Here is a 55,432-nt window from a genome sequence, read left to right as displayed (position 1 = left end):
GGCGAAGGATGGCGACCTCAAGAACGTGGGAGAGATCGAATACAAGCCGCTCGATAAGGCAGAGAAGCCCTGGAAGCTCTGCGTGCTCTTTCCGCATCTGCAGGACAGCTATTGGGTGTCGGTGGACTATGGCATCGTCGAGGAGGCCAAGCGCCTGGGCGTCAAGGTGACGGTGCTGCAGGCGGGTGGATACACCGCGCTGCCGAAGCAGATCTCGCAATATGACGACTGTGTTGCTGCGGGCGCCGACGCCATCCTGATCTCGGCGATCTCGGAAGCCGGCGTGGCAGCCAAGATCAACGAGGGCATGGGCAAGGGCATCGTCAACATCGCCGTCGCCAACCCGATCCTCGAGACGCCGATCACCGCCCGCATCACGCCCGACTTCTACCAGAAGGGCTTTCAGACCGGCGAGTATGTGAAGAAGTTCCTCGGCGACAAGCAGGGCACCGCCGTGGCGTTCCCGGGCCCGCAGGGCAGCGGCTGGGCCGAAACCTACATGAACGGCTTCCGCGACAGCACCAAGACCGGCAACATCAAGCTGGTCGGCGAAATGTTCGGCGAGGCCAGCGTGCCGGCGCAGCTCAAGCTGGTCGAGGATGCGCTGCAGACCCATCCGGACGTCAACGTCATCTGGGGCGGCGCGCCGACGGCGGAAGCCGCGATCGGCGCCGTCGCCGACGCCGGCCTGAGCAACGTGACGATCATGTCCTCCTACGAGAACCAGACCATGCTGAAGGCCGTCAAGGACGGCTCGGTGCTGGGCTTCGCCACCGAGTATCCGGTTATCATGGGACGCATCGGCGTCGACCTCGCGGTTCGCGCGCTGGAAAAGAAGGATCACGAGAAGGTCCTGCTGGTTGCCCCCGGCATCGTTACCAAGGACAATGTCGACAAGATCGACACGACCCAGATCTTCGCGCCGGACAACTGGCGCCCCGAGTTCTCGGTCGAATAGTAACCAGGCCGCCGGCGCGGCCTTCAGCTTCGCGATTGAGTCGCGATCCTTCCCGGCCTGATCGCCTTCCAGAAGGCGGTCAGGCGACTTGACGCAATTCCGGGCGAACCGCCGCGCGGTTTCCTGGAATTGCTCTTGCAGGCTTGGGCCTTTGGACGAGATGCTGGAAGTTACAGGGTTCACCAAGAGATTCCGCGGCATCGCCGCGCTCGACAATGTCGACTTCTCCCTCAATGAGGGCGAGGTCCACGCGTTGCTTGGCGAAAACGGCGCCGGCAAGTCGACGCTCATCAATCTCATCGCCGGCACCTTCCCGTGGGCGGAAGGCGTCTACCGCATCAATGGCCGCACCATCACCAGCCTGACGCCGCAGGTGGCGCAGGAGATCGGCATCGCCGCCGTTTTCCAGGAATTCAGCCTGGTGCCCGACCTCACGGTGGTCGAGAACATCTTCCTCGGCCGCGAGCAGTCGTCCGGCCTGTTCCTCAAGCGCAAGCAGATGCGCCAGGCGGCAGCGGAGCTGCTGGACAGCCTCGGCTTCCATCTGCCGCTCGACGAGAAGGTCGCCTTCCTGTCGCGGGCGCAAAAACAGATGGTCGAGATCGCCAAGGCGTTGCGCCTGCGGCCGAAGGTGCTGATCCTCGACGAGCCCACGGCCTCGCTCACCGACGGCGAGGCGGAGAAACTGTTCAACGCTGTGGCACTGCTGAAAGCGCGCGGCGTCGGCATCATCTATGTCTCGCACCGCATGAGCGAGATCCGCAATCTCTCCGACCGCGTCACCGTGCTGCGCGGCGGCAAGAAGATCGGCACGGTTGTCACCGCCGCAATTTCGGACGAGGGCCTGATCGAGATGATGGTCGGCCGTCCGGTCGAGCAGCTGTTTCCGAGGATCGAGCACAAGCCCGGCCCGGTCAGGCTCGAGGTGCGCGATCTTACAACGGAGAAGCGCTCCGTCATCGGCGCTTCCTTCACGGCGCGGGCGGGCGAGGTGGTCGGCCTTGCCGGTCTCGTCGGCTGCGGGCGCAGCGAGCTCTGCCGCGCCGTCTTCGGCCTGGAGACCATCGAGGCCGGCGCGATCATGCTGGGCGACAAGGCGGTCGAGCGGCCGACGCCCACGTCGATGCTCGCCGCCAATGTCTGCTATTTCCCGGCCGACCGCGGCTCGGAGGGGTTGGCGCTGGCGCGCACGGCGCGCGAGAACGCAACCATGAGCTCGCTCGACCTGCCGGAACTGTCGTCCGGGCCGGTGCTGAAATTCTGGCGCGAGAACGAGACGATCAAGACGCCGCTCGCCAATCTTGCGCTCAGACCCATGGCGCCCGAGCGCAAGGCGTCGGCCTTCTCCGGCGGCAACCAGCAGAAGCTGATGCTGGCGCGCGGGCTGATGAAGCCGTTCGACGTCTACCTGTTCGACGAGCCGACCGTCGGCATCGACGTTGGGGCCAAGGCGGATGTCTACAACCTCATCAAATCGCTGGTCGAGGCCGGCGCCTCGGTCGTGGTCTCGACATCCGAATTGCCGGAGCTGATCAATCTCGCGTCGCGGGTCTATGTCATGCATGAAGGCATGGTGGTCGCCGAGCTTGCCCAGCACGAGCTCAGCGAAGCCCAGGTCCTGTCCCACTATTTCGGAGGGCGCGCATGAGCTCGGAAACGGCGACCATCACCGTTGCCAACGCGCCATCGCATCGCGCCAGCCGGCTCGACCGCTTCCTCATGCAGGGCGGCATCGTCATCACCTTCCTGGTCGTGGCGGTGGTCGCGACCGCGCTGATCGAGCCGCGCTTCCTCAACCGGCTCAACCTGCTCAACGTCATGCGCAATTTCGCGCTGCTGCTCATTCCGTCGCTGGCGCAGATGCTGGTGATGACGGCCGGCGGCTTCGACCTCTCCGTCGGCGCGGTGGTGGCGGCGACCTCGGTGGTGACGGCTGCCGTGATGCTCGTCGGCAGCGGCTATTTTCCGGGCATGGAGCTGGTCGTCATCCTTGCCTCGCTGGTCATCGCGCTCGGCGCCGGCGCGCTTGTCGGGCTGGTCAATGCCGGGCTTGTGGCGACCTTCTCGCTCTCGCCCTTCATGGTGACGCTGGCGATGATGTCGGTGCTGATGGGCATCGCGCTCTATTTCACCCAAGGCATCCCGATCTACGGCGTGGCCGACTCCTTCATCGCCAATGTCGGACGCGGCCAGTTCCTGGGCCTGCCGATCGTGCTCTGGGTCGGGTTGGCGGTGCTTGCCGCCTGCATCGTCATGCAGCGCTTCACCGCGCTCGGCCGCCATATCTATGCGGTGGGCAGCGACCAGCGCTCGGCGCGCTTGTCGGGTGTCGCCACCGGCCGCACGCTGATGGCGGCCTATATGCTTGCCGGCCTGCTCGCCGCGCTCACCGGCTTCCTGATGACGTCGCGGCTCGGCTCCGGCCAGTCGACGATCGGCGGAACCCTGGCGCTCGAAACCATTGCTGCCGCCGTCATCGGCGGCGTCTCGCTGCGCGGCGGCGTCGGCCGCGCAGAACTGGTGGCGCTCGCAGCGCTGTTCCTGTCGGTCATCGCCAACGCGATGAACCTGGTGCAGGTCGACAGCAAGTACCAGACGCTGGTGCTCGGCGCCGTCTTGATCATAGCCTTGGCCATCGAACGGCTTCTGCTGAGGAAGCGGCAGTCATGAGCATGGAGGCCAAGACACAACCGATGGCACAGAGCCCCGGCCTTTCGCTGAAAGAGATCTTGCGCGCGGCGCGCCTGCCGATCGCCATTGTCGTTGTCCTCATCCTGTTTGGCCTGGTCGAGCCGCGTGTTCTGTCCCTCGGCAATTTCCGCAACATCGCGCTGCAGGCGAGCTATCTTGCGATCTTCGCCATGGCGCAGACTATGGTGCTTCTGACGCGCGGCTTCGATCTTTCGCTCGGCTACACCGTCTCGCTGGTCAGCGTCGCCGCCTCGATGGCGATGGTGGCAATGGGCGGCGGCGATGTCTCGATCCTCTACGGCGTCGGCGCCGCGGTGCTGATCGCCGGTGCGATCGGCCTCGCCAACGGCGTGCTGATAGCCGGCATCGGCATCAACCCGCTGGTGACGACGCTCGGCATGGCCAACATGGTGCTGGCCTTCGCCTCGACGATCAGCGGCGGCTTCCCCGTTACCGGCCTGCCGAAGAGCCTCACCGCCGAATTCGCGCAGGGATCGCCGCTCTCGATTCCGATGCCGATCTGGATTGCCGCCCTGGTGTTCGTGCTCTTGTTCCTCGTGCTCAAGGCGACGCGCTTCGGCCGCAGCCTCTACATCATCGGCGCCAATCCAAGGGCGGCGGTCGCGGCGGGCATTCGCACCGTGCCGGTGCTGGTGCTGGCCTACACGCTATGCGCGCTGCTTGCCGCGCTCGGCGCGCTTCTGCTCACCGCGCGCACCGGCTCGGGTGAGCCCAATCTCGGCGGCAATCTCACATTGGAGGCGATCGCGGCCGCCGTGGTCGGCGGCGTGCGCCTCTCCGGCGGGGAGGGTGGCGTGGGCGCGGCCGTGCTCGGCGCGCTGTTCGTCACCGTGCTCTCCAACGGTATGAACCTCGTCCAGATCGACGGCTATCTGCAACAGATCTGCCTGGGCGTCATCATCATCGTCAGCCTGATCGTCAATCGCGACGAAGCCAGGCGCTGATACTCCAACCTCTTCGGGAAGCTCGTATGGCCTATCAAGTTTGCATCGATATCGGCGGCACCTTCACCGACTGCCTTGTCTCGAACAGCAAGGGCGAGATCGCCATCTTCAAGTCGCCGACGACGCCAGGCGAATTCGAAAAAGGCTTCATCAACGTGCTGCATGTCGCGGCTGAGGGCTATGGCCTGAGCGGCGCCGACTTCATGAAGCAGATCGACCTCGTCGTGCACGGCTCGACCGTGTCGACCAACGCGCTGGTCGAGCGCAAGACGGTCAAGGTCGGCCTCATCCTGACCGCCGGTCACCAGGACATACTGGTGTTGCGCGAAGGTCCGCGCAAAGGCGCTTTCCAGTGGCGGCTGAACTATCCCGATCCCTATGTGCCGCGCCATCTCACCAAGACCGTCGCCGGCCGTATCGATGCCCGCGGTCGCGAGCTCGCGCCGCTTTCGCTGGATGACGTCCGCAAGGCCGCCACCGAGTTTCGCGGTCTCGGCGTCGAGGCGATCGCCGTCGGCCTGCTGTGGTCGGTGGTCAATCCGGCGCATGAGCTCGCCGTGCGCGAGATCCTGAACCAGGAGTTGCCTGGCATCCCGGTGACGCTCAGCCATGAGATCAACCCGATGCCGCGCGAGTACAAGCGCATCATCGCGGCCGCGATCGATGCTTCCATCAACCCGATCGTGCGCACCTATATCGAGAAGCTGAAGACGGCGCTCGACGAGGAAGGTTTCGAGGGCGAATTGCTGCTTGCCAACTGCGTCGGCGGCATGATGCCTTTGGCCGACATGATCCGGAAGCCGATCTACAGCGTCATGTCCGGTCCGACGCTGGCGCCGATGGCGGCGCTGGCATTGTCCGACGAGCCCGACATCATCGTCGGCGACATGGGCGGCACCACCTTCGACGTCTCGGCGCTGCGCGACCACCAGATCATCGTCACGCCGGACAGCATGATCCATGACGATTCGCTCGGCATTCCCAAGGTCGATGTGCGCTCGGTCGGCGCTGGCGGAGGCTCGATCGCCTTCGTCGACGAAGGCGGCCTGCTGCAGGTCGGTCCGCGCAGCGCAGGTGCCCGGCCGGGTCCTGCCTGTTACGGCCAGGGCGGCACCGAGCCGACAGTGACCGACGCCAATGTCGTGCTCGGCATCGTCGATCCGGACTATTTCCTCGGCGGCAAGATGCAGCTGAAGCGGGAGCTGGCGGAGGCGGCGGTCGACAAGATCGGGATGCGGCTCGGCGTGTCGCGGCAGGAGGCGGCCTACGCGATCTACACCACCAGCAATCACAACATGGTGGCGGCGATCGAAGAGATCACGGTGCGCGAGGGCATCAATCCGCGCGACTCCTTCTTCGTTTGCGGCGGCGGCGCCACCGCCATCCACATCGCCGAGATGGCCGACATCCTCGGCTTGAAGCGCTACATGGTGCCGCGCTTCATGGCCGGCCTCAGCGCTTTCGGCGGCCTGATCTCCGACATCCGCTCCGAAGAGAGCGCGGTGCTGCTCACCTCCGATGCCGACTTCAACGTCGCCGGCGTCAACGATGCGCTGAAGCGGCTGAAGCAGGCTGGCAACTACTTCCTCGCCGAAGCCGGCGTCGCGGTGGAGAATCGTCAGTTCGAGTTCTCCTTCCTCGGCCGTTACGAATACCAGTCCTTCGAGATCGAGGTCCCGTTCGAGGCAAAGGACGGCATGGTGTCCGAGGGCGATCTCCCGGGTCTGGTCGAAGCCTTCCACAAGATGCATGAGCGCATCTATTCGATCCGCGCCGACAATGACGTCGTCGAGTTCACGGCCTGGAAGCTGCGCGCCATCGGCAAGCGCTCCGGCCAGGACATCTGGCAGAAGAACACGCTGCCCGACCAGGTCGGCGCCATCGACCTGAAAGCCAAGCGCGGGATCTACCAGCAGGAGAGCGGGCGTGTCGAAACGGTGCCGGTCTACGAACTTGCGCAGTTGCGCGCGGGTGCGCAGGTTGCCGGCCCCTGCCTGGTCGAGGCCGAGACCTTCACCGCCTATCTCAAGGACCAGCACCAAGGACAGATCGACCGTTACGGCAATCTCGTCGTGAACATCGCCTAGTCAAATCTACACAAGGGAACGATCCTATGGACTCCATCAACAGGCTCGAACTCGACGTCGCGGAACGGCGGGTCGACCCCTTTCTGATGTCGGTGCTGAAAAGCCGCTTCGAGGCGATCGTGCGCGAGATGACGCTGGTCGTCATGCGCGCCAGCCGCTCGGCCGTGATCAAGAACGCGCGCGATTTCTCCTGCGCCATCCTGACCTATGATCATCGGCTGGTCTCGGTCGAGGACGCGCTGCCGATCCATGTCATGTCGATGGACATGGCGACGCGGCCGCTGACGGACCTGTTCGACGACATCACGCAGGGCGACATCTTCCTCAACAACTGCCCCTACACCGGCGGCACCCATCACGCCGACCTGATCATGGCGATGCCGGTGTTCTTCGACGGCGAGCCGCTGTTCTGGGTCGTGGCGCTGTCGCACCACGCCGATACCGGCGCGCCGGTGCCGTCGACCTATCTCCCTTTCGCCAAGAACATCTTCGAGGAGGGGATGCATTTCCCTTGCGTGCGCGTCGCGCAGAATTACGAGGAGAAGAAGGACATCCTGCGCATCGGCACGATGCGCAACCGCGTGCCAGACATGTGGCTGGGCGACGTGCGCGCGCAGATCGGCGCCTGCCGCACCGGCGAGCGCCGCATCGGCGAATTGTTTGCCCGCTACGGCCGCGACACCATCCTCGGTTTCGTCGAAGACTGGTTCGACTACGGTGCGCGCTGCGCCAAGGCGGCGATCGCCAAGCTGCCGGCCGGCAGCTACAGCTACGAGACGCGCCATGACCCGGTGCCCGGCGTCGCCGACGAAGGCATACCGGTCAGGGTGACGATCAATGTCGATCCGGAAAAGGGCGAGATCGTCGTCGACGTGCGCGACAACATCGACAATGTGCCGGGCGGCCTTAACCTGTCGGAGAATACGGCAACAGGCTCCTGCCGGATCGGCGTCTTCAACAATCTCGACGAAAGCATTCCCCACAATGAGGGCGCGAAGTCGCAGATCAAGGTGCTGCTGCGCGAGGGAAGCGTCGTCGGCAAGCCGAAATATCCGGTCGGCACTTCGGTCGCCACCACCAACGTCAACGACCGCCTGATGATTGCCGGCAACTGCGTCTTTTCGCGCATGGGCGCGCCTTACGGCCAGGCCGAGAGCGGCTCGCACCTGCCGGCCGGCGTCGGCGTCATCTCCGGCGAGGATCCGTTCAAGCACGGCAAGTCCTATGTCAACCAAGTCTTCGTCGGCTATGCCGGCGGCGGCGCCCGCCATGGCTTCGATGGCTGGCTGACCTATTGCGGCCCGGCCAATGCCGGCCTCATTCAGCTCGACTCGGTCGAGGTCGACGAATCGATGTATCCGATCGTCATCGAGCGCCGTGGCGTGCTGCCTGGATCGCAGGGTTTCGGCGAGTTCGAGGGCGCGCCGGCGACCGGCGGCGTCTTTTATCCGCTCGACCACGACATGACGATCGTCTACGCCGCCGACGGCACCAGCTTCCCGCCGCGCGGCGTGCTGGGGGGCGGCGACGGCAAGGAGAGCGAGACGATCAAGGTCCGGGCCGACGAGAAGATCGTGTTGCCGGCCTTCAGCGAAGAGACGATCGAGAATGGCGCCCGTATCGAGTTCACCGCTTGCGGCGGCGGCGGTTACGGCGACCCGCTGAAGCGCGATCCGAAGCGTGTCGCGGCAACCGTCAATCGCGGCTGGCTGAGCCGCGAGGATGCCGAGACGGTCTACAAGGTGGTTCTGGTCGATGCCGACGAGCCTGGCCTGCTCAAGGTCGACGAAGCCCGTACAGCCGCCCTCAGAACGGTTTGACTCCGATAGAGCGTTTCACCGTTTCACGGAAACGGCGAACCGCTCTATCCCTTTGTTTTTACGCAATTCCGGACGGAAAACCGCTCACACTTTTCCTGGAATTGCTTAGGCGCGGAACAGGTCCGCAAGAGACCTCGAATTCGGGGCCGGTGGTTGGAGAGGGAGCGCCTGCCCGGCGGTGTGCGATGCATGACGACCGACCCGTGCCGAGCCGCGGCCTGCCACCGATAGACGCTGCTCTTCTGCTCCTGGCAGCAGCGATCTATGGCGGCATCTTTCCGATCAACCGGCTGGCCGCCGAGATGCAATGGCCGCCTGTGGGTTTCGCCTTTGCCCAATCGCTTGCGGCGGGCGTGATCCTGGCTCTGGCGGCGGTAGCCGCCGGCGGTCGGTTCGCCGTCACCATCGGGCAAATGCGCACGTACCTGATCATGGGCGGCCTGGTGGTTGGCCTGCCGATCGGCATACTGGTGTCGGCCGCTCCGCATGTCGACGCCTCGGTGCTCACTCTGGTGCTTTGCCTATCTCCCATATTACCCTCGCCATCGGCGCGCTGGCGGGCCTTGATCGCTTCGATTGGCGCACTTTCGCCGGCATGATGCTCGGAGTGGCCGGCGTGGCTGTCCTCGCGCTGCCTGATGTAGGCGTTGTCGGCTCGGACGGCATCGTTTGGTTTCTGGTGGCCCTCATTGCCCCGGTCATGTTCGCTGCCGCCAACAACTGCGCCAAATGGCTGCGCCCCGAAGGTTCGTCCTCCGTAATGATGGCGGCCGGAACGTTGCTGGGAGGGGCCGTCGTTGCCGGCGTTGTCATGCTTGCGCTCGGCGGTGCGGCGCTGCCGTCCGAGTGGACGGGCAGGACCGCGATGCCGCTCGTCTTGGCGACGGCGATCAATGCCGTCTTCTTCGTCCTGTTCTTCGTATTGGTCGCTCGTATCGGGCCGACGCGCTTTTCGGTCTTCAACTATCTGGCCGTGGCCGCCGGCATCCTCTGGAGTCTGGCCGTCTTCGACGAACGACCGGCCGCCTCGTTCTGGGTGGCCCTGTTCCTGATGCTTGCAGCCATGTACCTGGTGCTGTCGCGCAAGCTCGACTGACCATCTGGTTACCGCTGGTCGGCCACGGCCTTTCACATGATGCCGAAGGTCTTGTAAGCATCCACCGCGCTCATTCCCTCGCGGATCGCCTTGGCCACGCGTTTTTCTCCGCGGACTTTTTCGAGGGCCAGGCGCACCACCTCTTCCTCGGCTTCAGCGGGGACAACGAGGACACCTTCCTTGTCGCCGAACAGCAGTGTTCCCGGCTCTATGCGCACGCCGCCGATTTCGAGCGCGCTGCGATAGTCGACGACCTTGCCGCGCACGCCCTGGTCCTGCGCGTAATAACCGGTGCAGAAGCAGGGAAATCCCAGCGCCCTGATGCCATCCGTGTCGCGGGCGAAACCGTCGACCAGCGCGCCGCGCGCGCCAAGGATCTTCGCACGCGTCGACATCAACTCGCCCCACAGCGCGTAGCGGGGCGAGGCGCCGCTGGCGACGTAGATCTCGCCGGGCTTCAAATCGTCGAGCGCTTCGAACATCAGCCCGAACGGCTTGCTCATCAGTGGGTTGTGCGTCGGTCCGTTGGACGGGAAGATATCGGTCTCGAGCACGGGCATGGCACGGCCAAGCAATCGCGTGCTTTCGTCAACTGGCTTGAACACCGGCGGCAGGAACTGATGCTGCAGCCCCAGCGTGTCCATTACGTCGCCGACCACCGCAACGAAGAGCTCCTTCTCGAACAGGCGATACATTTCGCCGTCGTCGACATAGAGGCGCGTCGATCTGGTCATCAGGCTTGCATCCGGATGTTGGTGGATTGAATGGTCCGCGAAGGTCCCAGCGCTGCGGCATTCTGCACCAGCGCGCGCATATAGCCGAGCGCAAAGGCCTTCCCCGCGTGCCAGGGCGCGTCGCAGGACATTTCCGGCGTGTGGTCGGGGATGATGACGCCCTCATAGTTTTCGTCGCGCAGGATGCGGACGATCTCGGCCATGTCGATGTCGCCGTCGTCGACGAAGGTCTCGTGATAGTTCGGCACCTTGCCGCGCACGTTGCGGAAATGAATGTAGCCGATGCGCTTGCGTCGGGCGAAGCGCCGGACATGCCCGTAAATCTCGTCGGCGCCCGGCATTTCCTGCAGCGAGCCGAGACAGAGCTCCAGCCCGTTGGATGGTGAGTCGACGATGTCCATCAGCCGGTCGTATTTCTCCGGCCGGTTGACGAGCCGCGCCGCGCCCCGCAGCGCTTCGGCCGGCGGATCGTCCGGATGCGCGGCGAGCACCACGCCGGCTTCCTCGGCTACCGGAACGACTTCCCGCAGGAAGGCGCCGAGCCGCTGCCAGAGCTCATCGCTGCTCACCGTCACCGGCGCGGCGGCCGGCCGGCCGGCGCGGTAGCGCATGTTCCAGACCACGCCGTCGGGGAGGGGCAAATCGGGGTCGATGGCCGCAAGGTCGAGCCCGACCGACATAGCCTCGCCGCGCGCGAAGGGCCCGCGCGACCAGCCCCAGACACCGGCGATGGAGAAGTTGTAGCCGATGCACGGGATGCCGGCGCGGCCGGCATCGCGAATAAGCCGCTTCAGCCCTTCGATCTGCTTCGCCCTGTCGGGACCATCGAGCAAAATGTCGGACCAGAAGCGCGGCGAGAAATTCTCGATCGCGGCGATTTCCAGCCCGTTGTCGCGCACGGTCCTGACCAGGCCGGCGAAGTCCTCGTAGTTCCACAGCGCATCGGCGGAGCAATCGCCCCAGCCTTCCGTCTCGCTGCCGGCCGACAGCGAAGGATCGCGGCCGCGAAAATAATTGGTGAGGTGGGCAACGATGTGGGTGGCGCCCGCCTGGCGGGCGAAGCGGAAATTGTCTGGAGTCAGCGACTCCCGGTAAAGGCCAAGTCCGATCTTCATGGTCATTTCACGCCAATGCCAGCGGTCAGGCCGCCATCTATCTTGTAGTCCGCGCCGGTGCAGAAGCCGGCCTTGGAAGAGCACAGAAAGGCGATGAGCTCCGCCACTTCCTCGGGTTCGCCGATGCGGCCGAGCGGATGGGCCGCGCCGAAGCGCCTGTAGGCTTCCTCGACGTCGGCATCGCTGTCGTTTTCGCCACGCGCGGCCTTCTCGAGGATCGGTGTGCGGATCGAGCCGGGGCTGACCGAATTGACCCGGATGCCGGCGGCCGCATAGTCGAGCGCCAGCGAACGCGTCAGCGTGTGGATGGCGCCCTTGGTGGTGGCATAGGCGGCGACGTTCTGCTGGCAGGCGAAACCCTGCACCGAGGCGACGTTGACGATGGCGCCGCCACCGCGCTTGATCATTTCCGGGATGCCGAAATGGGCGGTCAGATAGATCGAGCCGACATTGACCGTCATTGCCTTGTTCCAGGTTTCCCAGTCGGTCGTCGTCGCGGTTCCATAGGGATGGACCGCCGCCGAATTGACGATCACGTCGAGGCCGCCGAAGCGCTCGACGCCGGCAGCGATGGCGTCGCGGACCTGGTCTTGCACGGAGACGTCGGTGTCCACGACCAGCGTGCCGGCCCCTGAACTTCCCAGCTCCGCTCGCATCGCGGCATTGGCCAAGCGGTCGATGCCGCAGGCGACGATCGCTGCGCCGCCGGCGGCAAGGCGCCTGGCGGTCGCGAGACCGATCCCGGTGGTCCCGGTCACCAGCGCGACCTTGCCTTCAAAATCCTTCATTGCGGGAACTCCTTCATTCACGTGTCGGAAGCCGGCTCTTCCGGCAGGAATCGCAGGGCGAAATCGAGATGGCGGCTCACCAGGTAGGCGTAAGCCAGCCTGTCGCGTGCGCGGAGCGCGGCGATGATCTCGCCGTGCGCGGCGCGGGTGTCGGCCAGCACCGGGCGCATTTCCTTGCCGATGGTCATGATCCGCAGGATCACGGGCGACAGGAAGGAATACATGTCGGTGAGCATGCGGTTGTCCGCCAGTCCGATCAGCGCCCTGTGGAAATTGAAATCGTTCTCGGCGGCTTCCTCGATCGAGCGGCTGTCGACGATCCGGGCATTGATCTCATCGAGCGCCTCGATCTGCTCGCTCGTGGCATTGAGCACGATGTGGTCGCCGATGCCGACCTCGATGATGCGCCTGAAACCCTGGATGTCGGCAAAGGACGAGCGCGAAACATCCATGTGGGCGGCGAAGAAATTCTGGATGGCGATGCTCTGCCCGTCGGCGAGCACCGCGCCGACGCGCGGTTTGGGCTCGATCAGTCCATAGGTGCGGATGGTGCGCAACGCCTCGCGCACCGTGTTGCGGCTGGCGCCGGTGATCTCGCTGAGCTCGCGTTCCGTCGGCAGCACGTCGCCGACATTGAGCTGTCGCGCGCGAATAAGGTCGAGGATCCGTCCTGCCGCGGTGTCGACCGCGGAGCTGCCGCCAGCGCGGCGGGCGCCGGCATTGTCGCGTCCCTGAGGGTTTTCCGACATCGATCCTCCTAATTGTTGGACCAACATATCGTATGATTTGTCGAAAACAACCGGTTTTGGCTTGATTCCCTAGTGAATTTTCTGGATCTGATCCAAGGAAGTAGCCGCTCACGAGCGCCAAATTTTAATTTGACTCCCATTGTGGTCCAACAATAAGTTGCCGACTTCTCACGGAGAAAGCGGCAAATGGAACAGACCTGGCGCTGGTACGGTCCGGATGATCCGGTGACCCTCGATCACGTCAAACAGGCGGGGGCGACGGGCGTGGTCTCGGCCCTGCACGGCATCTATGACGGGCGCGTCTGGCCGCTGGAAAATATCCTCGAGCGCAAGCGGATCATCGAGGCGGCAGGACTGACCTGGTCGGTGGTCGAGAGCATTCCCGTCCACAACTCGATCAAGATCGGTTCGCCGGAGCGGCTCCACTATGTCGGCTTCTACAAGGATACGATCCGTGCCCTAGCCAAGGCCGGCATCGCGACGATCTGCTACAACTTCATGCCTGTGGTCGATTGGACCCGCACGGATCTGGCGTACCGCCTGCCGACGACAGGTTATGCGCTACGTTTCGATGCGATCGATTTCGCCGCCTACGACCTCTTCGTGCTGAAGCGCCGGAATGCCGAGGCCAGCTATACGCCTGCCCGCATCGCCGAGGCGGAAGCGCGGCTGAAGGAGCTTAGCGACGAGAAGATCGACGGGATCGAGCGCAATCTCATCGCCGGCCTGCCCGCCACCGAGCGCGCCTACAACCGCGACAGCTTTCGCGAGGCCTTGGCCGACTACGATGCGATCGGGCCGAAGGAATTGCGCGAGAACCTGGCCTGGTTCCTGCGCGAGATCATTCCGGTGGCCGAGGAGGAAGGGGTGCGCATGTGCATCCATCCCGACGATCCGCCGTTCTCGCTCTACGGCCTGCCACGCATCGTCTCGACCGCCGAGGATGCGCGCTTCATCCTCAATGTCGTCGATAGCCTGGCCAATGGCCTGACCTTCTGCACCGGCTCCTACGGCACGCGCGCCGACAACGACATCGTCGCCATGATCAAGGAGTTCGCCGAGCGCATCCATTTCGTCCATCTGCGCAACGTCACCATCGAGGATGACGGCTCTTTCCACGAGGCCGAGCACCTCGAGGGCGGCACCGACATGGCGCATGTCATCCTCGCGCTGATGCAGGAGGAGGCGCGCCGTCGCAAGGAAGGCCGCGCCGACTGGCGCATCCCGATGCGTCCGGACCACGGGCACCTCCTCGCCGACGACATCGGCAAGGCCAGGATCAATCCCGGCTACTCGCTGATCGGCCGGCTGAAGGGCCTCGCCGAGTTGCGCGGCATCATGCGGGCCGTCGAGCGGTTCGGGCTGGCTTGAGACGGTTTGCGTATGTAAAAACTATTTGCTCAGGTAAAAATACCTGCTAGTGGTTTGCGGACCGGGCACATGCCCGGTTGCAGGGAGGAATTGCGGGATATGACAAGACTGCGCGGTCTTGCGTGGGATCATCGACGTTGCTGGGGTCCGCTGGATGCCAGTGTCGGGCCGTATCGCGCCGCCAATCCCGGCCTGGAGATCGAATGGGACCGGCGCAGCCTCTATGAATTCGGCGAGGGCGCGCTCGGCCCTGTGCTCTCGGCCTACGATCTGGTGGTGTTCGACCATCCCTTCATCGGCGACATCGCGCAGGACGAGCTGATGGTGCCGTTCGACGCTTATCTGTCGGCGGAGCAGGTCCGCTTCTTCGAGCAGGATTCCGTCGGTCCGTCCTGGCGGTCCTACGAGAAGAGCGGGCGCCAATGGGCATTGCCGATCGATGCCGCCTGCCACGTCGCCTCGTATCGCCCGGACCTGCTGGAACGCTACGCACCGGTGCCCCGCACGCATGAAGAGGTGGTCGCGCTCGGCCGGCTGGCGCGCAAGGAAGGGAAATGGCTCGGCCTGCCTTTCGTGCCGACGGACGCCATGTGCCTGCTGTTGACGCTTGGCGACCCACAGGAGGACGGCGAGCGATTCATCGCGACGGACATGGTCGAGCAGGTCGTCGGGCAATTGCGCGAGCTTGCGGCGCTGTCGCATCCGAACTCGTCCGGTTGGAATCCGATCCGCTGCTACGACCACATGGTCGCGCATGACGACGTTGTCTATGTGCCGTTCGCCTTCGGCTACGTGAACTATGCCGCGAAGACCGACAGGCCGTATCTGCGCTTTGCCGACGTGCCGACCCCGCGATCGGCCGGCGCCCTGCTCGGCGGCGCCGGCATCGGCGTCAGCGCCCAGTCGAAGCACAAGCAGCAGGCGATCGACTACGCGCTGTTCCTGTGCTCGCCCGACTATCAGCGCGGCGACTATGTGAAGTCGGGGGGACAGCCGGGATCGCTGGCAGCCTGGAAGGACGCCGAAGTCAATCGTCTCTCCGCCGATTTCTTCTCCTCGACGCTGCGCACGATCAGCTCGTCCTATCTGCGTCCGACACATCCAGGCTTCATCGCCTTCTTCCGCGAATGCGCGCCGCGCGCGGCCGCGGCCATAGCCGGCGACATCGGCGCTGCGGAGCTCGCCAACCATGTGAACCGCCTCTATCGCGAAACCAGGCAGCCGGAACGGAGCGTTGCGTGATGGCTGCCGGTATTGCCGAAACGCTCGAGGAAAGCGAAAGCGGCCGCAACGGATATCGCGTGCCGGCGGTGGAGAAGGCGCTCGACGTGCTGGAGTTCATGGCCTCCAGCGCCGATGCGATGACCCAGACCGAGATCGCGACCGGCCTTGGCAGGTCCATCCACGAAATTTACCGCATCCTGCTTTTGCTGGAGAAGCGCGGCTACATCTTCCGCACGCAATCGGACCGCTTCCGGCTGTCGCTGAAACTGTTCGAGCTGGCGCATATGCATCCGCCGGTGAACAGGCTCGTCGAATCCGCGCTGCCGGCGATGCGCGAATTGACCGCCAATGCCGACCAGAGCTGCCACCTTGTGGTGCGTGAAGGGCAGAACGCGCTGGTGGTGCTGCAGATCGATTCACCGCTGCCGATGCGCTATTCGGTTGCGCTCGGATCGCATTTCCCGATCCTGGAAACCAGTTCCGGCGCGGTGCTGCTCGCCCACTCGAACCGGGCCGAGCGCGACCGCATCGTCGAGCGCATCGTCGCCGCCGGCGAAGGCCAGGGAACGCGCGGGGAAATCGAGGCACGGCTGAACGAGGTGGCCAGGCTCGGCTATGAGATGCGCGCGTCGCTGGCCGTCGAGGGCTGCACCAACATCTCCATGCCCGTGCGCGACCATGTCGGCGCTGTCATCGCCGCGCTTACGGTCCCGCTGCTGCCGCAGAAGGCGGCGCGCTTCGACCGTCAGACCGTTTTCGAACGAACCCGGACAGCCGCCGAGAAGATATCGGCCGCGCTCGGCTGGGGCGAAGCCAACAGCTCTTCACGTGCCGACCCGGAACGGCGGGATTACCCGTTCAGCGACTGAGACAAACGAAAACCTGGGAGAGAAAAATGCACTGGTCCAAATCAATCCTGCTCGCATCCGCGGCCATGCTGGCCATTGGCGCGGCGGCGGCGCATGCCGAGAACATGCCCAAGCACATCGGCTACGTCACCAACTACGCCACGCATGAGTGGTACCAGAACGTCATCAAGGGCATGAAGGCGCATGGCAAGGAACTGGGAATCGAGGTCGAGGTGCAGGACGCCAATCTCGACATAGCCAAGCAGGTCGCCGCGGCCGAGGACTTCATCGCCAAGGGCGTCGACGTGCTGATCATCACCCCGGTGAATGAGGAAGGCGTGGTGCCGCTGCTGCGTCAGGCCAAGGCCGCCAATATCCCGGTGGTGCTCGAGGGCAACCCGGTCAAGGGCATGACCACGATGGTCGCCATCTGCGACTACGACACCGGCTATTTCTCGGGCGTCGAGGCTGGCAAATATGCCAAGGAAAAGCTCGGCGGCGTCGTCAAGGTGATGAATGTCGGCCTGCCGTTGCTGTCGGCGACGGTGCTGCGTTCGCAAGGCTTCATGGACGGGCTGAAGACCATCGTCCCCGACGCGGTCATGGTCCACGACCTTGACGGCGGCGGCAATCCGGACCGCGCGCTGGAAGTGTCTTCGGCCGCACTCGCCAAGAATTCCGACGTCAACATCATCTACGGCATCAACGATTCGTCCTCGCTGGGCGGCCTGCAGGCCTGGAAGGCTGCCGGCAAGTCGCAGGACGGCCTGCTGACGGTCGGCACCGGTGGCGAAGGACTTGCCTTCATCAACGCCATGCAGAACGAGCCGTCCTACCGCATCGAGGCCGCCATGTTCCCGGAAAAGGAAGGCTTCACGACCATCGACGCGGCGGTCAAGCTGTTCAACAACGAGCAGGTGCCGGAGCACATCGTCAGCCCGACCGCGCCGATGACTGGCGACGAGTGGAAGAAATACTATGATTATGACGGCACGACCCGCACCATCAAATGGGATGCCGTCAATGCGCTCCAGCCGCCGGCAAAGTGCATGAAGACCTCGGCCGACCTGAAGAAATAGGTCGATCGACACGGTCCTTCCCGCGTCGCGGGAAGGACCACCAGCTAGGCGCCGACGGCCAGCGAAAACACGGCGCCGGCGCCTGACCTTAGAGCCGGATGATTTCAGGTCTGTTCGACCTGAAATCTGAATCCGTCTCTAAATCCGAGAGATAGAGCATGATGTCGTCCGAAAACCGCTTCACACTTTTCGGCATCATGCTCTAGCGACGGGAACGGACTGATATGAGCGAGCTTACACACGCTTCCGCGCAGAAGCGTTTCATCGGCGGCCAGCTTCTCGGCAGCAGCCAGTTGGTGCTGGGCGCCATCCTGGCGGTGCTTTGCATCGCCATCTCGGTCGCGGCGCCGCAGTTCTATTCGGAGGCCAACATCATCGCCATCCTGCGCCAATGCGCGCTGGTGCTGATCGTCGCCTCGGGCATGACCACGCTCATCATCACGGCGGAAGTCGACCTGTCGGTCGGCGCCTCGCTTGCCTTTGTCGGCTGCATCGGCATGGCGGTGCTCAATTCCACTCACAGCCTCGCGCTCGGCATGCTGGCGGCACTCGCCTTTGCCGGCGGCGTCGGCCTGTTCAACGGGCTCGTCGTCACCAGGCTCAGGGTGAATTCGCTGATCGCCACCATCGGCACCATGATGATGCTGCAGGGTGGCGTCTATCTGTTCACGCGCGAAGCGGTGCAGAACCACAATCAACTGGCAAGCTTCACCGATCTCGGCGCCGGCTATGTCGGCGCCGTGCCGGTCCCCGTCATCCTGGCGGCGCTGATCTTCCTTGTTGCCTATGTGACGCTGCGCTTCACCACGCTCGGCCGCTATCTCTACGCGGTCGGCGCCAACGAAAAGGCGGTGCGCCTGTCCGGCCTGCGTTCGGAACGGCTCAAGCTCCTTGCCTTCGTCGTCACCGGCCTGTGCGTCGGCGTTGCCGGCATGATCCTGTCGTCGTTGATGAATGCCGGCCAGCCGACCGCCGGGCGCGGCTTCGAGCTGACGGTGATCGCCGCCGTCATCCTCGGCGGCACCAGCCTGCTCGGCGGCCGCGGCTCGCTGTTCGGCACGCTGCTCGGCGTGCTGGTGCTGAAGGTGATCGACAATGGCATCATCATCCTCGGCTGGAACCAGGACCTGCAGATGGTGGTGCCGGGCATCGTCATCATCCTGGCGACCTATCTCGACATCATCCGGAACAAAGCCAATGTCCGTTGATTTCCTTCATCCCGGCGAAGGCGCGGCCATCGACACGAACGTGTCGGCGCTGGAGATGCGCGGCATCGGCAAGCGGTTTCCGGGCGTGGTGGCGCTGGACAATGTCGACTTCACCCTGGAGCCAGGCAAGATCCATGCCCTGATGGGTGAGAACGGCGCCGGCAAGTCGACGCTGATCAAGATCATGGCAGGCGTCTACGGCAAGGACGCCGGCACGGTGCGCATGCGCGGACGCGAGGTCGACATCAAGTCGCCGCGCGACAGCCTGAAGGAAGGCATCAAGGTCGTCTTCCAGGAGATCGCGTTGATCTCCGAATTCACCGTCGCGGAAAACATCTTCCTCGAAGGCTATCCGACCGGCAGGACCGGCTCGATCGACTGGAAGAAGATCCGCGCCGACTCGGCGGCGCTGTTCAATCGCATCGGCTTCAACGTCGATCCGGTGGCGCGGACGGGATCGCTGCCGGTGAGCCAGCAGCAGATGGTCGAGATCGCCCGCGCGCTCGCCCACGAGGCGCGTGTGGTGGTGATGGACGAACCGACATCCTCGCTGACGCCGAACGAAGTCTCGCTGCTGTTCACCGTCATCCGCCGCCTGGCATCGCTCGGCATCGCCGTGGTCTATGTTAGCCACAAGCTCGACGAGGTGTTCGAGATCGCCGACACGGTGACGGTGCTGCGCGATGGACGCCACATCTCCACCAAGCCGATCGGCGAGCACACCAACGACACGCTGATCCAGGACATGATCGGCCGCCGCATCGACAACCTCTTTCCCCGTCAGCGCGACGCGGCGGGCAGCAAGGTGGCGCTCTCCGTCGAGAAGCTCAGCACGGCGAAGAAGCTCATCGACGTGTCATTCGAGGCGCGCGCCGGCGAGGTGCTCGGTTTCTTTGGATTGATGGGTGCCGGCCGGACCGAGCTCGCCAAGGCGATCGTCGGCTACGATCCGATCATTTCGGGCACCATCACCGTCGACGGTCAGCGCCTCGCGCCGCACGACACGCGCACCGGCGTGCGGCTCGGCATCGGCCTGCTCACCGAAGACCGCAAGAGCGAAGGCCTGATGGGCGAGCTGCCCGTCTACCAGAATGCCAGTCTCGCCTCGCTCGGCGCGTTCGCCCGCCTGGGCTTCGTCGACAAGGCGAAAGAGCATCAGGCGGTGCAAGACTATGTCGACCGCTTCCGCATCAAGACGCCCAGCCTGTTCCAGCAGATCAAGAATCTGTCGGGCGGCAACCAGCAGAAGGTGCTGATCTCGCGCTGGCTGATGCGCGGCCTGAAGGTCATCGTCGTCGACGAGCCGACACGCGGCATCGATGTCGGCGCCAAGTCGGAAATCTTCGCGCTGATCGACCGGCTCGCCGGCGAGGGCCTGGCGGTCGTCATGATGACGTCGGAGATGCCGGAGTTGCTCGGCCTCGCCGATCGCATCGCGGTGATGTGCGAGGGCCGCCTGACCTCGATCATGTCGCGTGAGGAAGCCACGCAGGAAAAGATCCTCAATGCGGCGATCGGATAGAACTATGGCGCATCGCCGCAGCATTCCTTGCGACACGCGCAATTTCTTCGAAGGGAGCAAGCGATGAGCCTTGCAAGCACGGCTTCCGCAAAAGACCGGCCATCCGTGCTGGCGCGGCTCTTTGCCCGGCAGGAACTGGCGCTGCTCGTCTGCCTCGTCCTGGTGCTGGCGTTCTTTTCCGCAACGGTCGAGAATTTCCTCTCCGTGCGCAACATGACCAACGTGCTGGGTCAGGCCTCGCTGGCGCTCACCGCCGGCATCGGCTGCGCCATCGTCTTCATTTCCGGCGAGGTCGATATCTCGATCGGCTCGCTGCTGGCGACCATCGCGCTGCCGCTGATCATCATCATGAACGATACCAATTCGCTGCTGCTCGGCGTCAGCGGAGCGCTGTTGTTCGGCCTGATCATCGGTGTGGTGAACGGCTATCTCGTCGCCTATGCCGGCATCAACTCGCTGATCGTGACGCTCGGCACGATGTTCATCATGCGCGGCGGCGTCTATCTCTACACCGGCCAGCGCGCGATTCCCGACGACGCCAGCCTCGACAGCTTCATCGCGCTGTCCGACGGTCGCCTGTTCAACATCATCCCGTATTCGGCGGTGATCGCCATCGTGCTCCTCGCCGCCTTCGGCTACATGATGCAGCACCGGCCGTTCGGGCGGCAGATCTACGCTGTCGGCGGCAATCAGGAAGTGGCGCGGCTGGCAGGCTACGACGTACGACGCGTCAAGTTCATCTGTTTCATCATCAGCGCGCTGCTGGCGACGGTCGCCGGCATCATCCTGGCGGCGCGAGTCGGCTCGGCGCAGCATACGGCGGGGCTCAACTTCGAATTCCAGGTCGTTGCCGCGACGGTCCTCGGCGGCGTGAGCCTTGCCGGCGGCATCGGCAGCCTGACAGGGATGGCGCTGGGCGTGCTGATCCTGCAATTCCTGTCGAACGGCCTGCGCGGGCTTGGGCTGCCGACCGAATGGCAGCTTGTCATCACCGGCATGATCATCATTGCCGCGGTCGCCTTCGACGAAGCGAAACGCCGGCGCGCGAATGGAGGCTGACATGGCTCGTCTTGAAGGAAAAACCGCAGTCATCACGGGTGCGGCCGACGGCATCGGCCACGCCATCGCCGAGGCGATGGCGCGGGAAGGGGCGCATGTCTTCCTCGGCGACATCGCCGACGAGGCCGGCGAGGCGTTCGCCGCGGCACTTCGCGCGGCTGGCCGCCGCGCCGACTATGTCCATTGCGACGTCTCCCAGGAAGCCGATATCGCCGGCCTGATCGACAGCGCGGTGAAGAAGACCGGACATCTCGACATCCTGGTCAACAACGCCGCCATCGCCATCGGCGGCATGCCGGTGCACGAGATGACCGACGAGCAATGGCACCGGCTGATCGCGGTCAACCTGACCAGCGTGTTCCGCGGCTGCAAATACACGCTGCCGCACATGATCGCGCAGAAGTCGGGATCGATCATCAACATGGCCTCGGCGCAGGGCCATATCGGCCTCGACGGCTGGACCGCCTATGCCGGCGCAAAGGGCGCGGTGATGGCGATGACGCGCCAGATGGCGGTGGAGTTCGGCCCGATGAACATCCGCGTCAATTCGATCTCGCCCGGCACCATCAACACGCCGATGAACGACAGGCTGATCAAGGAGATCGGCGGCAGCCTCGCCAAGGCCTGGGTCAAGATGCATCCGCTCGGCCGCATCGGCGAGCCTTCCGAAGTGGCCGAGGCCGCCGTCTATCTCGCCTCCGATGCGGCCGGCTTCACCACCGGCACCGACCTGCGCGTCGATGGCGGGCTGACGGCGGCACCCCGCTACGTTCCCGAACTGCTTTGAAAACGAAACGAGACATGAAATGAACAAGGCCCTCGAAGGCGTCCGTATCCTCGATTTCAGCCATCTGCTGCAGGGGCCGTTCGCCACGCAGCTGCTCGGCGACATGGGCGCCGATGTCATCAAGATCGAGCGCGCCGGCGCCGGCGACATGTTCCGCGGCATGACCTTCTTCGCCAAATGGGTCGGCGGCTCCGAGAGCCCGAACTTCCTCGCCTGGAACCGCAACAAGCGCTCCATCGCGCTCAACCTGAAAAGCCGCAAGGTGCACGCCATCATCATGGAGATGGCCCGGACCGCGGATGTCGTGGTGCAGAACTTCCGCCCCGGCGTGCTGGCCAAGCTCGGCTACGGTTACGAGGACTTCAAGGCCGTCAATCCCCGCATCATCTACTGCTCGGGTTCGGGCTATGGTGAGGAGGGGCCCTACGTCGAGCGCCCCGGACAGGACATGCTGATCCAGGGACTGGCGGGGCTGATCGCCAATACGGGCCGCGGCGACCAGGCGCCGGTTCCGGCAGGCGCCGGCCTCGCCGACCAGATCGGCGCAATGAACATGGTCTACGGCATCCTGTCGGCGCTCTATTATCGCGAGAAGACCGGCAAGGGCCAGAAGATCGAGGTCAATCTGCTGGCCGGCCTGCTGGCGCATCTCAACCAGGAATATGTCGCCGTGCTCAATCTCGGCGAGGATTTCGTGCGGCCGAATTCCGGCATCGGCCATCCTGGCATGCAGGCGCCGTTCGGCATCTACGAGACCAAGGATGGCGGCTATGTGTCGATCGCCATGAGCCCGTTCAAGACGCTCTATGAGGTGCTGGAAGCGCCGCAGCTCGCCGTCTACGACGATCTCAAGACTTTGTTCGACAAGCGCGACGAGGTGTTCGAGAAGGTCAATGCCGAGACGAAGAAATTCGCCACGCAGGACCTGTTGGCGCGGCTGCTCAAGGCCGACATCTGGTGCGCCGAGGTGAAGGACATTCGTCGCGCGGCGGAAGACCCGCAGGTCACGCATATGGGCATGATCACCAGCTACGATCATCCGCGCGGCGGCAAGGTGAAGGTGGTGGCGCCAGCGGTCAAGATGAGCGAGACGCCCGCGACCATCGAGCGACCGGCGCCGTTGGTCGGCCAGCATGGCCGCGAGATCCTGGCCGAGTTCGGTCTGTCGAAGGACGAGATCGCTGCACTCGAAGCGTCGGGCGACATGACCGTGGACGCGGTCTGAGGATGGGCGCCTACCAGACACTCACGGTCGAAACCCAGGGCCGGGTCGCGGTCGTCACCTTCCGCCGCGCCGACCAGCTCAACGCCATGAACCGGATCATGCAAGGCGAGATCACGGAGGCGTTCGAGGCTCTCTCCTCCGACCCCGGCGTCGGCGCGATCGTGGTGACCGGCGAGGGGCGCGGCTTCATGGCCGGCGCCGACATCAAGGAATACGCCGCCCAGACGGCGGCAGAGTTCGATACGTTCCAGGCTGCCGGGACGCGCATGTATGCGGCGATCGAGAACAACCGCAAGCCGGTGATCGCGGCGGTCAACGGCTTCGCGCTGGGCGGCGGCATGGAGCTGGTGCTGTGCTGCGACATCGTGATCGCCAACCAGTTCGCGAAACTCGGCCTGCCGGAAATCAAGCTCGGGCTGATCCCCGGCGGTGGCGGCACGCAACGCAGCGTCGCCAAGCTCGGCCGCAACCGCGCCAATCTTCTGCTGATGACCGGCGCCATCGTGCCCGCCTCCGAATTCGTGAGCGCCGGCCTGGTCAACGAGATCGTCGATGTCGAAAGGCTGATGCCGCGCGCGCTGGAACTGGCCGGGACGATCGCCGCCGAGCCCGCCGCCGCGATCGAAGGCCTGAAGGCCCTGACGGCCCATGCCGTGTCCGGCGATCTGGCCGATGGCCTCGCCATGGAGCGCAACATATTGGGCGGCCTCTACCGCAGCGAGATCGGCCAGCGGCGCGTCAAGGAGTTCGCCGAGAGGAGCGCCGTGAAGAAGGCCGGCTCATGAGTGGCGACGACAATCGCGGCCTCGGCTGGGCGCATGGCGCGCTGACCGTGCAGCGGCTCGGCGCTGTGACAGATCGCAGGTCAGCTTCTCTGGTCAAGCCGAACCGGCCGCGCTTCACCGATATCGAGGGGCTGGCGGCGATGGTCCGCGACGCCGACGCTTTCGGCGTCGGCGGCCACCACTTCGCCCGGCTGCCGATCGCATTGCTGCGCGCGATCGCCAGGTCCGGCGTCAAGAATCTGCACTATGTCTCCTGGGCCGGCGGGCTGCCGCTCGAGCTGCTGCTCGAGGCGGGCGCGGTGGCGGAAATCGAGCTGTGCTTTTCCAGCCTCGACATCTTCGGGCTGCCGCCGAGGTTCCGCGCGGCGGCTGAGAACGGCGCGATCCCCGTCCGCGATTGGACGGCTCTGGCCATGATCCAGGCGCTGCGGGCGGCACAGCAGAACCTGCCGTCGATGCCGTTCCAGTTGCCTCAGGGTTCCGACATGCTGGCGCGCGTGCCGGGTGCGGTCGCCAGGCCCGATCCGCTTGCCGGGACCGATACGGGGTTCGTCCCGCCGCTCAGGCTCGATACGTTCATCGTCCACGCCCAGCGCGCCGACGAAAGCGGCAATGTCGAGATCATCGGGCCGCGGGCGCTGGACTTCGCCATGGCGGGCGCGGCGCGCCAGGTGCTGGTCACGGTCGAGGAAATCGTCCCGGTCGGGGCGCTGCGGCGGGACGGCCGTCAGAGCATCTTCACTCGCAATCAGGTTTCGGCCATAGCGCTCGCGCCGGGCGGGGCCTATCCGGCCTCGTGCCTGCCATTCTACGTCACCGACTATCAGGCCTTGTCGGAGGCGTTCGCGGCGAATGACGCAGCTTTGTCAGACAAGCTCGGCCTGCCTGCTGACGGCGTGCCGGAGCGGCTTCAAAAAGCGGCCAAGGTCACCGCCGAAACGGTCCTCGCGATGCCGGTGCCCGCACAGGGGAACGGGAAGGCAACCGTTGACGAGATCATTGCCGCGCGGATCGCCCTCGAGCTCGACAATGAGAGCTTCGCCAGCGCCGGCGCGGTCTCGCCGCTCGCCAATGTTGCCTACCGGCTGGCCAAGGCGACGCACGCGCCGGACATGATCATCGCAACGATGAGCTGCGGCCATCTCGACATCGCACCGAGTCCGATGATGCTGTCATTGATCGAAAGCCTCGATTGCGAGACAGCCGTGGCTCATGCCGGCGGCGACGACACCTATTCGGCCTACTATCAGGCGGGCGCGGTGACGCATGAGATCGTCGGCGCGGCACAGGTCGACCGGCGCGGCCGCGTCAACACCATCGCGCTCAGCAAGCGGAGTGGCGGCCTCATCCGGCTGCCAGGGCAGGGCGGCATGGCCGACGTCGCCAACATGCATCGCGACTATCTGCTCTACGTCCCGCGTCATTCGGTCCAATCGCTGGTGGACGCGGTCGAGATCGCAAGTTCCGCCCGCGGGCTGCTCACGCCGGCCGAACGCGAGCCGATGGGCTATCGGACAGGCAAGTCGCTGGTTTTCACCGATCTCTGCATCTTCCGGCTTGACCAGACATCGCGGGAATTGACCGTCGTCGAGACCATGCCAGGCGTTACCCAGCAGCAGATCCGTGAAGCCACCGGGTTCGAAGTGACATTCGATGCCGATTGCCGCGAGGTGCCGGTGCCCTCCAGCGATACGCTCGCCGTGTTGCGAAACCGCATCGACCCGCTTGGCCTGCGTCGTCTGGAATTCGTCAGCGCCAAGGAGCGTGGCGCTCTCATCGCCGAAATCCTCGCTGCCGATCGCGCCATGGTCGAGCGCTGCATCGCCGCGCAAAGCTCGCCTGCCGCAAGCTGAGGAGCGTTCCATGGCAAAGCCGTTGCTCGACATGTCCGCCGCCCGGGTCTTCTTCGACGGCATCTTCACCAATCCACGTGTCGCGCATCCGGAGGGCGTGGCCGTCCATCGCGACGGATCGATCTGGTGCGGCACCGAGACCGGCGATCTGCTGAGGCTGGCCGCCGCCGGCGGCTCCGTCGAGCGCATGGGCGGCACCGACGGTTTTCTGCTCGGCATTGCCTTCGACAGCGCCGGCAACTGCTTTGCCTGCGATCTCAGGCATGCCGCGATCTTCCGCTGGGATTCCGTGACAGGTCGCATGGAGCGCTTCGCTTCGTCCGATATCCGCGTGCCCAACTATCCGATCGTCGACGAGGCGAGAGGCTGGCTCTTCGTTTCGGACAGCGTCGGCCAGGACAATCGCTCGGGTATCTTCCGTTACGATCTCAGGACGGGCGAGGGCGGCCTGTGGTGCCGGGAAGCGATGTCCTTCGCCAACGGCATGGCCATGGCGCCGGACGCCAACGGGCTCTATGTGGTTGAGAGCGATGCGCCCTGCATCAGTTATGTGCCGATCCTCACCGATGGTACGGCGGGACGCCGGCAGGTCGTCGTCGAAGACGTGCGCAATGTTCCCGACGGGCTCGCCTTCGCTTCCGACGGCTCACTGCTCATTTCATGCTACGAGCCGAGCCGCATCTATCGCTGGCGAAAGGACAGCGGTCTCGAAGTGCTGATCGAGGATCCGTCTGCGACGACGCTGGCGCATCCCACCAACATCGCCTTCAAGGGCGACAAGCTCTACACCGCAAACCTTGGCCGCTGGCACATCACCGAGATCGATCTGGCCGGGATTCCGGGCTTGAGCGGCGCCTAATCGGCAAGAGACACAAGGCGATACCGCCAAGGGCCAAGGTATCCTTCGGGCCGTTATCGGTGGGCAGGCTCGGCGCGCGTGTCAGGTCGGGTTGCGGCGCCGATCCGCCGGAAAATGAAGCTTTCATTTCCCTTGGGCGCTGCCTCCGCCTGCGCAGCGTCGGTCAGTATCGCCATTCGATTGTGGATCGGCGACTTGACGCAGGCCGGATCCGTTGCGGTGGCATCGCCGGCAATCGCCATCGCCTGGCATCTGCAGCCGCCCCAATCGACCTCGCGCCGTTCGCAGCTTCGGCAAGGTTCCTGCATCCATTCGTTGCCGCGGAAGGCGTTGAATGCCTCTGAATCGGTCCAGATTTCGGCGAGCCTGCGTTCTCCGAAGCGCTCGAAGCGGAGCGAGGGAATCGTCTGGGCGGCATGGCACGGCAACACGGTGCCGTCGGGAGCCACCATGAACGCGTCGCGCGCCCAGCCGCCCATGCATGGCTTGGGATAGATGGCAAAATAATCCGGCGTGACGAAGTCGATGTCCATGATGCCGGCAAGCCTTTCGCGCTCCGCCGCGACAATGTCCGCCTGCCGGTTGACCGCTGCCAGGTCGGGCATCAGCCTGTCGCGGTTGGCGAGCGCCCAACCGGCATATTGGACATTGGCGATCTCGATCCGCTCGGCATCCAACGAGAGGGCCAGATCGATGAATTCCGGCACTTCCTCGATGTTGTGCCGGTGGACCGGCGCATTGATGGTGAGGGGCAGCCCGGCCGCGCGGGCGCGGTACGCCGTCTCCAGCTTCTTCTCATGGCTGCCCTGGTGGTTGCCGATACGGTCGGTGGTCGCCGGACGGGCGCCCTGGAAGCTGAGTTGCAGGTGGTCGAGACCGGCTTCGGCAAAGGCCTCGATGCGGCCCTCGGCGATGCCGACGCCGGCGGTGATGAGATTGGTGTAGACGCCACGCGCCGAAAGCCCGGCAATCAATTGATCGAGGTCGCGGCGCAGGGTCGGCTCGCCGCCGGAAAGATGCACCTGCAGCACGCCGAGATCGGCGGCCTGCGAGAAGAGATCGAGCCAGGTCTGCGTGTCGAGCTCGCGATTGGCCTTCAGCAATTCGAGCGGATTGGAGCAATAGGGGCACTGCAGCGGGCAGCGATGCGTCAGTTCCGCCAGCATGCCGATCGGAGGCAGAATGGGCTCGCTCATAGCTTCACCAAAAGCTTGTCCGACCATTCCTGCAGGAAGGCGATGACGTCGGCCGCCACGTCCTCCGGGCCCGCCTCATAATCGGCCGCAAGACCGGCGATGATGCTGTCGACGGTGGACTGGCCGTCGCAGCGGCGCAGTATGTCGAGGCTGATCTCGTTCGGCCAGAATACCTTCTCCGGCGAAAGCACGGCGAAGGCCTGCCGCACGGGATCGTACTGGATGCGCACATGCTTGGGCAGCGATGGCGCAGACCGCAACGACACAATGGCTCTTTCGCGCAGCGCCATCATAAGGTCTCCTCCGGGCGGAAGGCGCCGGGCGGTATGTTTCCCGGCGCGCCGTAGGCATGCTGGAGAGCATCGAGCATGGCCCAGAGTATATCGCATTTGAACACCAGCGCATCGATCGCCTGCTGCTGGCGTTCGGGCGTGTCGGCGTGGGCCATCACGTAGGCGAGGGCGAAGTCTGCGTCGCGCGAGGCCTGTTCGGGCCGCCGGCTGAAATAGGCCAGCGTATCCTCGGTGATGTAATCGTATTTCGCAAGCATCGCCGGCACCCGCTCGCCGATAATGCGCGGCGAGAACATCTCGGTCAGCGACGACGCGACCGCCTCGAGCAGCGTCCGGTTCGTGCAGAACGACAGGTAGGCGCCGACGGCGAAGCGGGTCGCCGGCAGCGCCAGCCCTTCGCTTTTGACCGCTTCGGCATCGAGCCCGAGCGAGGTCGCCAGATGCAGCCAGCGCGCGATGCCGCCGCTCCAGCCGTCCTCGCCGTCATGGTCCTCGATGCGTTTGCGCCAGGCGGCGCGAAACGCCGGATCCTCGGCATGCGCCAGGATCATGGCGTCCTTGCGCGGAATGACCGCCTGGTAGCAATATCGGTTCAGCGCCCAGGCCTGCATTTCGGCTTTCGACAGCGCGCCGCCGGTCATTCTGTGATGGAAAGGATGGCGGTTGTGATAGCGCTCGTCACCGACCTGCCGCATCACAGCCTCGAGCTCGCTCTTGGACAGGCCACCTCTGGCCGCGTCGCGGAAATCGCTCAAAATTCCATCTCCATGCCATCGCTGGCGATTTCCCAGCCAGCCGCCCTGACCGCCGCGTGTTCGGCGGAATTCTCGTCCAGAACAGGATTGGTGTTGTTGATATGAATGAAGATACGGCGAGCGATCTTCACATCGGCCAGGCCGGCAATCGAACCCGCTTGTCCGGACATTGCGATGTGCCCCATGCGCGCGCCGGTTTTCTGGCCGACACGCGCCGCGATCATCTCGTCGTCCGTGTAGACGGTGCCGTCGAACAGAAGGCAGCGGGCATTGGCAAGGCGCGCGCGCAGCGCGGCATCGATGCGCGCGCAGCCCGGAATGTAGAAAACGGCGCCGCTGCCGTCGGCCCCGCTGATACGGACCCCGATCGTGTCGCCCGTGTCGGAGCTGAAGTCGGCATCGGGATCGCCTCCTTGCTCGAGATAGAGCGCGACCTTCCCGGGCACCGGAAAGCTGCCGACGACAACGCCGGTCGGATGGCCGTCCGCGTCGCGGATCGCCATTTCCTCTGTTGGCGCCAGGAGACGCCGCGGCACGATCACCGGATCGAGGACATTGAAGATCGAATTCGCCTCCAGCGTCGCCAGCACCTGTGCCGTCGCATAGATCGCGAAGGGCTGTCGTTCACGCAGGCTGAGCAGGCCGGCGATATGGTCCACGTCGGCATTGGTCAGCACCACCGCGCGGATAGGCGTCGAGCGCAACGGTGCGTCGGCCGCGGGCTGCAGCTCGGGCGCGCGCGCAATCTGCTGGCGGATGTCGGGCGATGCGTTGAAGAGAACCCAACCCGTCCCGTCCGCCGATGCGGCAATGGATGATTGGGTTCGCGAATGTACGCCGAACATCCCGCTGCGAGCCGCGCGGCTCAGGCGGTGATTGCAGTTCCATTGCGGAAAGCCGCCTCCGGCCGCCGATCCGATGATCTTCACGCGCATGGCAAATGCGTGCTCCGCGGCCAGTCTGACCGGCTTGTCGGCGTTAGACAGCTTTGTATCCGCGTTGTTTCCCGCTGCAAAGCCTGCGGCGGGGTGCATGCCCCTGCTGCCAGGGACATGCACCCTTGCGGCCTACTTCCTGGGAGGAATTTCAGCAGGCAGATACCGCGAAATTTCGAAGCCCGCAGCGACTTGGCACATGGTCGGTTTCTTCCAGCTCTTCTTCATGGCATTCTCCTCTTCTGCCAGCCCGAAGGGGCCGGTCATGTCATTGACGCCATTGCGGGCGGTGCAATGGCTCGTCCATCACTTCACAAATGGACAAATGAAACACTGGGTTCTCAAAACAACTAAAGAAAACTATCTGCCTCGAAGATCGGTTCCTTCCCTCCATCGCCGTTTTCGCGCCGATCGCGCTCACCCCGGCGCCGCCGTGATCGGGTTGTCATGTTCGTCGATCAGCGGCACGTTGTAGTCGAGCAGGAGCTTGTTGATCTCCGCCTGGTTCTCGCGGATCACCTTGTTGAGCATACGCTTCCATTCCTGGTCGGATGGACGCACGCCCATGGTGATGCGGTAGGACATGCGCGAACCGGTCTTTTCCTTGACCAGCGGAACGATCGTGACATTCGCGCCGAGCTGCCTTGCGTAGTAGCCTGCCATCGGCCCCCACAGGATCGCCGCGTCGATCTTGCCGGCAAGCATGTCCTTGAGCACGACTTCTCCCATCGACGGGGTGACGCGCGTATCGACGGCCAGCGGGTAGATCTTGGCCGTTCGCAAGAGCTTGTTGGCGGCCATGTTGGCGGTCGGCGGCGTGCGTTCGACGACGCCGATCCTCTTACCGGTGAGTTTCGGATCCTCGATCGTCTCGACACCCTCGAGGTCATCGCCCTTCGGGTGCACAAGCACGTATGAGGAGCGATAGTAGGCGTTGGTGTTCTGCACCAGCTCGTCGCCCTGGGCATAGCCCATGATGATGTCGCATCGGTTGGCGGCAAGCGTGTTGCGCACGAAGCCCATGACGGTCGGAAACCATGTGTAGGCGACCGACTTCCGCCCTGTCTTCCTGGCGACCAGCTCGGCCAGCTTGTTTTCGAATCCCTTACCGTTCTGGTCGGTGAAGGGCATGTTCGAAGGATCGGCGCAGACGCGCAGAATGTCGGGATCGACCAGCTCTCCCGCTGCGCCAAGGCCGGCGCCTTGCGCCCAGGCGGCCGATGGCAGCAAGGCGAGCGCGCCGAGCAGGGGCAGAACGAAACGTGGCTTCGATGCAACCCGGGCTGTCACGTCATCCCCCCATGCAGGATTTTTCGGCATCCTTGGCCGCTTGGGGTTTGTCCTCGTGCTTGGGCGGCCTCCCGCGCGGCGCGGCGCCGTCGGCGCGGGCGCGCAGATAGACGTAGAGGTCATCCAGGTAGCAATAGACGTTCTTGTTGTCGCCAAAGGCCGGCATGACATTCTCCTTGCCGTTGGCGGTGTTCTTGCGGCCCTGGGCGACGATCGAGAGGAAGGTAGGGTAGTCGATTGTCTTAAGGCTGTTCGCCAGGGCCGGGGCATAGGTCGAACCCATCCCGTCCTGTCCGTGGCAGACATGGCAGTCCGAGTGATAGCGGCGATAGCCGCTGAAGGTGTACCAATCCACCGTTCCGTTCTCGATCTTGTAGGTTGGATTTCCATCCGCATCCAAATATTTGCCGCCCTCGTCCTTCACCGCCTTGGCTTTGTCGGCGCTGTCCTCGGCCTGCGCTGAAGTCGGGGCGGCCAAAGGCAGAAGGGTCAGGGCGAGAACGGAAACTGCGATGCGGATGGACATTCAGACACTTCCTTATTTTGCCAAGGACGAAAGGTTGCCGTCGCGAAGCGGCGTTGACCGGTGTTCGGGTGTGCTGCAGATCGAGAGCCCGGCCGTTGCCTGCGGAATGATCCGGGCTCTCGATCTTTCAGCCTTCGGTCTTAAGGTTTTCCCGGGATATCAATCCGGAAGACCGAAGACGGTGAGCTGGCCGCCCAGCGTCGTGTAGTCGGCGAGTGCCGCGTAGCCACCGACCGCTCCGAGACCGGCCGTTCCGACGACCGCGGCCTGATCGCCCTGCGCGCGGCCCTGATCGACGGCGCCATGCCAAGCGGCGGCGTTGTCGGGTGACAGCAGTCCGCCGGCAAGGCCGATACCTGCCCATCCGCCGACACCGGACAGAACGGCGATGTACTGCTTGCCGTCATGCTCGAAGGGCGTGACGTTGCCGATGATGCCGGACGGGGTCTTGAACTTGTAAAGTTCCTTGCCGTGCTCATCGACTGCCTTGATGTAGCCTTCGAGGGTCCCGTAGAAGATGACGTCGCCAGCGGTCGCCAGAGCGCCCGACCACACCGAGAACTGCTCGGGCTTCGACCAGACGATCTCACCCTTGGCGGCATCCCAGGCAATGAAGTTGCCCATGTTGCCGTCACCGCCAGGCGCTGGATACATCGACACCGTGGCGCCCACATAAGGCTGGCCGGCCGTGTAGCTCACCTTATACGGCTCATAGTCCATGCAGACGTGGTTGGTCGGCACATAGAACAGCCCGGTCTTCGGCGAGTAGGCGGCCGGCTGCTGGTCCTTGGTTCCAAGCGCCGCCGGGCAGATACCCGTCGAGTTGGTGTCTTCGCCGTTCTGTTGCGTCGAATATTTCGCCACGACCTGCGGGCGGCCGTATTCCTTGCTGTTGGGGTCCATATTGACTTCGGTCGCCCAGTTCACCGCCGGGTCGTACTTCTTGGCGACGAGAAGTTCGCCGTTGGCGCGATCCATGGTGTAGGCGAAGCCGTTGCGGTCGAAATGCACCAGCACATCGTGCTTTTTGCCTTTGACCTCCATACCGTCGACGAGAATCATCTCGTTGATGCCGTCAAAGTCCCATTCGTCATGTGGGGTCATCTGGTAGACCCATTTGGCCACGCCGGTGTCGGCATCGCGGGCGAAGATGGTCATCGACCAGCGATTGTCTCCGGGGCGCTGGACCGGGTTCCAGGTCGAGGGATTGCCGGTGCCGTAGTAGACGAGGTTCAGCTTGGGATCGTAGGAATACCATCCCCAGGTCGTGCCGCCGCCCGTCTTCCACTGCTCGCCTTCCCAGGTATTCGTGCCGGAGTCCTTTCCCACCGGCTTGCCGAGCTGCGTGGTCTTCTCGGGATCGAGCAACGTGTCCGCATCCGGACCTTCCGAATAAGCCTTCCAGGCGAGCTTGCCATCCTTCAGATTGTAGGCGGCCAGCCAGCCGCGGACGCCGAATTCCGCGCCGGATACGCCAACGAGGACCTTGTCCTTGATGACCACCGGCGCCGATGTGCCGGACTCACCCTTGCCGCCGTCGGTCTGTTCGCCGTTCTTGACCGACCACACGACCTTGCCGGTCTTGGCATCGAGCGCAACGACGGTTGTGTCGGCCTGGTTGAGAATGATCTTGCCGTCTCCGTAGGCGACGCCGCGATTGACCGTGTCGCAGCACATGATCGGAATGACGTTGGTGTCTTGCTTGGGTTCGTACTTCCAGAGGATCTTCCCGTCATTGTCGAGATCGAGGGCGAAGACGGTGTTCGGGAATGGTGTGTGAACATACATCACGTTGCCGATGATCAGCGGTCCGCCCTCGTGGCCGCGCAGCACGCCGGTCGAGAAGGTCCATTTGACCTGCAGGTTCTTCACGTTTTCCTTGGTGATCTGCTTGAGCTTGGTATACCGGGTGTTGGCGTAGTCGCCAGTCTGCATCACCCAGTCTTTCGGATTTTCGGCCATCTTCACGAGGTCTTCGTTGGCTGACGCTGTATAGAGTGCGCTTAACGACAGTAGCGCGGCGGTTGTTGCGATGTAGGTGGCTTGAGTAAGTGCGCGCATCAAATTCCTCCCATGTTGACAACAAGAAATCGGCAATCAAGCTCGCAAGAGCTTGTTCAGGCGATTGGTATTGGGAAGTATTTCCGGCAGCTGTCACGACCTAAACTGCAAGTAGCAGAGGAACTTTCCTATCCTCTACCAAATCAGCCTAGCCTGCACCCGCCCGGTTGGCCTACGAAAGACTGCCGCCGCTCCCTTGTTACAGCGATGTCCTTGAAGCCGGAAACAGGGTAAGGCTATGTCATTGCAAAATGTCAGGCAAGGAAAAACCCCCGCCTGAATTGTGCGCTGCAGCATTTATCTAGTGCGGCGCAATATAAAATTGAGAGAAAAAAGACATTCAAAATTTCACCATGGTTAGAAGTTTAAAATCGAATGATTTCGTATGCAATATCTAATATGATCGTATTATAGGCGTGATAGACTTCTAAGTATATTTCTAAATATTCTTGTGCCTCATTTCGCTTGGTATCTCTGGTTGTCCGCATTGATCTGGCTATGAAAAAATACTCGCTAAGATGGGCGCTGGGACGAGCCGTGAAGCTGCTTTGGAGAGCTGCCGTCGGTGGGAAAGGCATTCCTCCTTTGGTCCTATACCGGGGCGGTGAGAACTTGACCGGGCTTGCGGCATGCCGCCAACTGGGCACGATGGTGCTGCCTCGCTGCAGCGCGCGCGGGCAATCGGAGGAATTTCTCATGGTCAGATATGTTGGATTTTCGATCCTTCCGCTCCTCTTTTCGCCGGCAATGGTCCTTGCAAACCCGGCCAGCGCCGCGGGGGACTACCCGACGGCGACGATTGTCGACTACGTGCTCGGCTGCATGCAGACGAACGGCCAGACGCGTCAGGCGCTGGAGAGTTGTTCATGCTCGATCGACGTCATCGCCTCGATCCTCCCTTACGACCATTATGAGAGGGCCGAGACCTTCAAGAGCCTGTCCCTGACGACAGGCGAGAATGCAGGTCTGTTCCGCGAAAGCGCGCCGGCGAAAGCCGCGCGGACGGAGCTGAAGCAGGCGCAGGCCGAAGCAGACGTGCGTTGCTTCTGAAGCATCCGGGAAAGTCCGCAGTGGTTTTCCGTCCGGAACTGCATGGACCGGGGCGGTCAGGCCACGCCCGGAAATTTCTGATGGAACGATCGCAAAAGGCCGTTCGTCGCCTCGGGGCCGCGGTGTTGCCGGGGCAGCCCTATGTCGAAAACGCCGAGCACGTGCGAGGGCCTCGGCGCAAGCACGATGATGCGGTCCGCCAGCGTTAGCGCCTCGGTCAGGTTGTGTGTCACCATCAGGGCGGTCGTGGGCCTGGCCGACCAGACGTCGAGAAGCAGGCGCCGGAGTTGCCCGGCGGTCCGTCCGTCGAGCGAGACGAAGGGCTCGTCGAGGAACAGCACCGCCGGCTCGGTCGCGAAGGCGCGCGCGAGCGCCGCCCTTCGCGCAAGGCCTAGCGAAAGCTCCGCCGGATAGAGCGAGCGCATGCCGGCGAGACCGAGCGTGTCGAACAGCGCGTCGAGATTTTTCGCGCGCAGGTCTTTCGGCAGCGCCAGCCTGACATTCTGTTCCACCGTGCGCCAGGGCAGCAGGGTGGGTTCCTGGAACACGGCGGCTATGCGGTTCGAGCCGCCTTCGGGCAGCTGGAAAGAACCGGAGAACTGCCTGTCGATCCCAAGCAGAATGCGCAGCGTCGTGGTCTTGCCGCAGCCCGATGGCCCGAGCAGGCAGGCGAATTCGCCTTGTTGGACCTCGAAGGAAAGGTTCTTCAGCGCCATGACCGAGACGCCCTGCGCGGACCTGAAGGTTTTTTCGGCGATGTCGACCCTAAGCGGAGCGGCGGCGCCAACGGGTTGCATGTCGTTCAACGGGCTGCACCAGAAGAAGTTCGATCACGAGCATCACCGCCACGAATGCCAGCGTGTAGGCGAGAATGGCGGCGACGTCGAAAAGCTGGAAATAGAGGTGGATCTGGAAGCCCACGCCGTTGGAGCGGCCGAGCAGTTCGACCACCAGAACGATCTTCCAGATGAGAGCGATACCGGAGCGCGAGGCCGCGGCCAGATAGGGCTGCAATTGCGGCAGCAGGATATGGCGAAGGCGGTCGAGGGGACCGAAGCGGTAGACGGCCGCCATTTCGGCGTAACTCGGGTCCAGCGCCCTGGCGCCCTCGCGCATGGTCACCACGACATTCGGGATCTTGTTCACGGCGACCGCGCCTATCGCCGCCGCCTCGTTGAGGCCGAACCAGATATAGGCCAGCACGATGACCACCAGCGCGGGGATGTTGAGGAACAGGATGACCCAGGGGTTGAAGAACCGGTCCGCGCGGCGGTAGCTGCCGAGGAGGATGCCGATCGCCGATCCGACGATCATCGCGACGAGATACGCCGCGGCGACCCGGCCCAGCGTTGCGCCGAGGTGGTAGAAAAGGTCGCCGCTCGCCGCCTCTCTCAGCAACACCTGCCAGACCTCACCTGGTCCCGGAAAGGCGGGACTCGGCCAGGTATTCGCCGCCAGGCTCCACAGCAGGCCAAGCCCGAGCAAGGAGACTGTCACCGTCAGCGCGGGCATCAGCGTCGCAGCGGAGCCGGAACGGCTGGAGATGCCGGCCGCTTCGCCGAGCGTGCGATCGCCGCCGTCTCTTGCGGTCATTGCGGCGGCTCCCGCCAGAATGTGCCGGGCGCCATCTCCGGCGCGCTGCCGACCAGCTTTTCGCCGCCGATTCGGGCCAGCACCCGATAGAGCCTGCCGGCATCGGCCGCCTCCTCGGCGACCGGCCGCCTGGGGATGCCCTCGCGGTAGCGGTCGCGCAGCTTGGCCAGCTCCTTGCCGTCGGCGCGGATGACCGGCGCGAGGCGCAGCCACTCTTCGTCGGACCTTGCCAGCAGATCCTTGGCCTGCGCGGAAGCCTTGAGGAAGCCGCGGACGGCTTGCGGATTATCGTTCGCCCATTTGTCGTGGAAGACATAGCCAAGCGCGGATACCGGACCCGATGCTCCGAGCGCCATCTGCGCGTCGCCGGCGCCGATCAGCCGACGAAAGCCGTCGGCCTCGAGCCTGGCGCAGAAGTGCCAGAAATTGAGCGCCGCATCGAGTTCGCCCTGAATGGCCTTTTGCGAAATCAGCGGCGGCGCGCCAAAGACGACATCGCTGACCGCCGGCAGGTCGATGCCGTGATCGCGCCTGGCCAGCGCCTGTATCAGCAGCCAGCTCTTGTCGATGGCCCCGCCGGCGACGCCGATCTTCTTTCCCTTGAGGTCGGCGATCGTGCGGATCGGCGATGCGTCCTTCACCATGATCGCCCCGACGGCGGTCGAATAGGGGGCCAATGTCACGTCGCCGCCCTCCGAGCGCTGGCGCGAGACCCACAGCCAATCGGTCACGATCATGTCGATCGCGCCTGCCAGCATCGCCACATTGGTCGCATCCTCCCCAGCGAAATTGATGACGTCCAGATCGATCCCGTTGGTGACGTCGAACTTGTGCTGCTTCAGCGTATCAAGCTCCCAGCTCACCGTGCCGAACTTCAGCACGCCGATGCGAAGCTTTGACGCGGCGGAGGCGTCAACGGCGTGTGAGCCGACAATCGCCGCCGTTCCAAGAGCCGCCAGACGGAGCGCTTCCCGCCGCGAAATCATGATGCGTCCTCCCGGGACTGCAACAAAACAGGGGCGCCGGTCAGATTGCCCGGTCCTTCGTCGGGAAAGCGCATTTCCAGCGCCTGACCTTCAAGGCCGGGTGTTCCTGCGACCATTTCGCGATTTCGCTGGGCGCCAGCATCATGCATTGGAACAGGGAGCCGCGGCTTTCAAAATAGAGATGCTCGTCTCGGCAATCGCCGGGATTGGCACTCAGGCAAACCGTCAATATGAGGTCGACCATATTCATTCAGCACCTCTTGCGCGCGCGAAGACGCCCGCTCTGGCGAAATGCCGCCGCCCCCATTGCCTGGGCAAATCTCAGCCTGGATGAAACCAGCCTGACCGGTGTCCCGAGGTGCCCTTGGGAATCCAGAACGGCCTGAAGCTACGCGCTCGCCCCAGGACCGTCAACAAAGTCGAAAGTACAGGATGGGCTCTCTCGGATGCGGCAGTCTGGACCTTCGTATGATTGACTTCCGCCATCCGCCGGTTAGCTTTTTGCTCGTGCCGGGGATTTGACGATTAATGAGGAATTGCCATGCGCGCTATCGCATTTTTCGCCGCCATATTCCTGGTTACTTTCATTACGGACCAATCCTACGCACAGGATGCGGCGGCAGGCGAGAAGGTCTTCACCAAATGCAAGGTCTGCCACGTCGCGGACAAGGACCAGAACAAGGTCGGTCCGTCGTTGAACGGCGTCATCGGCCGCACGGCCGGCACGCACCCGGGATTCAGCTATTCCCAGGCCATGGTCGCGGCCGGAAAGTCCGGCGTCAAATGGGACGAGCCGACGCTGACGACCTATCTCCATGATCCAAAGGCCATGGTGAAAGGCACGAAGATGGCGTTTGCAGGCCTCAAGGACGACAAGGACGTGGCCAACGTCATCGCCTATCTCAAGCAATTCTCGAAGTGACGGCCTAGAGCGGTTCAGCGTTGATAGAATCGCCGAGCCGCTCTACGCGGCGTCACGCAGCCTCCGCATGGCGGAAGGCAGATCGAGCAAGCTGTCGCATACGAGGTCCGCGCCCAGTTCCTCGACGGGGACATGGGTGTAGCCGCCGCGCAGCAGAACGACCGGCATGCCGGCCGCGCGCGCGGCGCCGACGTCGCTGATGCTGTCTCCAACCATCAGCGCCTCGTATGGTTCGACGCCAAGCTGGTCGAGCGCCAGAAGCAGAGCGTCAGGCGCCGGTTTCAGGTTTGTCACGGCATCTCCGCCGACGATCGCGCCGAGATATTCCGTCAAGTGGAAATGCAGCAGGATTTCGCGCGTCGCCAATTGCGGCTTGTTGGTGGCAACGCCCATGGCCGTTCCGTTCAGATGGAAGTGGGTGAGAACTTCCCTGACGCCAGGCATCAGCTTCGTCAGCCCAGTCAGATGTCTGCGGTAGATCGGCGCCATGTCGCGATTGGCTTCCTCGAGAACGCTGCCGGCAAGCGGCGACCCCGAGGCGGCGAAAGCCCGCTCGACCAATTTCATGACACCGCCGCCGATCATCGCCCTGACCCGATCCACGCTGAGCGGCGGCAGATCGCGGCCGGCCAGCAGCTCGTTCACAGCCGCCGCGATGTCGGGCGCCGAATCGATCAGCGTGCCGTCGAGATCGAACAGGATCGCCCTTGGCGACCCAAAGGGCTTGCTTGCGCCTTTCATGCGGCCTCCTTCCATTTGATCGAGCAGCCGATCGAAGCGATCTGGTCGCGCGGTCCGTTACCGGTTCGGGCAACCTGCTTCATCGCCTCCAGCAGATCGCGTCTCAGTCCAGGCTGTCCGGCCTCGCGTCGCGATGCATCCAGCCGGCCGCGATATTGCAGCGTCAGCTCGCCGTTGAGGCCGAAGAAATCCGGGGTGCACACGGCGCCATAGGCGCGCGCCACCGCCTGCGACTCGTCATGGAGATACGGGAAGGTGAAGGCGTTCGCCCTGGCGAAGAGCTTCATGTTGTCGAAGCCATCGTCAGGATAGGCGTCGGCATCGTTGGCGTTGACCGCAACAAAGCCGATACCCTCGGCCTTGAGGTCGTCGGCGTCGCGCACGATGCGCGAAATCACCGCCTTCACATAGGGGCAGTGATTGCAGATGAAGGCGACGACCAGCCCGTTGGGTCCGGCCTGGCCGAAGATCGAATGCGATCTGCCGTCGATGCCGGGCAAGACGGCGTCGACGCCTTGCCAGCCGAAATCGCAGACCGGTGGGATTGCCGCCATGTCATCCTCCGCAAGTGGTTCACGCGGCTCGCCGGACCGCTCCGTCGGCCGCCTGTCTGATCGCGCCAATATTGGCGCGATAGGCGGCCTCGGCGCCACCCTTGAAAACGGCGGAGCCGGCGACGAGCACATTGGCGCCGGCCGCGGTAACAAGGGGAGCCGTCTCGGGCGTGACGCCGCCGTCGATCTCGATGTCGATCGGACGCTGGCCGACGAGCGCCTTGACACGCCTGACCTTGTCGATGACCGCCGAAATGAAGGCCTGACCGCCGAAACCCGGATTGACGGTCATCAAAAGCACTAGGTCGAGCCGGTCGAGGACATATTCGATGACGCTTTCCGGCGTCGACGGGTTGAGCGACACGCCGGCCTTTTTGCCGAGGTTCCTGATCGCCTGCAGCGAGCGGTCGAGATGCGGCCCGGCCTCGGCGTGCACCGTGATGATGTCGCAACCGGCGTCGGCGAAGGCGGCGAGATAGGGATCGGCCGGCGCGATCATCAGATGACAGTCGAAGATCTTGTCGGTTCGATCGCGGATCGCCTTGATCACCGGCGGGCCGAAGGTGATGTTGGGCACGAAATGTCCGTCCATAACGTCGAGATGGATCCAGTCGGCGCCCGCCCGCGCGACCGCTTCGATCTCGTCGCCGAGCCGCGAGAAATCCGACGACAGAACGGAAGGGGCGATGATGGTCTTTGCGGTCATTTGCCTTCTCCTTCCCCGGGCTTCACTGCGAACACCCGGCTGGCGGTGATGTCCTCGGCGGAGATCGTCGACAGCGCCTTGGCGTCGAGCGGTTCCCTAGCGCTCTCGAACAGGCGGTTGGCCTGCCGCAGCCGTGTCCGGTCGAGCGCGTTGCGGATCGAGCGGGCATTGGCGAAATGCGGTTGTGCGCGGCGGCGCGCGATGTAGTCGGCCATTGCGGCGGTTGCCTCGGTGTCGAACAGGTAGTTTTGCTTTTCGAGCATTTGTTCCGCGATCCTGAGAAGCTCGTCGTCGGAATAATCGGGAAAGTCGATGTGGTGGGCAACGCGTGAACGGAATCCCGGATTGCTTTCGAAGAAGCGATCCATGCGCTGCGCATAGCCGGCGAGGACGACGACGAGATCGTCGCGCTGGTTCTCCATCACCTGCAGCAGGATCTCGATCGCTTCCTGGCCGTAATCCCGTTCGTTCTCAGGGCGATAGAGATAATAGGCCTCGTCGATGAACAGGACGCCGCCCATCGCCTTCTTCAGGATCTCCTTGGTCTTGGGGGCCGTATGGCCGATATACTGGCCGACCAGATCGTCGCGGGTAACCGAAACCAGATGGCCCTTGCGGATATAGCCCAGGCGATGCAGCAGGTCGGCCATGCGCAGCGCGACGGTCGTCTTGCCGGTGCCCGGATTGCCGGTGAAGCTCATATGCAGCGTCGGCGTTTCGTGCGCGAGGCCCATGCGGCGGCGGGCCCGCTCGACCAGCAGGAGCGCCGCCGTCTCGCGGATGCGTCGCTTGACCGGGGCGAGCCCGATCAGATCGCGGTCGAGCTCGGCCAGGACGTCCTTGACGCCGGACGTTTCGAATTCCTCGCGCAGATCGATCGCCGCCGGGGCGGCGGCTTGCGGCACTTGCGTTTCGGCTAAGGCTGGCGCCGGCATGGTATTTTCCTCCTGTCGCGATGATTAGCCGTATCTCGCCCCGGCCGGCCTGTCGGCGGCGTAGGGCCTGGTGGTGTAGCGGATCATGCGGCCCGCGGTTTCCTGCCTGTCGAGTCGGTAGCCGGGTTCCTCGTCCGGGCGGTTCACGATGAAGGAGAGCTTCACCGATTCCCAGCCCTGCGAGGAATCGAAGGCGACGACGCGGATATAGCGATCGCCATAGAGCTTGCGGCATGCGTTGAGCTCCATCATCAGCGCCGCCGCGTCCGGATTGTCGAACATCGGGTGGCCCCACATGTCCCAATAGGTGTTGCGCGGGTGCGGGTCGTCGGTGAACTCGAGGCTGACGGCCCATTTGTTGTCGATGCAATACTGCACCTGCGCGCGGATCTGATCGTCGGTCAGGTCGGGCAGGAAGGAAAAGGCCCCTTGGGTTATGCGCATTGTCTGTCTCCTTATTCGGCGGCTGTTGCCACCGGAACGAAGTCCGGCGTGTCGGTCGAGGCGTAGTTGAATGTCACGTCCTTCCAGACGTCGAGAGCCTGTCGCAGAGGCAGGCATGAGCGGGCGGCGCGCTCGAGGATCTCAGGCCCTTCCCGCAGGTAGTCGCGACCCTCGTTGCGGGCGAGGATCATCGCTTCGAGAGCTACCCTGTTGGCGGTGGCGCCGGCCGCGATCCCCATCGGATGGCCGATCGTGCCGCCGCCGAACTGGAGCACGACATCCTCGCCGAGCAGGTCGATGAGCTGATGCATCTGGCCGGCATGGATGCCGCCCGACGCCACCGGCATCAGCTTGTTGAGCGAGGCCCAGTGCTGGTCGAAGAAGATGCCGTTCTCCAGCCGCATCGGGTTATGGTCCTCGCGGCAGATGTCGTAGTAGCCCCTTGTCGTCGCCGGATCGCCTTCCAGCTTGCCGACGACGGTGCCGGCATGGATGTGATCGACGCCGGCAAGCCGCATCCATTTGGCGATGACGCGGAAGGAAACGCCGTGCGACTTCTGCCGCGTGTAGGTCGAGTGCCCGGCGCGATGCAGGTGCAGAATCATGTCGTTCCTGCGCGCCCACTTCGCCATCGACTGGATCGCCGTGTAGCCGATCACGAGGTCGATCATGACGATGTTGGAGCCGAGCTCCCTGGCGAAGTCGGCCCGTTCGTACATGTCCTCCATGGTGGCCGCGGTGACGTTGAGATAGGTCCCCTTGATCTCGCCGGTCTCGGCCTGCGCCTTGTTGACCGCCTCCATGCAGTAGAGGAACCGCTCACGCCAATGCATGAAGGGCTGCGAGTTGATGTTTTCGTCGTCCTTGGTGAAATCGAGCCCGCCTTTCAGCGCCTCGTAGACGACACGGCCGTAATTGCGGCCGGAAAGGCCGAGCTTCGGCTTGACGGTGGCGCCGAGCAGCGGGCGGCCGAACTTGTCGAGGCGCTCGCGCTCGACGACGATGCCGGTCGCCGGACCCTGGAAGGTCTTCACATAGGCGACGGGAAAACGCATGTCCTCCAGCCGCAATGCCTTCAACGGCTTGAAGCCGAAGACGTTGCCGATGATCGATGCCGAAAGATTGGCGATCGAACCCGGCTCGAACAGGTCGAGATCGTAGGCGATATAGGCGAAGTACTGTCCGGGCGCGTTCGGCACGGGGTCGACCCGATAAGCCTTGGCGCGGTATTTTTCGCTCGCCGTCAGCCGGTCCGTCCAGACCACAGTCCAGGTTGCGGTCGAGGATTCGCCGGCGACTGCCGCGGCGGCCTCAATCGGGTCGACGCCGTCCTGCGGCGTGATCCTGAACACCGAGATTATGTCGGTGTCCTTGGGCTCGTAGTCGGGCTCCCAATAGCCCATCTTCTTGTATTCCATCACACCGGATCTGTAGCGGTCCTTGCCGGTCACGGTCTCGGATTTGTTGGGCATGAGTCTGGTCCTTTCCTTGCTTGGCGGACCGCCGCTCAGGCGGCTTTCGCGGTTGCGATCTGCGGGTCGAGCTTTCCCGCGGCGTAGCGCTTGGCCATCTCGTCCATGGCGACGACCTTGATCTTCGAGGCGTTGCCCGCGGTGCCGAAGCGTTCGAAGCGATCGCGGCAGAGGTCGCGCAAGGCGTCCATGGCGGGCTTCAGGAATTTTCGCGGATCGAATTCACGCGGATCCTGCGTCGCGACGCGGCGGAACTGCCCGGCCATGGCCATGCGGCAATCGGTGTCGATGTTGACCTTGCGCACGCCGTAGCGGATGCCGCGCTCGATCTCCTCGACCGGAACGCCGAAGGTCTGGGGCATCTCGCCACCGTACTTGTTAATAATGTCCTGCAGCTCCTGCGGCACGGAGGACGAACCGTGCATGACCAGATGCGTGTTAGGCAGCTTCTCGTGGATCGCCTCGATCACCTGCATGGCCAGGATGTCGCCGTCCGGCTTGCGCGTGAACTTGTAGGCGCCGTGGGAGGTGCCGCAGGCGATGGCGAGCGCATCGACGCGAGTGGCGGTCACGAAGTCGACCGCCTGATCGGGATCGGTCAGGAGCTGGTCGTGCGACAGCGCGCCCTCCGCTCCGTGACCGTCCTCCGCTTCGCCCTGGCCGGTTTCCAGTGAGCCGAGCACGCCGAGCTCGCCTTCGACGGAAGCGCCGACCCAATGCGCCATGCGCGCGACGCGTTCGGTGATGGCGACGTTGTAGTCGTAGCTCGCCGGGGTCTTGGCGTCCGCCATCAACGACCCGTCCATCATCACCGAGGTGAAGCCGTGGCGGATCGCCGAAAGGCAGGTGGCTTCGTTGTTGCCGTGATCCTGATGGATGCACAGCGGAATGGCCGGATGGATCTCGGTCAACGCCTCCATCATCCTGGACAGCATGATGTCGTTGGCATAGGAGCGGGCGCCGCGCGAAGCCTGGATGATCACCGGCGCGTCGCAGGCCCTGGCCGCCTCCATGATGGCGAGGCCCTGTTCCATGTTGTTGATGTTGAATGCCGGCACGCCGTAACCGTGCTCGGCGGCATGGTCAAGAAGCTGGCGAAGGGTGATGCGGGCCATTGTCGGTCCTCCTAGATGATGAGTTTCAGCGCCGCCGCGGCGACGGCTTCGGGTGTGATGCCGAAATGCCGATACAGGTCAGGGGCGGGGGCACTGGCGCCGAAGCCGGTCATGCCGACAAAAGCGCCCGTGTCGCCGATCCAGCGGTCCCAGCCGAGACGGGCGGCCGCCTCGATGGCGACGCGCGGCGCCGAGCCGAGGACGGACTTGCGGTAGTCGGCTTCCTGTTCCTCGAACAATTCCCAGCACGGCATCGAGACGACCGCGGCGGCGACGCCGTGCTGGGTTTCCAGCCGTTCGGCGGCGGCAACGGCGATCTCGACCTCCGAGCCGGTGGCGATCAGCGTCACGGCGCGGTGCGCGGATGGCTCGCGCAAGACGTAAGCGCCGCGGCCGGACCGGTTCCCGTGGCCATGTGCCTGGCGCAGCATCGGCAGGTTCTGGCGCGAGAGCACGAGCACGCTCGGCCGCTTCCCGCTCTTCAGCGCCAGTTCCCAGCACTCCGCCGTTTCGATGATGTCGGCCGGGCGGAAGACGTTGAGGTTCGGCGTCGCCCGCAGCATCGCCAGGTGCTCGACGGGCTGATGGGTCGGTCCGTCCTCGCCGAGGCCGATGGAATCGTGCGTCATCACATAGACGACGCGCTGGTTCATGAGCGCCGAGAGCCGCATCGCGCCGCGAGCATAATCGGCGAAGCACAGGAAGGTGCCGCCATAAGGTAGGAACCCGCCATGCAGGGCGATGCCGTTCATGGCCGCGGCCATGCCGTGCTCGCGAATGCCGTAATGAATATAGCGGCCTGCATAGTCGCCCGGCGCTATGCGATCCATGCCTTTGGTGATCGTCAGGTTCGAATGGGTCAGATCGGCGGAGCCGCCGACCGTCAGCTCGGTTGCGCCGTTGATCGCGGCGAGCGCCATTTCGGAGGCCTTGCGCGTCGCGACCTTGGTCGCCTTCTCGACATGCTCCGCGCGGAAGGCGTTCAGCGCTTCGAAGACCGCATCGGGCAGCTTGCCGGAAAGCGCGCGCTCGAAGTCTTCGCGGCGCGCCGAGGCGGCAAGCCGCCGCTCCCAGGCGCGCCGCGCCGCCTGGCCGCGTTCGGCGATCTCGCGCCAGGCCGAAAGGATGCCGTGCGGCACCTCGAACGGCGCGTGGGCCCAGCCGATGTTTTCGCGCGTCGCGGCGATCTCCGCATCGCCCAGCGGCGCGCCATGCGTCTTTTCCGAACCCCCAAGATTGGGCGCGCCCTTGCCGATCACCGTACGGCAGGCGATCAGGGATGGCCGATCCGAATGCTGTGCTGCCTCGATCGCCGTAGCGACGGCTTCCATGTCGTGGCCGTCCACCGACTGCACATGCCATCCGGCGGCTTTGAACCGGGCCGGCTGATCCATCGATGTCGAAAGCGAGGTCGGTCCGTCGATGGAGATCGCGTTGTCGTCCCAAAGCACGATCAGGCGGGAGAGCTTCAGGTGACCCGCGAGGTCGATCGCCTCGTGGCTAATGCCTTCCTGCAGGCAGCCGTCGCCGGCGATCACATAGGTGTAGTGGTCGACGAGATCGGCGCCGTGGCGGGCGGCCAGCATGCGCTCGGCCAGCGCTATGCCGACAGCGGTCGAAATGCCTTGCCCGAGGGGACCGGTGGTCGTCTCGATACCAAGCGCGTGGCCATGCTCCGGATGCCCGGCAGTACGGCTGCCCAACTGACGGAACCGTTGCAACTCCTCGATCGGCATGTCCTGGTAGCCGAGCAGGTAATGCAGGGCATATTGCAGCATCGAGCCGTGTCCGGCCGAAAGCACGAACCGGTCGCGATCGGGCCAATCCGGCGCCGTCGGATCGATGGCGATGAAGCGGCTGAACAATACCGTCGCGACATCGGCCATGCCCATCGGCATGCCCGGATGTCCGGAACTGGCCTTCTGCACGCTGTCCATGGCCAGTGCGCGGATGGCGTTCGCCATGTCGCGCTCGGACACTGCGGCGGTGGACTTTAGTGCTGCCAGGGTGGTCATGGCATCCTCCTCACGACACACGTTTCTTGCGTTCGATCAATTGCAGGATGAGCGGCGTCAGGATCAGCTGCATGGCAAGGTCGAGCTTGTTGCCCGGCACCACTATGGAATTCGGCCGCGACATGAAGGAGTCGTGGATCATTGAAAGCAGGTAAGGGAAATCGATGCCGCGGGGATTGGCGAAGCGGATCACCAGCATCGATTCGTCGGGGGTCGGGATCCAGCGCGCGATGAACGGGTTCGACGTGTCGACGATCGGCACGCGCTGGAAATTGATCGCGGTCTGCGAGAATTGCGGAACGATGTAGCGGACATAGTCCGGCATGCGGCGCAGGATCACGTCCATCACCGCCTCGGTCGAATAGCCGCGCGTGGCGCGGTCGCGATGGATCTTCTGGATCCATTCGAGATTTATGACCGGCACCACGCCGATCTTGAGGTCCGCATGCCTGGCCAGATTGATCTTTTCGGTGACGACGCAGCCATGCAGGCCTTCGTAGAAGAGCAGGTCGCTCGGCGCGAATTCGCGCCATTCGGTGAAATGGCCGGGCGGTGTGCCGTACTGTTTCTCCTCGTCCTCGTCATGGATGTAGGTGCGGGTCTTCCCGCTTCCCCGGCGGCCATATTCCTCGAAAACCTCCTCGAGGATATCGAGCTCGTTGGCCTCGGCATGGAAGTGGGTGAAGTTCGGGTTGCCTGCCTTTTCCTGCTTGGCGACCTCCACCTTCATCGCGGCGCGATCGTAGCGATGAAAGGCGTCGCCTTCGATGAAGGCAGCCTCGATGTTCTCGCGCCGGAAGATCATCTCGAAGATGCGCTTGACCGAGGTCGTGCCCGCGCCCGACGACCCGGTGATGGTGATGATGGGGTGCTTCGCCGACATGTTCCGCTCAGGCCCTGAAGAGTCCGCGGCGGCTGAACAGCGGCGCACGCTCGCCGATGGCGCTGGGTTCGGTGTGGTAGCGGGCGATCCGCGCGACTTCCCGCGCGGATCCGAAGACCACGGGTACGCGCTGGTGCAGGCTCTCGGGTTCGATTTCCAGGATGCGGGTGATCGCATCGGTCGCGGCACCGGCCGCCTGTTCGATCAGATAGGCAATCGGATTGGCCTCATAGACCAGCCGAAGCCGTCCCTGGCTGTAACCCCGGCGTTGGTCGCCGGGATACAGAAACACGCCGCCGCGCATCAATATGCGGTAGCATTCGGCAACCAAAGAGGCGATCCAGCGCATGTTGAAATCCTTCTCCCGTGGGCCTTCGGTGCCTTCCAGGCAGTCATCGACATAGAGGCGCACCGCCTCGTCCCAGTGGCGGTAGTTGGCGGCGTTTATGGCGAACTCCTGGGTCCGCTCCGGAATGATCCGGCTTTCGTAGGCCTGGACGAAGGTGCCTAGCCTGGTCGAATGCACGAAGACGTGCGTGCCGCTGCCGAGCGACAGAACGAGCGCCAACTGCGGCCCGTAGATAAAGAAGCCGGCGCCCAGCATGTTCGCGCCTGCCTGCAAAAAGGAGGCGGCCGGATCGGCGTCCGGCGCGCCAGTTGCAGGGAGGAGCGAGAAAATCGTTCCGACCGACACGTTGGTGTCGATGTTGGAGGAGCCGTCCAGCGGGTCGATGGCGACGGCGAGGGGGGCTTGCCTGTCGAGCAGGACCGGCTGCTCCAGCTCCTCGGAGGCATAGAGCGCGACCGGGGCGCGACGCATGGCGTCGAGGAAGATATCGTCGGCGAAGACGTCGAGATCCTTCTGGACATCGCCGTCGGCATTGGCGCCGCGGGTCCCGGCAAAAGCGGCGCCGAGCGCTCCCTGGTTGATGGCATTGCGGACCTTGGTAGCCGCCTGCGTGAACTGACGGACGGTGGCGACGACCGCGGATCGGCGTTTGTCCGGCAGGTCGCCGAGATAGGAGTTCAGAAAAGCGTCGAGCGTTGCCGCTGGCATCGTAACCTCCCGGTCCGGCGTATTTCCCAGGCGCCGGATGGAGAGATGAAACCAAACGGTCCAAGATAAGTAAAATTCAATAACTTTACCTTGATGCTAAAAATAATTTAGTATGCTGCATGAGGACTCTCACGCTCAAGCAATTCAAGACCGTCCAAGCCATCGTTAGCCACGGGAAAATCGTGAGCGCGGCCAAGGTGTTAGGCCTCTCTCCTCCAGCGGTTACGATCCAGTTGCGACAAGTGGAGGAGGAGTTCCAGCTGGCCTTGTTCGACCGGACGTCGGACGGCATGCGTCCTACTACCGCAGGGCTGGCCTTCGTCGAGGCGGCGCAGGCCATCGAGGAGCGGCTGCGCATGCTTGAAGACGAGATGGACGCCATCAAGGGCGTGCGCGCCGGCAGCCTGAGGCTCGGCGTCGTCTCCACCGCCAAATATTTCGCGCCGCGGCTGATGGCCGGCTTCATGAAGGGACATCCCGACATCGACATGCGGCTTGCCATCGGCAATAGAGCCGAAACGATCGACAGGCTGAAGAATCACGACATCGACATCGCGCTGATGGGCCGTCCCCCCAAGGAAGTTTCGGTGCGCGCTTCGGTCTTCGGCGACCATCCGCTGGTCATCATCGCGCCGCCCGAACACAAGCTGGTTTCGGCACGCGACATTTCCAAGGAAAGGATCGCCGAGGAGCATTTCCTGATCCGCGAGCCAGGCTCGGGCACGCGCATCTCGCTGGAGATATTCTTGAGCGACGTGCCTGGCCGGATCGACGATCTCGGCGTCGAGATGGGGTCGAACGAGACGATCAAGCAGGCGGTGATGGCAGGTCTCGGCATTGCCTTCATCTCCGCCCACACCATCGCCGCGGAAACGGAAGCCGGTAGGCTCGTCATTCTCGATGTGGCTGGTATGCCGATCCGCCGGCAATGGTTTTCGGTGATGCGCACCGATCACGTGATCTCGCCCGCGATGGCAACCTTCAACGATTTCCTGATGCGCAAGGGCGCGACTTACCTGCCTTTGTTCGGCAAACTGTATCCACATGCCGAAGCGGATGAAGCAGCGCCGACACGGCAAGCGAGAACGCCTGCAAGGCGGCCCAAGTGAAACGCCTGACATATCGGCTGTCGGGGATCGTGCGAAAAGGTTGGGGAAGGGCGTGAGCAATGGGTCATCGCCATGGTGGTCGGCAGGCCTGCATGGCATATTGCTAATGGAAGGGTAGGGCAGCAATTCACACAAGGCGGAAGGGCAGCCAAACCTGCAGGCAAATCGCATGCGTCCCGGCGTGGGGTTCGGGATTTCGAAGGGGAAGGGGCAATGCTTTATACAATCGTGATGATGGTCTGCATGACGACCGTGCCGCAGACCTGTGAGCAACGCGAGGAAATAGCGGACGGCCTGGCCATGAATCCCGGAGTGGCCTTCATGCAGGCACAGCCGCTGGTCGCGCATTGGCTGGACACACATCCCGGCTATTTCGTGCAGCGCTGGCGCGTGCTGCCCGGCCGGAGCAGCTAGAGCAATTCCAGGAAGAGTTATTTCTTCGCGGCAAGCGTCTCCGAGACGGTCTTGGCCAGTTGGTAAAGCCGCTGCTCGATTATCGTCGGCACGTCGCAGACGTAGGTTAGTGATTGCGTGCGCTCCGTGAAGATCCGCGTCGCGAAATTCAGCTGGTCGGTCCGCCGCTCGACCTCGTCCTGATCCGCGCCGGGCTTTGCTCGCAACGCATCGACGTCGGACGCTTGCTTGCGCAAGTCGGCGGCCATTTCGAGCTGCCTGTGGGCATAACGGGAAATGCCGGAGATGACGTGCGAACGCTCGGCGTCCATGTGGTCGAACATGCCCTGCACGAGCATCGCCATTTTCGGCGCAAGCTGCTCGGCCGGAAGCGATGCCGCAAAATCCCTGATCTCCTTCTGAGCGTCGCCGAGCGGCAGCCGCCGCGCCGAGACGTCCTCGACAAGGGCGGAGACCGATGAGTCGTTTGACCAGTCCTTGGCCGACGGCGGAAGGTCCGGCCCGTTCCAGACCTGGCCGAGCGACAATTGCGGCACCTTGCGCTGGACGCAGGGCCAGCCCGGATCGGCGGTCGCCGCCCCGGCATTCGCGCCCGGCGCTAGCATGGCGACCACAACCAGGCTGCGAGCAAGCATTCCCGTCATCAGGCATTTCCTCCCGTATCCTGCTTGCGGGTCATCAGGCCGCGCGAGGGGTCGTAGGCGATGATGGCTCCGGCCAGAAACAGCAGCGTGCATCCGGCGACGACGCCCAGCGACACCCAATCGACCTGCCCGTAAAAGGCGAAGCGGATGAGTTCGACCGCGTAGGTGAACGGATTGACGATGCAGATCTTGTAGAGGAGAGGGCTGGCTTCCTGGATGCGCCACAACGGATACAAGGCGGGTGAGGCGAAATAGCCAGGGAATATGACGAAGTTCATGATGCCGGCAAAGTTTTCGAGTTGCTTGATCACAGAGGACAAAAGCATCCCGAGGGCGCAAAGCATCATGCCCGACAGAAACAGCGCCGGCAGCACGAACAGGTAGCCAAGGGGCGGCGCCTTGACGCCCCAGAACCAGGCCACGATCAGGAACGCGTAGACCTGCGCGATCGATACGGCGACGCCGGCGAGCATCTTGGACACCAACAGAAACCAGCGCGGAAACGGGCTGACAAGCAGGGTGCGCATATTGCCCATCTCGCGGTCGTAGACCATCGACAGCGAAGACTGCATGCCTGAGAACAGAAGGATCATGCCGCACAGGCCGGGCGTGATGTAGACCTCGTAAAGGACGTAGGTTTTATAGGGCGGTATGATCGAGACGCCGAGCACCTGGCGAAAGCCGGCGGCGAAGATGAACAGCCAGACGAGCGGCCTGACCAGCGAGGAGATGAAGCGCTCGCGTTGATGCAGGAAACGCAGGCACTCGCGCAGGACGATGCCCTTGAGGCAGACGAGATAGTGGCGCAGACCGAACGCGTCCGACCTCACCGGCGTGACGGAGGCGACCTTTTGCGGCGTCGCGGACGTGCTCATGGCGAAATCTCCGCAATGCCGGTCGTCTCGCTGCGGTTGAACTTCGAGAAGGCGTCGCGGATCGAACCGGCGCCGCTGGCCTGGATGAGATCGGACACCGTGCCGCTGGCGACAAGGTTGCCCTGTCGCAGCACGACGGCATGGTCGCTGTCGTCGACTTCGTCGATCAGGTGCGTGGCCCACAGAACGCCGATGCCTTCGGTTTCGACGAGCCTGCGGATGGTGGCCAGGATGCCGGCGCGCGACTGGACGTCGAGACCGACGGTCGCCTCGTCGAGCAGCAGCAGGGAGGGGCGGTGGAGCAGCGCCCTGGCGATTTCGATCCGTCGCATCTGGCCGCCGGAGAGAGAACGGGCCTTGTCATGCTCGCGGCCCCGCATGTCGACCGTTTCGAGCAGGGCGGCGATGCGCTGCCGGGCTTCGCCGCCGCCGATACCGTGCAGCGAGGCGTGGTAGGAGAGGTTCTGGTACACGCTGAGATCGAGGTCGAGCGTACGTGCCTGGAATACGATGCCGACACATCTGAGCGCTTCGCCGGAAGCGCGGCGGATGTCATGGCCGAAGATGCGGATCGATCCATGGCGGGTGTCGTAAAGGTGGCTGATCAGCGAGAACAAGGTTGTCTTGCCCGCCCCGTTGAGGCCGAGCAGCACCGTGAAGGTCGCCGGGGCGATCGAGAAGGACACGTTGTTCAGCGCCCGCTTGGGACCGTAGGAATGGCTGACGCCGACGACGTCGAGCGCCGCCACCTCATTTCCCGAACCGCCTGTCCGTACATGCTGCACGCCCATCACCCTGTTCTCATGTGCGCCCGGTCCTCATTTGCCGGTTTTCATTTGATTGTGATCTTGCCCTTCAGGCCCTTGTCGGCAAGGTCGGCGACGGACCACGTGTATTCGCCGGGGCGCACGGTGTGGAACTGAACCAATATGGTTCCCGCATCGTCGAATTCGAACCAGGCCGGTGCGCCGGCCATGTGCACCTCGAGATCGTTTATGACGATCTGGTCAATCCAGACGTTGCGCCAGAGATCGGTCATGAATTTGTATTCGAAGCCGCCGTGAGATGTGATCTTCCAGCGATAGCCTTGGCCGGCGACCAGTTCGAAATCCGTCCGATTGACGTCGTAGCTGGATTTGTCCGAGCCCAGGACAAGCTCGGGGAGGTTCTTGCTGGATCGCGTCACCTTCGGGGCATCATCGTCGTCGGCACTGGCCGCGAGCGGGGCAACCGCCAGCCCGACAAGAACGGCCAAGGCAATCATGCGACTGGTCTTCATGGAGCGAACTTCCTGGCTTGCTTGGGACATCGCTAGTTCGGCGATATGGCCACGCCCCACGGCTGCTGGCCGACGGTGAGTGACTGGACCGGTTCATCGGTCGCCGTGTCGATGAAGGTGATGTCGTTCGAGTTGCCGTTCGTGGTGATCAGCGTCTTCTGGTCGGGGGTGAAGGCGAGATGCCAGACGCGCTGGCCGACGAGGATGTATCTTTCCACTTCGTAGGTTTCGGTGTTGATCACCGCGACATGGTTTGCCGGGCCGAGCGCGACATAGGCCTTCTTGCCGTCGGCGGTTATGGCGATGCCGACGGGCTGGATGGTCTCGGCCCGCAATCCGTTGATCGCGAACTGGATTTTCTTCACCACCTGGCGCTTGGCGTTGTCGATGACGCTTACCGTGCCGCCGACCTCGGCGCTGACCCAAACCTGGGAGCCGTCGGGCTTGAATTCGGCGAAGCGCGGGCGCGTATCGACCAGGACGTTGTCCGTCACCTCATGGCTTTGCGTGTCGATGAAATGGGCCATGCTGGTGGTTTCGGAGGTGTTGACCATGGTCTTGCCGTCGGGGCTGACGCCCATGCCTTCCGGCTCGACGCCGACCGGAATCTCCGAGAGCACCGCCTTGCTCGCGACATCGACGACGGTCACCAGATTGTCGTCCTCGTTGGCGATGTAAAGCGTCTTGCCGTCAGGCGAGAGCACGAACAATTCAGGATCGGGCCCGGAGGGCAGATCGCCCACGATTTGAAGGCTCGACGTATCGATGATCTGGACCGTGTCGTCGTCGCTGGCGCACAGATAGACGAACTTGCCGTCGGGCGAAATCGTGATGCCGCGCGGCCGCTGCCCGACATCGACGGTCTTGATCACCTTCATCGTCGCCGTGTCGACGACGGTCATGGTGTTGTCCTTCTCGTTGGAGACATAGGCCGTATAGGCCGATGCCGGACCGGCCATGAGGCCGGTCGCGAGAAAGGCGAGTGCACAAGCTCGTCCTTGCACCGATTTTCCTCCCGATTGCTTTTTACTTAAGGGCGCATTTCGTCTCCGGCTGGTCGACGCCGAGCGTGTCTAGCTCGGAAACCTGATGGAGGTAGCCCTCCTGCGGCGAGGTCGAGACGACCGACTTGGCGTCGCTGAGCAGGATCGGCTGGCGCAACTGAAGGTTCCATTTGCGGAAGGTCAGCTTCTGGCCCTTGAAGGCGGCGACCGAGAAATCGTCCGAGCGGATATAGTCGCTGATCTTTTTCGGATCGTCGCCATTGGTGCGCGTGGTGGCTTCGCCGACGGCCCGCACGGCCGTCCAGGCCGACATGTCTTTGGACAACATTCGCCGGCCCGTCGTCCTCAGGAACCGGCTTTGCATCTGGATGCCGCCCCACTGCTCACTCGCGGGATGCCATGACGAGGCGACAAGCCCCGCCGTGCCCGCGACCGGGCGCGGTGTCCAGGTGCGGTAGGGCACATAGGTTCCGAATACCTCGCTCTCATCGGCGACCAGCACCACGTCGTGTTCCGGCAGGTCCTGCGTGAACACGGAAATCTGCTGCTGGATCTGCGTGGCGCCGGTGTCGGTGCGCCTGGCGGTGCCGGAGTCCTTGAACTCCTTCTCCGCCACGATCTGGCCACCGAAACGGGCAGCCGCGCGGCGCAACGCATCGGCATAGAGATGGTCCTGCTCATGCGAACCGTAGAGCAGCACCCAGTTCGGCCACTTCTTCACCATGAGATATTGCGCCAGCGCGTCGGCCAGCATGCTGCGCGTCGGCGCGATGTGGAAGACGTTTATGCGGCAGTCCTCCTCGCGCAGGCTGTCGTCGGTGGCGCCGATGTTGAAGATCAGCACGCCCTTGTCGCGCGCGATGTCGGCGATGGACAGCAATTGCCTGGCCGAGAGGTCCGCGACCACATAGCGGTCGCCCTTGACGATCAGGTCGTCGAATGCCTGAACCACATCGGCGTTCGGCTTTATTTCGGTGATGTCGAGGCTGAATTTCTGGCCGAGGAACGTTCCTGTCGTATTGTTGTCGCTGATCGCCACCTTGGCGCCGGCAACACCCTCGTCCCTTGGCGGCAGGTCGAGCAGGGAAAGCGTCAGCTGCGGCGCGTATGCCCGCAAATAGCCTATCTTGATTTCGGTGATCTTCTTTTCAGGCTTGGCCGTTGCGGCCGGTTGCTTGCTCGCTTCCTGAGCCGGCGCACCGGAAATGTTGGCGGCCAGGAAAAGAAAGCACAAAAAGGTCGTGAGAGTGGTCGGCACCGCGCTCGTCATCGATAACATTACCCACTCTCGTGCCGGGTCCAATCCTATCGGACTGGCGCCAAGCCAAGGTGCCCGCGGAAAACTTAGCGGACGTGTTGGATTTATCAAACCTTGTAAGCTGACCTGCCACTTCTGCTTTAGTCCTATTCGCCGCCGGCAAGGCGGCCGGCGATCAAGTGGATCGCGGCATGCCGAACTGCGCGCAAAGTTCCCGGTCGATCCTCGAGATCAAGCAACGCGTCTATCGGGTGGCCACCTCGAAACAGGTGAAGGGTGGGGGGACCTTGGTAGAATAGACTTATGAGGTAGAGCGTTCGATTATTGCTAGCTCACTACGGCTTGGAAACGGTATTTTTTGTTGTCCGGCGGACGTCAAGTCCGCCGGAACATGAAGTTTTTCGATTGCCCTGGGAGGACTGCCTCATGAAAACGCGTGCCGCCGTTGCCGTTGCCGCCGGAAAGCCGCTTGAGATCATGGAGGTGGACCTCGAAGG

At 63.8% G+C, this 55,432-nt stretch carries 55 protein-coding genes (1 of these 55 cut by a window edge); 25 read left to right on the top strand and 30 right to left on the bottom strand.

Annotation, left to right across the window (positions count from 1 at the left end; genetic code table 11):
- From torT to FJ418_RS32035, 8 genes are all read left to right on the top strand, one after another.
- A protein-coding gene (gene torT, locus FJ418_RS21580) for a TMAO reductase system periplasmic protein TorT (RefSeq protein WP_140707744.1) crosses the window boundary here: on the top strand, positions 1-958 show its 3' portion. The gene continues 101 nt to the left of window position 1, outside the view; 958 of the gene's 1,059 nt are visible here — the last part of the coding sequence; the start codon falls outside the window, past its left edge; its stop codon occupies positions 956-958.
- Between the two features lie 160 nt (positions 959-1,118).
- Positions 1,119-2,606: a sugar ABC transporter ATP-binding protein gene (locus FJ418_RS21575; RefSeq protein WP_140869034.1), complete on the top strand. Its 1,488-nt coding sequence runs from the start codon at positions 1,119-1,121 to the stop codon at positions 2,604-2,606.
- The gene (locus FJ418_RS21570; RefSeq protein ID WP_140857569.1) at positions 2,603-3,628 is read left to right on the top strand and encodes an ABC transporter permease; all 1,026 of its coding nucleotides are present in this window, start codon (positions 2,603-2,605) and stop codon (positions 3,626-3,628) included. The genes FJ418_RS21575 and FJ418_RS21570 overlap by 4 nt, the downstream gene beginning before the upstream one ends.
- The gene (locus FJ418_RS21565; protein ID WP_246683161.1) at positions 3,625-4,614 is read left to right on the top strand and encodes an ABC transporter permease; all 990 of its coding nucleotides are present in this window, start codon (positions 3,625-3,627) and stop codon (positions 4,612-4,614) included. The genes FJ418_RS21570 and FJ418_RS21565 overlap by 4 nt, the downstream gene beginning before the upstream one ends.
- A gap of 26 nt (positions 4,615-4,640) precedes the next feature.
- Positions 4,641-6,701 carry a hydantoinase/oxoprolinase family protein gene (locus FJ418_RS21560; RefSeq protein WP_140869031.1) on the top strand — a complete coding sequence of 687 codons (2,061 nt, stop codon included), beginning with the start codon at positions 4,641-4,643 and terminating at the stop codon, positions 6,699-6,701.
- Between the two features lie 26 nt (positions 6,702-6,727).
- The gene (locus FJ418_RS21555) at positions 6,728-8,521 is read left to right on the top strand and encodes a hydantoinase B/oxoprolinase family protein (RefSeq protein ID WP_140869028.1); all 1,794 of its coding nucleotides are present in this window, start codon (positions 6,728-6,730) and stop codon (positions 8,519-8,521) included.
- Between the two features lie 185 nt (positions 8,522-8,706).
- Positions 8,707-9,120, top strand: a complete 414-nt coding sequence (locus FJ418_RS32040) for an EamA family transporter (protein ID WP_181167034.1) — start codon at positions 8,707-8,709, stop codon at positions 9,118-9,120.
- A gap of 17 nt (positions 9,121-9,137) precedes the next feature.
- Positions 9,138-9,617, top strand: a complete 480-nt coding sequence (locus tag FJ418_RS32035; protein WP_181167033.1) for an EamA family transporter — start codon at positions 9,138-9,140, stop codon at positions 9,615-9,617.
- Positions 9,618-9,649: 32 nt separating this feature from the next.
- On the opposite strand, the gene FJ418_RS21545 is transcribed toward FJ418_RS32035, so the two are convergent.
- The 4 genes from FJ418_RS21545 to FJ418_RS21530 are packed head-to-tail and all read right to left on the bottom strand — an operon-like array spanning position 9,650 to position 13,003.
- On the bottom strand, positions 9,650-10,351 hold the full coding sequence (locus tag FJ418_RS21545; RefSeq protein ID WP_140869022.1) for an RraA family protein: 702 nt from the start codon (positions 10,349-10,351) through the stop codon (positions 9,650-9,652).
- On the bottom strand, positions 10,351-11,466 hold the full coding sequence (locus FJ418_RS21540; protein WP_140869019.1) for a mannonate dehydratase: 1,116 nt from the start codon (positions 11,464-11,466) through the stop codon (positions 10,351-10,353). The genes FJ418_RS21545 and FJ418_RS21540 overlap by 1 nt, the downstream gene beginning before the upstream one ends.
- A 2-nt stretch (positions 11,467-11,468) precedes the next feature.
- The gene (locus FJ418_RS21535) at positions 11,469-12,254 is read right to left on the bottom strand and encodes an SDR family oxidoreductase (RefSeq protein WP_140869017.1); all 786 of its coding nucleotides are present in this window, start codon (positions 12,252-12,254) and stop codon (positions 11,469-11,471) included.
- A 17-nt stretch (positions 12,255-12,271) separates the two neighbouring features.
- The gene (locus FJ418_RS21530) at positions 12,272-13,003 is read right to left on the bottom strand and encodes an FCD domain-containing protein (protein ID WP_140869014.1); all 732 of its coding nucleotides are present in this window, start codon (positions 13,001-13,003) and stop codon (positions 12,272-12,274) included.
- Positions 13,004-13,189: 186 nt separating this feature from the next.
- On the opposite strand from FJ418_RS21530, the gene uxuA reads away from it, so the two are divergent.
- From uxuA to FJ418_RS21470, 12 genes are all read left to right on the top strand, one after another.
- Complete coding sequence (gene uxuA, locus FJ418_RS21525) at positions 13,190-14,374, top strand: mannonate dehydratase (RefSeq protein WP_140869011.1); 1,185 nt, start codon at positions 13,190-13,192, stop codon at positions 14,372-14,374.
- A gap of 99 nt (positions 14,375-14,473) precedes the next feature.
- On the top strand, positions 14,474-15,616 hold the full coding sequence (locus FJ418_RS21520) for an extracellular solute-binding protein (protein ID WP_140869008.1): 1,143 nt from the start codon (positions 14,474-14,476) through the stop codon (positions 15,614-15,616).
- Positions 15,616-16,467 (top strand): IclR family transcriptional regulator, encoded by an 852-nt coding sequence (locus FJ418_RS21515; protein ID WP_140652839.1) that lies wholly within the window; start codon positions 15,616-15,618, stop codon positions 16,465-16,467. Before FJ418_RS21520 ends, FJ418_RS21515 begins: the two co-directional genes overlap by 1 nt.
- Before the next feature lie 26 nt (positions 16,468-16,493).
- Positions 16,494-17,525 (top strand): sugar ABC transporter substrate-binding protein, encoded by a 1,032-nt coding sequence (locus FJ418_RS21510; protein WP_140869005.1) that lies wholly within the window; start codon positions 16,494-16,496, stop codon positions 17,523-17,525.
- Positions 17,526-17,749: 224 nt separating this feature from the next.
- Positions 17,750-18,733 carry an ABC transporter permease gene (locus tag FJ418_RS21505; RefSeq protein WP_140869002.1) on the top strand — a complete coding sequence of 328 codons (984 nt, stop codon included), beginning with the start codon at positions 17,750-17,752 and terminating at the stop codon, positions 18,731-18,733.
- Complete coding sequence (locus tag FJ418_RS21500; RefSeq protein WP_140868999.1) at positions 18,723-20,255, top strand: sugar ABC transporter ATP-binding protein; 1,533 nt, start codon at positions 18,723-18,725, stop codon at positions 20,253-20,255. The genes FJ418_RS21505 and FJ418_RS21500 overlap by 11 nt, the downstream gene beginning before the upstream one ends.
- 63 nt (positions 20,256-20,318) lie before the next feature.
- The gene (locus tag FJ418_RS21495; protein WP_140868996.1) at positions 20,319-21,314 is read left to right on the top strand and encodes an ABC transporter permease; all 996 of its coding nucleotides are present in this window, start codon (positions 20,319-20,321) and stop codon (positions 21,312-21,314) included.
- 1 nt (position 21,315) lies between these two features.
- Complete coding sequence (locus tag FJ418_RS21490; protein WP_140784169.1) at positions 21,316-22,101, top strand: SDR family oxidoreductase; 786 nt, start codon at positions 21,316-21,318, stop codon at positions 22,099-22,101.
- Positions 22,102-22,120: 19 nt separating this feature from the next.
- Positions 22,121-23,326: a CaiB/BaiF CoA-transferase family protein gene (locus FJ418_RS21485; protein WP_140868993.1), complete on the top strand. Its 1,206-nt coding sequence runs from the start codon at positions 22,121-22,123 to the stop codon at positions 23,324-23,326.
- 2 nt (positions 23,327-23,328) lie between these two features.
- Complete coding sequence (locus FJ418_RS21480; protein WP_140857547.1) at positions 23,329-24,111, top strand: enoyl-CoA hydratase/isomerase family protein; 783 nt, start codon at positions 23,329-23,331, stop codon at positions 24,109-24,111.
- A complete protein-coding gene (locus FJ418_RS21475; protein WP_181167032.1) occupies positions 24,108-25,964 on the top strand; it encodes a CoA-transferase in 1,857 nt (618 codons plus the stop codon). The genes FJ418_RS21480 and FJ418_RS21475 overlap by 4 nt, the downstream gene beginning before the upstream one ends.
- 10 nt (positions 25,965-25,974) lie before the next feature.
- Positions 25,975-26,823 carry an SMP-30/gluconolactonase/LRE family protein gene (locus FJ418_RS21470; RefSeq protein WP_140868990.1) on the top strand — a complete coding sequence of 283 codons (849 nt, stop codon included), beginning with the start codon at positions 25,975-25,977 and terminating at the stop codon, positions 26,821-26,823.
- 53 nt (positions 26,824-26,876) lie between these two features.
- Here the strand turns inward: FJ418_RS21470 and pqqE are convergent, their stop codons facing one another.
- From pqqE to pqqB, 4 genes are read right to left on the bottom strand one after another with little or no spacing between them, the layout of a single operon-like run.
- Positions 26,877-28,019, bottom strand: coding sequence for a pyrroloquinoline quinone biosynthesis protein PqqE (gene pqqE, locus FJ418_RS21465; RefSeq protein WP_140868986.1), 1,143 nt, complete (start codon positions 28,017-28,019; stop codon positions 26,877-26,879).
- Positions 28,016-28,309 (bottom strand): pyrroloquinoline quinone biosynthesis peptide chaperone PqqD, encoded by a 294-nt coding sequence (gene pqqD, locus FJ418_RS21460; protein WP_246683159.1) that lies wholly within the window; start codon positions 28,307-28,309, stop codon positions 28,016-28,018. Before pqqD ends, pqqE begins: the two co-directional genes overlap by 4 nt.
- Complete coding sequence (gene pqqC, locus FJ418_RS21455; RefSeq protein ID WP_140868980.1) at positions 28,309-29,067, bottom strand: pyrroloquinoline-quinone synthase PqqC; 759 nt, start codon at positions 29,065-29,067, stop codon at positions 28,309-28,311. Before pqqC ends, pqqD begins: the two co-directional genes overlap by 1 nt.
- On the bottom strand, positions 29,064-30,002 hold the full coding sequence (gene pqqB, locus FJ418_RS21450) for a pyrroloquinoline quinone biosynthesis protein PqqB (RefSeq protein WP_140869165.1): 939 nt from the start codon (positions 30,000-30,002) through the stop codon (positions 29,064-29,066). Before pqqB ends, pqqC begins: the two co-directional genes overlap by 4 nt.
- Before the next feature lie 97 nt (positions 30,003-30,099).
- Between pqqB and FJ418_RS32030 the strand changes: the two genes are divergently transcribed.
- Complete coding sequence (locus FJ418_RS32030; RefSeq protein ID WP_181167031.1) at positions 30,100-30,477, top strand: hypothetical protein; 378 nt, start codon at positions 30,100-30,102, stop codon at positions 30,475-30,477.
- Here FJ418_RS32030 and FJ418_RS21440 read toward each other — a convergent pair.
- From FJ418_RS21440 to FJ418_RS21430, 3 genes are all read right to left on the bottom strand, one after another.
- Positions 30,420-31,322 carry a substrate-binding domain-containing protein gene (locus FJ418_RS21440; protein WP_140868977.1) on the bottom strand — a complete coding sequence of 301 codons (903 nt, stop codon included), beginning with the start codon at positions 31,320-31,322 and terminating at the stop codon, positions 30,420-30,422. The two genes, FJ418_RS32030 and FJ418_RS21440, sit on opposite strands and share 58 nt — an antisense overlap.
- Complete coding sequence (locus tag FJ418_RS21435) at positions 31,294-31,818, bottom strand: c-type cytochrome, methanol metabolism-related (RefSeq protein WP_140868974.1); 525 nt, start codon at positions 31,816-31,818, stop codon at positions 31,294-31,296. The genes FJ418_RS21440 and FJ418_RS21435 overlap by 29 nt, the downstream gene beginning before the upstream one ends.
- Positions 31,819-31,977: 159 nt before the next feature.
- The gene (locus FJ418_RS21430; RefSeq protein ID WP_140857540.1) at positions 31,978-33,879 is read right to left on the bottom strand and encodes a methanol/ethanol family PQQ-dependent dehydrogenase; all 1,902 of its coding nucleotides are present in this window, start codon (positions 33,877-33,879) and stop codon (positions 31,978-31,980) included.
- A 696-nt stretch (positions 33,880-34,575) separates the two neighbouring features.
- On the opposite strand from FJ418_RS21430, the gene FJ418_RS21425 reads away from it, so the two are divergent.
- Positions 34,576-34,929: a hypothetical protein gene (locus FJ418_RS21425; RefSeq protein WP_140868971.1), complete on the top strand. Its 354-nt coding sequence runs from the start codon at positions 34,576-34,578 to the stop codon at positions 34,927-34,929.
- A gap of 56 nt (positions 34,930-34,985) precedes the next feature.
- Here FJ418_RS21425 and FJ418_RS21420 read toward each other — a convergent pair whose 3' ends face one another.
- The 3 genes from FJ418_RS21420 to FJ418_RS21410 all read right to left on the bottom strand — a co-directional run bounded on the left by FJ418_RS21420 (position 34,986) and on the right by FJ418_RS21410 (position 37,511).
- Positions 34,986-35,645 (bottom strand): ATP-binding cassette domain-containing protein, encoded by a 660-nt coding sequence (locus FJ418_RS21420; protein ID WP_246683154.1) that lies wholly within the window; start codon positions 35,643-35,645, stop codon positions 34,986-34,988.
- Between the two features lie 49 nt (positions 35,646-35,694).
- Positions 35,695-36,441 (bottom strand): ABC transporter permease, encoded by a 747-nt coding sequence (locus tag FJ418_RS21415; protein ID WP_140640831.1) that lies wholly within the window; start codon positions 36,439-36,441, stop codon positions 35,695-35,697.
- A 77-nt stretch (positions 36,442-36,518) separates the two neighbouring features.
- Positions 36,519-37,511, bottom strand: a complete 993-nt coding sequence (locus FJ418_RS21410; protein WP_140868968.1) for an ABC transporter substrate-binding protein — start codon at positions 37,509-37,511, stop codon at positions 36,519-36,521.
- Between the two features lie 538 nt (positions 37,512-38,049).
- Here FJ418_RS21410 and FJ418_RS21400 point away from each other — a divergent pair.
- On the top strand, positions 38,050-38,430 hold the full coding sequence (locus FJ418_RS21400; RefSeq protein ID WP_140640321.1) for a cytochrome c family protein: 381 nt from the start codon (positions 38,050-38,052) through the stop codon (positions 38,428-38,430).
- A gap of 42 nt (positions 38,431-38,472) precedes the next feature.
- Here FJ418_RS21400 and gph read toward each other — a convergent pair whose 3' ends face one another.
- Genes gph through FJ418_RS21350 form a run of 10 tightly spaced genes read right to left on the bottom strand, consistent with a single transcriptional unit; the run spans position 38,473 to position 48,352 of the window.
- Positions 38,473-39,171, bottom strand: coding sequence for a phosphoglycolate phosphatase (gph, locus tag FJ418_RS21395; protein ID WP_140868965.1), 699 nt, complete (start codon positions 39,169-39,171; stop codon positions 38,473-38,475).
- Positions 39,168-39,725, bottom strand: a complete 558-nt coding sequence (locus tag FJ418_RS21390; protein ID WP_140707693.1) for a thioredoxin family protein — start codon at positions 39,723-39,725, stop codon at positions 39,168-39,170. Before FJ418_RS21390 ends, gph begins: the two co-directional genes overlap by 4 nt.
- A 19-nt stretch (positions 39,726-39,744) precedes the next feature.
- The gene (gene rpe / locus FJ418_RS21385; RefSeq protein WP_140652875.1) at positions 39,745-40,431 is read right to left on the bottom strand and encodes a ribulose-phosphate 3-epimerase; all 687 of its coding nucleotides are present in this window, start codon (positions 40,429-40,431) and stop codon (positions 39,745-39,747) included.
- Positions 40,428-41,366 carry a CbbX protein gene (gene cbbX, locus FJ418_RS21380; protein WP_140707691.1) on the bottom strand — a complete coding sequence of 313 codons (939 nt, stop codon included), beginning with the start codon at positions 41,364-41,366 and terminating at the stop codon, positions 40,428-40,430. The genes rpe and cbbX overlap by 4 nt, the downstream gene beginning before the upstream one ends.
- Before the next feature lie 24 nt (positions 41,367-41,390).
- The gene (locus FJ418_RS21375; protein ID WP_140784154.1) at positions 41,391-41,810 is read right to left on the bottom strand and encodes a ribulose bisphosphate carboxylase small subunit; all 420 of its coding nucleotides are present in this window, start codon (positions 41,808-41,810) and stop codon (positions 41,391-41,393) included.
- A gap of 11 nt (positions 41,811-41,821) precedes the next feature.
- Positions 41,822-43,282 (bottom strand): form I ribulose bisphosphate carboxylase large subunit, encoded by a 1,461-nt coding sequence (locus FJ418_RS21370; protein WP_140652881.1) that lies wholly within the window; start codon positions 43,280-43,282, stop codon positions 41,822-41,824.
- Between the two features lie 35 nt (positions 43,283-43,317).
- On the bottom strand, positions 43,318-44,397 hold the full coding sequence (gene fba / locus FJ418_RS21365) for a class II fructose-bisphosphate aldolase (protein ID WP_140784152.1): 1,080 nt from the start codon (positions 44,395-44,397) through the stop codon (positions 43,318-43,320).
- Between the two features lie 11 nt (positions 44,398-44,408).
- Complete coding sequence (gene tkt / locus FJ418_RS21360) at positions 44,409-46,412, bottom strand: transketolase (protein WP_140868962.1); 2,004 nt, start codon at positions 46,410-46,412, stop codon at positions 44,409-44,411.
- 10 nt (positions 46,413-46,422) lie between these two features.
- Positions 46,423-47,295 carry a phosphoribulokinase gene (locus tag FJ418_RS21355; RefSeq protein WP_140784150.1) on the bottom strand — a complete coding sequence of 291 codons (873 nt, stop codon included), beginning with the start codon at positions 47,293-47,295 and terminating at the stop codon, positions 46,423-46,425.
- 7 nt (positions 47,296-47,302) lie between these two features.
- Entirely contained in the window at positions 47,303-48,352 is a 1,050-nt protein-coding gene (locus FJ418_RS21350; RefSeq protein WP_140868960.1) for a class 1 fructose-bisphosphatase, read from the bottom strand.
- 119 nt (positions 48,353-48,471) lie between these two features.
- Here FJ418_RS21350 and FJ418_RS21345 point away from each other — a divergent pair, with 119 nt between their 5' ends.
- Both FJ418_RS21345 and FJ418_RS21340 read left to right on the top strand, forming a co-directional pair.
- The gene (locus FJ418_RS21345) at positions 48,472-49,461 is read left to right on the top strand and encodes a LysR family transcriptional regulator (protein WP_140868957.1); all 990 of its coding nucleotides are present in this window, start codon (positions 48,472-48,474) and stop codon (positions 49,459-49,461) included.
- A gap of 213 nt (positions 49,462-49,674) precedes the next feature.
- Positions 49,675-49,875, top strand: a complete 201-nt coding sequence (locus tag FJ418_RS21340; protein WP_140868954.1) for a hypothetical protein — start codon at positions 49,675-49,677, stop codon at positions 49,873-49,875.
- 17 nt (positions 49,876-49,892) lie between these two features.
- Here the strand turns inward: FJ418_RS21340 and FJ418_RS21335 are convergent, their stop codons facing one another.
- The 6 genes from FJ418_RS21335 to FJ418_RS21310 all read right to left on the bottom strand — a co-directional run bounded on the left by FJ418_RS21335 (position 49,893) and on the right by FJ418_RS21310 (position 54,947).
- Positions 49,893-50,519 carry a hypothetical protein gene (locus tag FJ418_RS21335; RefSeq protein WP_140868951.1) on the bottom strand — a complete coding sequence of 209 codons (627 nt, stop codon included), beginning with the start codon at positions 50,517-50,519 and terminating at the stop codon, positions 49,893-49,895.
- Positions 50,519-51,394 (bottom strand): ABC transporter permease, encoded by an 876-nt coding sequence (locus FJ418_RS21330; protein ID WP_140868949.1) that lies wholly within the window; start codon positions 51,392-51,394, stop codon positions 50,519-50,521. Before FJ418_RS21330 ends, FJ418_RS21335 begins: the two co-directional genes overlap by 1 nt.
- On the bottom strand, positions 51,391-52,185 hold the full coding sequence (locus tag FJ418_RS21325) for an ATP-binding cassette domain-containing protein (protein WP_181167030.1): 795 nt from the start codon (positions 52,183-52,185) through the stop codon (positions 51,391-51,393). Before FJ418_RS21325 ends, FJ418_RS21330 begins: the two co-directional genes overlap by 4 nt.
- A gap of 41 nt (positions 52,186-52,226) precedes the next feature.
- The gene (locus FJ418_RS21320; protein WP_140868946.1) at positions 52,227-52,673 is read right to left on the bottom strand and encodes a hypothetical protein; all 447 of its coding nucleotides are present in this window, start codon (positions 52,671-52,673) and stop codon (positions 52,227-52,229) included.
- 32 nt (positions 52,674-52,705) lie between these two features.
- Positions 52,706-53,632 (bottom strand): YVTN family beta-propeller repeat protein, encoded by a 927-nt coding sequence (locus FJ418_RS21315; protein ID WP_181167029.1) that lies wholly within the window; start codon positions 53,630-53,632, stop codon positions 52,706-52,708.
- 67 nt (positions 53,633-53,699) lie between these two features.
- Positions 53,700-54,947, bottom strand: a complete 1,248-nt coding sequence (locus FJ418_RS21310; protein ID WP_140869159.1) for an ABC transporter substrate-binding protein — start codon at positions 54,945-54,947, stop codon at positions 53,700-53,702.
- Positions 54,948-55,432 lie beyond the last annotated feature (485 nt).

Source organism: Mesorhizobium sp. B2-8-3 (assembly GCF_006440815.1).
GTDB lineage: Bacteria > Pseudomonadota > Alphaproteobacteria > Rhizobiales > Rhizobiaceae > Mesorhizobium.
The sequence above is the reverse complement of the archived record's forward strand: the minus strand, read 5'-3'. Positions and strand labels throughout refer to the sequence as shown.

What these genes read in the sequence shown, in the direction of transcription:
- rpe (WP_140652875.1), bottom strand. Translation starts at nt 40,431, where the DNA reads ATGACCGCAAAGACCATCATCGCCCCTTCCGTTCTGTCGTCGGATTTC.
- cbbX (WP_140707691.1), bottom strand. Translation starts at nt 41,366, where the DNA reads ATGCCGGCGCCAGCCTTAGCCGAAACGCAAGTGCCGCAAGCCGCCGCC.
- FJ418_RS21545 (WP_140869022.1), bottom strand. Translation starts at nt 10,351, where the DNA reads ATGACCAGATCGACGCGCCTCTATGTCGACGACGGCGAAATGTATCGC.
- uxuA (WP_140869011.1), top strand. Translation starts at nt 13,190, where the DNA reads ATGGAACAGACCTGGCGCTGGTACGGTCCGGATGATCCGGTGACCCTC.
- FJ418_RS21535 (WP_140869017.1), bottom strand. Translation starts at nt 12,254, where the DNA reads ATGAAGGATTTTGAAGGCAAGGTCGCGCTGGTGACCGGGACCACCGGG.
- FJ418_RS21330 (WP_140868949.1), bottom strand. Translation starts at nt 51,394, where the DNA reads ATGAGCACGTCCGCGACGCCGCAAAAGGTCGCCTCCGTCACGCCGGTG.
- FJ418_RS21320 (WP_140868946.1), bottom strand. Translation starts at nt 52,673, where the DNA reads ATGAAGACCAGTCGCATGATTGCCTTGGCCGTTCTTGTCGGGCTGGCG.
- FJ418_RS21325 (WP_181167030.1), bottom strand. Translation starts at nt 52,185, where the DNA reads ATGGGCGTGCAGCATGTACGGACAGGCGGTTCGGGAAATGAGGTGGCG.
- FJ418_RS21310 (WP_140869159.1), bottom strand. Translation starts at nt 54,947, where the DNA reads ATGACGAGCGCGGTGCCGACCACTCTCACGACCTTTTTGTGCTTTCTT.
- FJ418_RS32030 (WP_181167031.1), top strand. Translation starts at nt 30,100, where the DNA reads ATGCCCCTGCTGCCAGGGACATGCACCCTTGCGGCCTACTTCCTGGGA.
- FJ418_RS21555 (WP_140869028.1), top strand. Translation starts at nt 6,728, where the DNA reads ATGGACTCCATCAACAGGCTCGAACTCGACGTCGCGGAACGGCGGGTC.
- gph (WP_140868965.1), bottom strand. Translation starts at nt 39,171, where the DNA reads ATGAAAGGCGCAAGCAAGCCCTTTGGGTCGCCAAGGGCGATCCTGTTC.
- FJ418_RS21375 (WP_140784154.1), bottom strand. Translation starts at nt 41,810, where the DNA reads ATGCGCATAACCCAAGGGGCCTTTTCCTTCCTGCCCGACCTGACCGAC.
- FJ418_RS21570 (WP_140857569.1), top strand. Translation starts at nt 2,603, where the DNA reads ATGAGCTCGGAAACGGCGACCATCACCGTTGCCAACGCGCCATCGCAT.
- FJ418_RS21355 (WP_140784150.1), bottom strand. Translation starts at nt 47,295, where the DNA reads ATGTCGGCGAAGCACCCCATCATCACCATCACCGGGTCGTCGGGCGCG.
- FJ418_RS21540 (WP_140869019.1), bottom strand. Translation starts at nt 11,466, where the DNA reads ATGAAGATCGGACTTGGCCTTTACCGGGAGTCGCTGACTCCAGACAAT.
- FJ418_RS21430 (WP_140857540.1), bottom strand. Translation starts at nt 33,879, where the DNA reads ATGCGCGCACTTACTCAAGCCACCTACATCGCAACAACCGCCGCGCTA.
- FJ418_RS21575 (WP_140869034.1), top strand. Translation starts at nt 1,119, where the DNA reads ATGCTGGAAGTTACAGGGTTCACCAAGAGATTCCGCGGCATCGCCGCG.
- FJ418_RS21485 (WP_140868993.1), top strand. Translation starts at nt 22,121, where the DNA reads ATGAACAAGGCCCTCGAAGGCGTCCGTATCCTCGATTTCAGCCATCTG.
- FJ418_RS21420 (WP_246683154.1), bottom strand. Translation starts at nt 35,645, where the DNA reads ATGGCGCTGAAGAACCTTTCCTTCGAGGTCCAACAAGGCGAATTCGCC.
- FJ418_RS21315 (WP_181167029.1), bottom strand. Translation starts at nt 53,632, where the DNA reads ATGGCCGGTCCGGCATCGGCCTATACGGCCTATGTCTCCAACGAGAAG.
- FJ418_RS21560 (WP_140869031.1), top strand. Translation starts at nt 4,641, where the DNA reads ATGGCCTATCAAGTTTGCATCGATATCGGCGGCACCTTCACCGACTGC.
- FJ418_RS21440 (WP_140868977.1), bottom strand. Translation starts at nt 31,322, where the DNA reads ATGCCGAAAAATCCTGCATGGGGGGATGACGTGACAGCCCGGGTTGCA.
- pqqB (WP_140869165.1), bottom strand. Translation starts at nt 30,002, where the DNA reads ATGCGCGTGAAGATCATCGGATCGGCGGCCGGAGGCGGCTTTCCGCAA.
- FJ418_RS21495 (WP_140868996.1), top strand. Translation starts at nt 20,319, where the DNA reads ATGAGCCTTGCAAGCACGGCTTCCGCAAAAGACCGGCCATCCGTGCTG.
- FJ418_RS21565 (WP_246683161.1), top strand. Translation starts at nt 3,625, where the DNA reads ATGAGCATGGAGGCCAAGACACAACCGATGGCACAGAGCCCCGGCCTT.
- FJ418_RS21335 (WP_140868951.1), bottom strand. Translation starts at nt 50,519, where the DNA reads ATGACGGGAATGCTTGCTCGCAGCCTGGTTGTGGTCGCCATGCTAGCG.
- FJ418_RS21370 (WP_140652881.1), bottom strand. Translation starts at nt 43,282, where the DNA reads ATGCCCAACAAATCCGAGACCGTGACCGGCAAGGACCGCTACAGATCC.
- fba (WP_140784152.1), bottom strand. Translation starts at nt 44,397, where the DNA reads ATGGCCCGCATCACCCTTCGCCAGCTTCTTGACCATGCCGCCGAGCAC.
- pqqE (WP_140868986.1), bottom strand. Translation starts at nt 28,019, where the DNA reads ATGAGCGAGCCCATTCTGCCTCCGATCGGCATGCTGGCGGAACTGACG.
- pqqD (WP_246683159.1), bottom strand. Translation starts at nt 28,309, where the DNA reads ATGGCGCTGCGCGAAAGAGCCATTGTGTCGTTGCGGTCTGCGCCATCG.
- FJ418_RS21500 (WP_140868999.1), top strand. Translation starts at nt 18,723, where the DNA reads ATGTCCGTTGATTTCCTTCATCCCGGCGAAGGCGCGGCCATCGACACG.
- FJ418_RS21415 (WP_140640831.1), bottom strand. Translation starts at nt 36,441, where the DNA reads ATGCCCGCGCTGACGGTGACAGTCTCCTTGCTCGGGCTTGGCCTGCTG.
- FJ418_RS21400 (WP_140640321.1), top strand. Translation starts at nt 38,050, where the DNA reads ATGCGCGCTATCGCATTTTTCGCCGCCATATTCCTGGTTACTTTCATT.
- FJ418_RS21505 (WP_140869002.1), top strand. Translation starts at nt 17,750, where the DNA reads ATGAGCGAGCTTACACACGCTTCCGCGCAGAAGCGTTTCATCGGCGGC.
- FJ418_RS21480 (WP_140857547.1), top strand. Translation starts at nt 23,329, where the DNA reads ATGGGCGCCTACCAGACACTCACGGTCGAAACCCAGGGCCGGGTCGCG.
- FJ418_RS21345 (WP_140868957.1), top strand. Translation starts at nt 48,472, where the DNA reads ATGAGGACTCTCACGCTCAAGCAATTCAAGACCGTCCAAGCCATCGTT.
- FJ418_RS21510 (WP_140869005.1), top strand. Translation starts at nt 16,494, where the DNA reads ATGCACTGGTCCAAATCAATCCTGCTCGCATCCGCGGCCATGCTGGCC.
- FJ418_RS21475 (WP_181167032.1), top strand. Translation starts at nt 24,108, where the DNA reads ATGAGTGGCGACGACAATCGCGGCCTCGGCTGGGCGCATGGCGCGCTG.
- FJ418_RS32040 (WP_181167034.1), top strand. Translation starts at nt 8,707, where the DNA reads ATGCATGACGACCGACCCGTGCCGAGCCGCGGCCTGCCACCGATAGAC.
- FJ418_RS21520 (WP_140869008.1), top strand. Translation starts at nt 14,474, where the DNA reads ATGACAAGACTGCGCGGTCTTGCGTGGGATCATCGACGTTGCTGGGGT.
- FJ418_RS21340 (WP_140868954.1), top strand. Translation starts at nt 49,675, where the DNA reads ATGCTTTATACAATCGTGATGATGGTCTGCATGACGACCGTGCCGCAG.
- tkt (WP_140868962.1), bottom strand. Translation starts at nt 46,412, where the DNA reads ATGACCACCCTGGCAGCACTAAAGTCCACCGCCGCAGTGTCCGAGCGC.
- FJ418_RS21470 (WP_140868990.1), top strand. Translation starts at nt 25,975, where the DNA reads ATGGCAAAGCCGTTGCTCGACATGTCCGCCGCCCGGGTCTTCTTCGAC.
- FJ418_RS21435 (WP_140868974.1), bottom strand. Translation starts at nt 31,818, where the DNA reads ATGTCCATCCGCATCGCAGTTTCCGTTCTCGCCCTGACCCTTCTGCCT.
- FJ418_RS21515 (WP_140652839.1), top strand. Translation starts at nt 15,616, where the DNA reads ATGGCTGCCGGTATTGCCGAAACGCTCGAGGAAAGCGAAAGCGGCCGC.
- FJ418_RS21425 (WP_140868971.1), top strand. Translation starts at nt 34,576, where the DNA reads ATGGTCAGATATGTTGGATTTTCGATCCTTCCGCTCCTCTTTTCGCCG.
- FJ418_RS21390 (WP_140707693.1), bottom strand. Translation starts at nt 39,725, where the DNA reads ATGGCGGCAATCCCACCGGTCTGCGATTTCGGCTGGCAAGGCGTCGAC.
- FJ418_RS21490 (WP_140784169.1), top strand. Translation starts at nt 21,316, where the DNA reads ATGGCTCGTCTTGAAGGAAAAACCGCAGTCATCACGGGTGCGGCCGAC.
- FJ418_RS21350 (WP_140868960.1), bottom strand. Translation starts at nt 48,352, where the DNA reads ATGCCAGCGGCAACGCTCGACGCTTTTCTGAACTCCTATCTCGGCGAC.
- FJ418_RS21530 (WP_140869014.1), bottom strand. Translation starts at nt 13,003, where the DNA reads ATGTCGGAAAACCCTCAGGGACGCGACAATGCCGGCGCCCGCCGCGCT.